The organism is Mycobacterium sp. E3198, assembly GCF_001667015.1.
GTDB lineage: Bacteria > Actinomycetota > Actinomycetes > Mycobacteriales > Mycobacteriaceae > Mycobacterium.
Genome location: NZ_LZIS01000139.1, coordinates 1 through 56141 on the forward strand (window position 1 = coordinate 1; position 56141 = coordinate 56141).

At 70.3% G+C, this 56141-nt stretch carries 56 protein-coding genes, 1 pseudogene and 1 riboswitch; of the genes and pseudogenes, 43 read left to right on the forward strand and 14 right to left on the reverse strand.

The annotated features are described in order from the left end of the window. The 5 genes from A5673_RS15830 to A5673_RS15850 form a co-directional block, all read left to right on the forward strand. On the forward strand, nt 1-352 hold a 352-nt coding region (locus A5673_RS15830), incomplete at its 5' end, for a riboflavin kinase (protein WP_304442574.1). A 96-nt stretch (nt 353-448) separates the two neighbouring features. Beyond that, nucleotides 449-718, forward strand: coding sequence for a 30S ribosomal protein S15 (gene rpsO / locus A5673_RS15835; RefSeq protein WP_066909705.1), 270 nt, complete (start codon nt 449-451; stop codon nt 716-718). Nucleotides 719-1035: 317 nt separating this feature from the next. Next, nucleotides 1036-3291: a polyribonucleotide nucleotidyltransferase gene (locus A5673_RS15840; protein ID WP_068234060.1), complete on the forward strand. Its 2256-nt coding sequence runs from the start codon at nt 1036-1038 to the stop codon at nt 3289-3291. After that, on the forward strand, nt 3269-4627 hold the full coding sequence (locus A5673_RS15845) for a pitrilysin family protein (RefSeq protein ID WP_068234063.1): 1359 nt from the start codon (nt 3269-3271) through the stop codon (nt 4625-4627). The genes A5673_RS15840 and A5673_RS15845 overlap by 23 nt, the downstream gene beginning before the upstream one ends. Before the next feature lie 60 nt (nt 4628-4687). Then, the gene (locus A5673_RS15850) at nt 4688-5710 is read left to right on the forward strand and encodes a nitronate monooxygenase (RefSeq protein WP_068234066.1); all 1023 of its coding nucleotides are present in this window, start codon (nt 4688-4690) and stop codon (nt 5708-5710) included. A 3-nt stretch (nt 5711-5713) separates the two neighbouring features. On the opposite strand, the gene ald is transcribed toward A5673_RS15850, so the two are convergent. Further along, nucleotides 5714-6829 (reverse strand): alanine dehydrogenase, encoded by a 1116-nt coding sequence (ald, locus tag A5673_RS15855; protein ID WP_068234069.1) that lies wholly within the window; start codon nt 6827-6829, stop codon nt 5714-5716. 116 nt (nt 6830-6945) lie between these two features. Here ald and A5673_RS15860 point away from each other — a divergent pair, with 116 nt between their 5' ends. Genes A5673_RS15860 through A5673_RS15885 form a run of 6 tightly spaced genes read left to right on the forward strand, consistent with a single transcriptional unit; the run spans nt 6946 to nt 12054 of the window. Continuing rightward, a complete protein-coding gene (locus A5673_RS15860; protein ID WP_068234072.1) occupies nt 6946-7554 on the forward strand; it encodes a DsbA family protein in 609 nt (202 codons plus the stop codon). A gap of 30 nt (nt 7555-7584) precedes the next feature. Beyond that, nucleotides 7585-8253 (forward strand): GAP family protein, encoded by a 669-nt coding sequence (locus A5673_RS15865; protein WP_068234075.1) that lies wholly within the window; start codon nt 7585-7587, stop codon nt 8251-8253. Nucleotides 8254-8278: 25 nt separating this feature from the next. After that, complete coding sequence (locus tag A5673_RS15870) at nt 8279-8740, forward strand: SRPBCC family protein (protein ID WP_068234078.1); 462 nt, start codon at nt 8279-8281, stop codon at nt 8738-8740. A 16-nt stretch (nt 8741-8756) separates the two neighbouring features. Continuing rightward, nucleotides 8757-10220, forward strand: coding sequence for an NAD(P)/FAD-dependent oxidoreductase (locus A5673_RS15875; protein WP_068234192.1), 1464 nt, complete (start codon nt 8757-8759; stop codon nt 10218-10220). Nucleotides 10221-10233: 13 nt separating this feature from the next. After that, complete coding sequence (locus A5673_RS15880) at nt 10234-11142, forward strand: metal-dependent hydrolase (RefSeq protein ID WP_068234081.1); 909 nt, start codon at nt 10234-10236, stop codon at nt 11140-11142. Between the two features lie 3 nt (nt 11143-11145). Continuing rightward, nucleotides 11146-12054, forward strand: a complete 909-nt coding sequence (locus tag A5673_RS15885; protein WP_068234084.1) for an alpha/beta fold hydrolase — start codon at nt 11146-11148, stop codon at nt 12052-12054. On the opposite strand, the gene A5673_RS15890 is transcribed toward A5673_RS15885, so the two are convergent. After that, nucleotides 12044-12553 (reverse strand): GNAT family N-acetyltransferase, encoded by a 510-nt coding sequence (locus tag A5673_RS15890; protein ID WP_068234088.1) that lies wholly within the window; start codon nt 12551-12553, stop codon nt 12044-12046. The two genes, A5673_RS15885 and A5673_RS15890, sit on opposite strands and share 11 nt — an antisense overlap. A 9-nt stretch (nt 12554-12562) precedes the next feature. After that, nucleotides 12563-13138, reverse strand: coding sequence for a TetR/AcrR family transcriptional regulator (locus A5673_RS15895; protein WP_068234195.1), 576 nt, complete (start codon nt 13136-13138; stop codon nt 12563-12565). A 103-nt stretch (nt 13139-13241) separates the two neighbouring features. On the opposite strand from A5673_RS15895, the gene A5673_RS15900 reads away from it, so the two are divergent. Both A5673_RS15900 and A5673_RS15905 read left to right on the forward strand, forming a co-directional pair. After that, a complete protein-coding gene (locus tag A5673_RS15900; protein WP_068234092.1) occupies nt 13242-14240 on the forward strand; it encodes a Rieske 2Fe-2S domain-containing protein in 999 nt (332 codons plus the stop codon). Then, nucleotides 14237-15316 (forward strand): dihydrodipicolinate reductase, encoded by a 1080-nt coding sequence (locus tag A5673_RS15905; RefSeq protein ID WP_082958770.1) that lies wholly within the window; start codon nt 14237-14239, stop codon nt 15314-15316. The genes A5673_RS15900 and A5673_RS15905 overlap by 4 nt, the downstream gene beginning before the upstream one ends. A 17-nt stretch (nt 15317-15333) precedes the next feature. Here the strand turns inward: A5673_RS15905 and A5673_RS15910 are convergent, their stop codons facing one another. Next, nucleotides 15334-16701 carry an HNH endonuclease signature motif containing protein gene (locus A5673_RS15910; protein WP_068234095.1) on the reverse strand — a complete coding sequence of 456 codons (1368 nt, stop codon included), beginning with the start codon at nt 16699-16701 and terminating at the stop codon, nt 15334-15336. 104 nt (nt 16702-16805) lie between these two features. Here A5673_RS15910 and dapB point away from each other — a divergent pair, with 104 nt between their 5' ends. From dapB to A5673_RS15925, 3 genes are read left to right on the forward strand one after another with little or no spacing between them, the layout of a single operon-like run. Next, entirely contained in the window at nt 16806-17540 is a 735-nt protein-coding gene (dapB, locus tag A5673_RS15915) for a 4-hydroxy-tetrahydrodipicolinate reductase (protein ID WP_068234098.1), read from the forward strand. Continuing rightward, nucleotides 17537-17992 (forward strand): hypothetical protein, encoded by a 456-nt coding sequence (locus A5673_RS15920; protein WP_068234100.1) that lies wholly within the window; start codon nt 17537-17539, stop codon nt 17990-17992. Before dapB ends, A5673_RS15920 begins: the two co-directional genes overlap by 4 nt. Next, nucleotides 17989-18444, forward strand: coding sequence for a flavodoxin family protein (locus A5673_RS15925; protein WP_068234103.1), 456 nt, complete (start codon nt 17989-17991; stop codon nt 18442-18444). Before A5673_RS15920 ends, A5673_RS15925 begins: the two co-directional genes overlap by 4 nt. Nucleotide 18445: 1 nt before the next feature. Here the strand turns inward: A5673_RS15925 and A5673_RS15930 are convergent, their stop codons facing one another. After that, nucleotides 18446-19279: a thioesterase family protein gene (locus A5673_RS15930; RefSeq protein ID WP_197518394.1), complete on the reverse strand. Its 834-nt coding sequence runs from the start codon at nt 19277-19279 to the stop codon at nt 18446-18448. 38 nt (nt 19280-19317) lie between these two features. On the opposite strand from A5673_RS15930, the gene A5673_RS15935 reads away from it, so the two are divergent. Then, nucleotides 19318-20853, forward strand: coding sequence for a class I adenylate-forming enzyme family protein (locus tag A5673_RS15935; RefSeq protein ID WP_197518395.1), 1536 nt, complete (start codon nt 19318-19320; stop codon nt 20851-20853). After that, nucleotides 20850-24056, forward strand: coding sequence for a carboxyl transferase domain-containing protein (locus A5673_RS15940; protein WP_068234106.1), 3207 nt, complete (start codon nt 20850-20852; stop codon nt 24054-24056). Before A5673_RS15935 ends, A5673_RS15940 begins: the two co-directional genes overlap by 4 nt. Before the next feature lie 20 nt (nt 24057-24076). Here A5673_RS15940 and A5673_RS15945 read toward each other — a convergent pair whose 3' ends face one another. Beyond that, complete coding sequence (locus A5673_RS15945) at nt 24077-24424, reverse strand: PE-PGRS family protein (RefSeq protein ID WP_068234109.1); 348 nt, start codon at nt 24422-24424, stop codon at nt 24077-24079. Nucleotides 24425-24514: 90 nt separating this feature from the next. Here A5673_RS15945 and A5673_RS15950 point away from each other — a divergent pair, with 90 nt between their 5' ends. Genes A5673_RS15950 through A5673_RS15960 form a run of 3 tightly spaced genes read left to right on the forward strand, consistent with a single transcriptional unit; the run spans nt 24515 to nt 27566 of the window. Further along, nucleotides 24515-25282 carry an SDR family oxidoreductase gene (locus A5673_RS15950; protein WP_068234112.1) on the forward strand — a complete coding sequence of 256 codons (768 nt, stop codon included), beginning with the start codon at nt 24515-24517 and terminating at the stop codon, nt 25280-25282. After that, a complete protein-coding gene (locus A5673_RS15955) occupies nt 25279-26463 on the forward strand; it encodes an acyl-CoA dehydrogenase family protein (RefSeq protein WP_068234116.1) in 1185 nt (394 codons plus the stop codon). Before A5673_RS15950 ends, A5673_RS15955 begins: the two co-directional genes overlap by 4 nt. Next, entirely contained in the window at nt 26460-27566 is a 1107-nt protein-coding gene (locus A5673_RS15960) for an acyl-CoA dehydrogenase family protein (RefSeq protein ID WP_068234120.1), read from the forward strand. Before A5673_RS15955 ends, A5673_RS15960 begins: the two co-directional genes overlap by 4 nt. Here the strand turns inward: A5673_RS15960 and A5673_RS15965 are convergent. Continuing rightward, entirely contained in the window at nt 27547-28014 is a 468-nt protein-coding gene (locus tag A5673_RS15965; protein WP_369806490.1) for a PAS domain-containing protein, read from the reverse strand. The two genes, A5673_RS15960 and A5673_RS15965, sit on opposite strands and share 20 nt — an antisense overlap. Nucleotides 28015-28484: 470 nt before the next feature. Here A5673_RS15965 and A5673_RS15970 point away from each other — a divergent pair, with 470 nt between their 5' ends. Then, complete coding sequence (locus A5673_RS15970) at nt 28485-29723, forward strand: glycosyltransferase (RefSeq protein ID WP_068234123.1); 1239 nt, start codon at nt 28485-28487, stop codon at nt 29721-29723. On the opposite strand, the gene A5673_RS15975 is transcribed toward A5673_RS15970, so the two are convergent. Further along, nucleotides 29718-30452, reverse strand: coding sequence for a dienelactone hydrolase family protein (locus tag A5673_RS15975; protein WP_068234127.1), 735 nt, complete (start codon nt 30450-30452; stop codon nt 29718-29720). The genes A5673_RS15970 and A5673_RS15975 overlap by 6 nt on opposite strands. Before the next feature lie 42 nt (nt 30453-30494). Here A5673_RS15975 and A5673_RS15980 point away from each other — a divergent pair, with 42 nt between their 5' ends. From A5673_RS15980 to A5673_RS16020, 9 genes are all read left to right on the forward strand, one after another. Then, entirely contained in the window at nt 30495-31295 is an 801-nt protein-coding gene (locus A5673_RS15980) for a thymidylate synthase (protein ID WP_068234131.1), read from the forward strand. A 7-nt stretch (nt 31296-31302) separates the two neighbouring features. Continuing rightward, nucleotides 31303-31800, forward strand: coding sequence for a dihydrofolate reductase (locus A5673_RS15985; RefSeq protein ID WP_068234135.1), 498 nt, complete (start codon nt 31303-31305; stop codon nt 31798-31800). 93 nt (nt 31801-31893) lie between these two features. After that, a complete protein-coding gene (locus A5673_RS15990) occupies nt 31894-32595 on the forward strand; it encodes a cell division protein DivIVA (RefSeq protein ID WP_068234138.1) in 702 nt (233 codons plus the stop codon). Nucleotides 32596-32646: 51 nt separating this feature from the next. Continuing rightward, nucleotides 32647-33861, forward strand: a complete 1215-nt coding sequence (locus A5673_RS15995) for a winged helix-turn-helix domain-containing protein (RefSeq protein ID WP_068234141.1) — start codon at nt 32647-32649, stop codon at nt 33859-33861. Continuing rightward, on the forward strand, nt 33861-35234 hold the full coding sequence (locus A5673_RS16000; RefSeq protein WP_068234144.1) for a type I restriction-modification system subunit M: 1374 nt from the start codon (nt 33861-33863) through the stop codon (nt 35232-35234). The genes A5673_RS15995 and A5673_RS16000 overlap by 1 nt, the downstream gene beginning before the upstream one ends. Further along, nucleotides 35231-36292, forward strand: coding sequence for a restriction endonuclease subunit S (locus tag A5673_RS16005; RefSeq protein WP_068234146.1), 1062 nt, complete (start codon nt 35231-35233; stop codon nt 36290-36292). The genes A5673_RS16000 and A5673_RS16005 overlap by 4 nt, the downstream gene beginning before the upstream one ends. Before the next feature lie 10 nt (nt 36293-36302). Next, the gene (thyX, locus tag A5673_RS16010) at nt 36303-37055 is read left to right on the forward strand and encodes an FAD-dependent thymidylate synthase (protein WP_068234214.1); all 753 of its coding nucleotides are present in this window, start codon (nt 36303-36305) and stop codon (nt 37053-37055) included. Between the two features lie 125 nt (nt 37056-37180). Further along, nucleotides 37181-38083 carry a 4-hydroxy-tetrahydrodipicolinate synthase gene (gene dapA / locus A5673_RS16015; protein WP_068234148.1) on the forward strand — a complete coding sequence of 301 codons (903 nt, stop codon included), beginning with the start codon at nt 37181-37183 and terminating at the stop codon, nt 38081-38083. A 19-nt stretch (nt 38084-38102) separates the two neighbouring features. Continuing rightward, nucleotides 38103-39779, forward strand: a complete 1677-nt coding sequence (locus A5673_RS16020) for a ribonuclease J (protein ID WP_068234151.1) — start codon at nt 38103-38105, stop codon at nt 39777-39779. Here A5673_RS16020 and A5673_RS16025 read toward each other — a convergent pair. The 3 genes from A5673_RS16025 to A5673_RS16035 are packed head-to-tail and all read right to left on the reverse strand — an operon-like array spanning nt 39776 to nt 41787. Next, a complete protein-coding gene (locus A5673_RS16025) occupies nt 39776-40648 on the reverse strand; it encodes an SAM-dependent methyltransferase (RefSeq protein WP_068234155.1) in 873 nt (290 codons plus the stop codon). The two genes, A5673_RS16020 and A5673_RS16025, sit on opposite strands and share 4 nt — an antisense overlap. 6 nt (nt 40649-40654) lie before the next feature. Then, nucleotides 40655-41476 carry a mycofactocin-coupled SDR family oxidoreductase gene (locus A5673_RS16030; protein WP_068234216.1) on the reverse strand — a complete coding sequence of 274 codons (822 nt, stop codon included), beginning with the start codon at nt 41474-41476 and terminating at the stop codon, nt 40655-40657. Next, nucleotides 41473-41787 carry a putative quinol monooxygenase gene (locus A5673_RS16035; RefSeq protein WP_068234158.1) on the reverse strand — a complete coding sequence of 105 codons (315 nt, stop codon included), beginning with the start codon at nt 41785-41787 and terminating at the stop codon, nt 41473-41475. Before A5673_RS16035 ends, A5673_RS16030 begins: the two co-directional genes overlap by 4 nt. Nucleotides 41788-41944: 157 nt before the next feature. Between A5673_RS16035 and A5673_RS16040 the strand changes: the two genes are divergently transcribed. Beyond that, the gene (locus tag A5673_RS16040) at nt 41945-44428 is read left to right on the forward strand and encodes a DNA translocase FtsK (protein WP_156748282.1); all 2484 of its coding nucleotides are present in this window, start codon (nt 41945-41947) and stop codon (nt 44426-44428) included. Here the strand turns inward: A5673_RS16040 and A5673_RS16045 are convergent. Beyond that, nucleotides 44425-44949: an amino-acid N-acetyltransferase gene (locus tag A5673_RS16045; protein WP_156748284.1), complete on the reverse strand. Its 525-nt coding sequence runs from the start codon at nt 44947-44949 to the stop codon at nt 44425-44427. The two genes, A5673_RS16040 and A5673_RS16045, sit on opposite strands and share 4 nt — an antisense overlap. 83 nt (nt 44950-45032) lie before the next feature. Here A5673_RS16045 and pgsA point away from each other — a divergent pair, with 83 nt between their 5' ends. From pgsA to A5673_RS16065, 4 genes are all read left to right on the forward strand, one after another. Then, nucleotides 45033-45596, forward strand: a complete 564-nt coding sequence (gene pgsA, locus A5673_RS16050) for a CDP-diacylglycerol--glycerol-3-phosphate 3-phosphatidyltransferase (protein ID WP_369806491.1) — start codon at nt 45033-45035, stop codon at nt 45594-45596. A 103-nt stretch (nt 45597-45699) separates the two neighbouring features. Next, nucleotides 45700-46038, forward strand: a complete 339-nt coding sequence (clgR, locus tag A5673_RS16055; protein ID WP_068234167.1) for a transcriptional regulator ClgR — start codon at nt 45700-45702, stop codon at nt 46036-46038. Between the two features lie 110 nt (nt 46039-46148). After that, entirely contained in the window at nt 46149-46979 is an 831-nt protein-coding gene (gene pspA, locus A5673_RS16060; RefSeq protein WP_068234170.1) for a phage shock protein PspA, read from the forward strand. An 18-nt stretch (nt 46980-46997) separates the two neighbouring features. Further along, entirely contained in the window at nt 46998-47816 is an 819-nt protein-coding gene (locus A5673_RS16065; protein ID WP_068234173.1) for a hypothetical protein, read from the forward strand. A 7-nt stretch (nt 47817-47823) separates the two neighbouring features. On the opposite strand, the gene A5673_RS16070 is transcribed toward A5673_RS16065, so the two are convergent. Further along, a complete protein-coding gene (locus A5673_RS16070) occupies nt 47824-48255 on the reverse strand; it encodes a limonene-1,2-epoxide hydrolase (RefSeq protein WP_068234176.1) in 432 nt (143 codons plus the stop codon). Nucleotides 48256-48307: 52 nt separating this feature from the next. Here A5673_RS16070 and A5673_RS16075 point away from each other — a divergent pair, with 52 nt between their 5' ends. Together A5673_RS16075 and A5673_RS16080 are read left to right on the forward strand one after the other, a co-directional pair. After that, complete coding sequence (locus A5673_RS16075) at nt 48308-49474, forward strand: glycosyltransferase (RefSeq protein ID WP_068234179.1); 1167 nt, start codon at nt 48308-48310, stop codon at nt 49472-49474. A gap of 11 nt (nt 49475-49485) precedes the next feature. Continuing rightward, nucleotides 49486-49692, forward strand: a complete 207-nt coding sequence (locus A5673_RS16080; protein WP_068234181.1) for a DUF3046 domain-containing protein — start codon at nt 49486-49488, stop codon at nt 49690-49692. A gap of 117 nt (nt 49693-49809) precedes the next feature. Here the strand turns inward: A5673_RS16080 and A5673_RS16085 are convergent, their stop codons facing one another. Then, entirely contained in the window at nt 49810-50487 is a 678-nt protein-coding gene (locus A5673_RS16085; protein WP_068234183.1) for a (2Fe-2S)-binding protein, read from the reverse strand. A 38-nt stretch (nt 50488-50525) separates the two neighbouring features. Continuing rightward, nucleotides 50526-50657, reverse strand: a riboswitch (cobalamin riboswitch). A gap of 169 nt (nt 50658-50826) precedes the next feature. On the opposite strand from A5673_RS16085, the gene recA reads away from it, so the two are divergent. The 5 genes and pseudogenes from recA to A5673_RS28480 form a co-directional block, all read left to right on the forward strand. Then, nucleotides 50827-52962, forward strand: a complete 2136-nt coding sequence (gene recA, locus A5673_RS16090) for an intein-containing recombinase RecA (protein WP_068234185.1) — start codon at nt 50827-50829, stop codon at nt 52960-52962. After that, nucleotides 52928-53449, forward strand: coding sequence for a recombination regulator RecX (recX, locus tag A5673_RS16095; RefSeq protein WP_068234186.1), 522 nt, complete (start codon nt 52928-52930; stop codon nt 53447-53449). Before recA ends, recX begins: the two co-directional genes overlap by 35 nt. Before the next feature lie 53 nt (nt 53450-53502). Next, on the forward strand, nt 53503-55017 hold the full coding sequence (miaB, locus tag A5673_RS16100) for a tRNA (N6-isopentenyl adenosine(37)-C2)-methylthiotransferase MiaB (RefSeq protein ID WP_068234187.1): 1515 nt from the start codon (nt 53503-53505) through the stop codon (nt 55015-55017). After that, entirely contained in the window at nt 55014-55610 is a 597-nt protein-coding gene (locus A5673_RS16105) for a hypothetical protein (RefSeq protein ID WP_068234189.1), read from the forward strand. The genes miaB and A5673_RS16105 overlap by 4 nt, the downstream gene beginning before the upstream one ends. Nucleotides 55611-55829: 219 nt before the next feature. Next, nucleotides 55830-56141: pseudogene (locus A5673_RS28480) on the forward strand (DUF349 domain-containing protein); the annotation flags it as partial.

Sequence of the window (56141 nt, forward strand, 5' to 3'; positions counted from 1 at the left end):
GCTGGGCTTTCCCACCGCCAACGTGGCCCCGCCGATGTATTCGGCCATCCCGGCCGACGGCGTGTACGCGGCCTGGTTCACCGTGCTCGGGCACGGACCGGTGGCCGGCACCGTCGTCCCGGGCGAGCGCTACCAGGCCGCGGTGTCCGTCGGCACCAACCCGACCTTCTCGGGGCGCACCCGCACCGTCGAGGCCTTCGTCCTGGACACCACCGCCGACCTGTACGGGCAGCATGTGGCGTTGGACTTCGTCGCGCGCATCCGCGGCCAGCGCAAGTTCGACACGATCAAGGGCCTGGTCGCCGCGATGGGTGACGACACCGACCGGGCCCGCGCCCTGCTCACGGACTGACTGCTAAACTGCCGGACGACATCGGCGCGTGCTGCGGTTCGCGGTGGCCGCGCCTTGATTCCCAGTTATCGCGGACCGATTGATGGAGATAGTTTCGTGGCGCTTACTGCCGAGCAGAAAAAAGAAATCCTGGGCTCGTACGGCCTGCACGACACCGACACCGGCTCCCCGGAGGCGCAGGTCGCCCTGCTGACCCGGCGGATCGCCGACCTGACCGAGCACCTCAAGGTGCACAAGCACGACCACCACTCGCGGCGCGGACTGCTGCTGCTGGTGGGCCGCCGCCGCCGGCTGCTCAAATACGTGTCCCAGATCGACGTGGAGCGCTACCGCTCGCTCGTCGAGCGGCTGGGCCTGCGTCGCTGACGCAAGGCTAATCCCGGCGCCCGCTGGCCGGCTGAGTTCGCCCGTGTAGAGTGGGAGCGTTCTGGGCCGGTTCGGCCCGAGCAAACGGTGCGGTTTGCGCAGATCCGCGCGAGCCGTTCCAGCACGTCACTGCGTGTGTCCGAGGGAGCAGCACAGTCTGCATCGGGCGGTCTTCGGTAGTGGCTGCCGGGCTCTCCGGATCTGGGGCAGGTCGGCCGCTTCGATCGATGGCCGTAGCCGCATTCAGACTCTTGTTCTCCGGGTGGCATCAGGGCGTGCGAAAAAGCTGAATACCCAGAGAGGTCATACGGACACCCATGTCTGTAGCTGAAATCGACGAAGGCGTCTTCGAGGCCACCGCCACCATCGACAACGGGAGCTTCGGCACCCGCACCATCCGTTTCGAGACCGGCCGGCTGGCCCAGCAGGCCGCCGGCGCCGTCGTCGCGTACCTGGACGACGAAAACATGCTGCTCTCGGCGACCACCGCCAGCAAGAGCCCCAAGGAACACTTCGACTTCTTCCCGCTGACGGTCGACGTCGAGGAGCGGATGTACGCCGCCGGGCGCATCCCCGGCTCGTTCTTCCGCCGCGAGGGCCGTCCCTCCACCGACGCGATCCTGACCTGCCGGCTCATCGACCGTCCGCTGCGGCCGTCGTTCGTCGCCGGGCTGCGCAACGAGATCCAGGTCGTGGTGACCATCATGAGCCTGGACCCCAACGACCTGTACGACGTGCTGGCGATCAACGCCGCGTCGGCCTCCACCCAGATCAGCGGGCTGCCGTTCTCCGGCCCCATCGGGGGCGTGCGGGTGGCGCTGATCGACGGCACCTGGGTCGCCTTCCCGACCGTCGAGCAGCTGGAGCGCGCCGTGTTCGACATGGTGGTGGCCGGCCGCACGGTCGACGGTGACGTGGCCATCATGATGGTCGAGGCCGAGGCCACCGAGAAGGTCATCGAGCTGGTCGAGGGCGGCGCCCAGGCGCCGACGGAAACCGTTGTGGCGCAGGGCCTGGAGGCCGCCAAACCGTTCATCGCCGCGCTGTGTACCGCGCAGCAGGAGCTGGCCGACGCGGCCGCCAAACCCGTCGGCGAGTACCCGACGTTCCCGGACTACCAGGAAGACGTGTACTACTCGGTGGCCTCGGTGGCCACCGACGAGCTGGCCAAGGCGCTGACCATCGGCGGCAAGGCCGAGCGCGACGCGCGCACCGACGAGCTCAAGGCCGAGGTGCAGGCGCGGCTCGCCGAGACCTACGAGGGTCGGGAGAAGGAGGTCAGCGCCGCGTTCCGCTCGCTGACCAAGAAGCTGGTCCGCCAGCGCATCCTCACCGACCACTTCCGCATCGACGGCCGGGGTATCACCGACATCCGCGCCCTGAGCGCCGAGGTCGCCGTGGTGCCGCGCGCACACGGCAGCGCGCTGTTCGAGCGCGGCGAAACCCAGATCCTGGGCGTGACCACGCTGGACATGGTCAAGATGGCCCAGCAGATCGATTCGCTGGGGCCGGAAACCTCCAAGCGCTACATGCACCACTACAACTTCCCGCCGTTCTCCACCGGCGAGACCGGCCGGGTCGGCTCGCCCAAGCGGCGCGAGATCGGGCACGGCGCGCTCGCCGAGCGGGCCCTGATCCCGGTGCTGCCCAGCGTCGAGGAGTTCCCGTACGCCATCCGCCAGGTGTCGGAAGCGTTGGGCTCCAACGGTTCGACGTCGATGGGCTCCGTCTGCGCGTCCACGCTCGCGTTGCTCAACGCCGGGGTGCCGCTCAAGGCGCCGGTGGCCGGCATCGCGATGGGGCTGGTCTCCGACGACGTCGAGGTGGAGGGCAAGACCGAGCGTCGCTTCGTCACCCTGACCGACATCCTGGGCGCCGAGGACGCGTTCGGCGACATGGACTTCAAGTGCGCCGGCACCAAGGACTTCGTCACCGCGCTGCAGCTGGACACCAAGCTCGACGGGATTCCCTCCCAGGTGCTCGCGGGCGCGCTGGCGCAGGCCAAGGACGCCCGCCTGACCATCCTCGAGGTGATGGCCGAGGCCATCGACGCGCCCGACGAGATGAGCCCGTACGCCCCGCGCGTGACCACCATCAAGGTTCCGGTGGACAAGATCGGTGAGGTCATCGGGCCCAAGGGCAAGGTGATCAACGCCATCACCGAGGAGACCGGCGCCCAGATCTCCATCGAGGACGACGGCACCGTGTTCGTCGGCGCCACCGACGGGCCCTCGGCGCAGGCCGCGATCGACCGGATCAACGCCATCGCCAACCCGCAGCTGCCGACCGTGGGCGAGCGATTCCTCGGAACCGTGGTCAAGACAACGGATTTCGGCGCGTTCGTGTCGCTGCTGCCCGGCCGCGACGGCCTGGTACACATCTCCAAGCTGGGCAGGGGCAAGCGCATCGCGAAGGTCGAGGACGTGGTGAACGTCGGCGACAAGCTGCGGGTGGAGATCGCCGACATCGACAAGCGGGGCAAGATCTCGCTGGTCCTGGTCGACGAGGAAGAGTCAGCGGAAACGCCGTCCGCGGCGCCCGCTCCTGCCGATGCCGCGACCGCGTCGAGCTGACCCCGCGGCGTCGCTGCGGCGGGGCGCGCAGCTCGCCGAGGTGAACGCCGACCACAAGGCGGTCCGCCGCACCACATTGCCGGGCGGCCTGCGGGTGGTCACCGAGCACCTGCCGGCCGTGCGCTCCGCCTCGGTCGGGGTCTGGGTCGGCGTCGGATCCCGTGACGAGGGCGCCACCGTGGCCGGGGCGGCGCACTTCCTGGAGCACCTGCTGTTCAAGTCCACCCCGACCCGCACGGCCGTGGACATCGCCCAGGCGATGGACGCCGTCGGCGGCGAACTGAACGCGTTCACCGCCCGCGAGCACACCTGCTACTACGCGCATGTGCTGGACAGCGACCTGGAACTGGCCGTCGACCTGGTCGCCGACGTCGTGCTCAACGGCCGCTGCGCCGCCGAGGACGTCGAGCTCGAACGCGATGTCGTCCTCGAGGAGATCGCGATGCGCGACGACGACCCCGAGGACGCACTGGGCGACGTCTTCCTGTCGGCGCTGTTCGGCGATCACCCGGTGGGCCGCCCCGTGATCGGCTCCGTCCGCTCGGTCTCGGCGATGACGCGGTCGCAGCTGCACTCGTTTCATGTGCGGCGCTACACCCCGGAGCGGATGGTCGTCGCGGTGGCCGGCAACGTCGATCACGACGAGGTGGTCGCGTTGGTGCGCGAGCACTTCGGCAGGCATCTGGTCCGGGGCCGCCAACCCATCGCCCCGCGCAAGGGAGCCGGGCGGGTCACCGGAAGCCCCGGGCTCACGCTGATCAACCGGGAGGCCGAGCAGACCCACCTGTCGTTGGGCGTCCGCACGCCGGGGCGCAGTTGGGAGCATCGCTGGGCGCTGTCGGTGCTGCACACCGCGCTGGGCGGCGGCCTGAGTTCCCGGCTGTTCCAGGAGGTTCGGGAGCTGCGCGGCCTGGCCTATTCGGTGTACTCGGCGGTCGACATCTTCGCCGACAGCGGCGCGCTGTCGGTCTACGCCGCCTGCCTGCCCGAGCGTTTCGCCGAGGTCATGCGCGTGACCAGCGAGGTGCTCGACGCGGTGGCGCGCGACGGCATCACCGAGGCCGAATGCCGCATCGCCAAGGGCTCGCTGCGCGGCGGGCTCGTCCTCGGGCTGGAAGACTCCAGCTCCCGGATGAGCCGCATCGGCCGCAACGAACTGAACTATGGCCGGCACCGCAGCATCGAGCACACTTTGCAAAAGATCGACGAGGTGACCGTCGAGGAGGTCAACGCGGTGGCCCGGCGCCTGCTGGGCAGGCGCTACGGGGCGGCCGTGCTGGGCCCGTACGCCTCGAAACGATCGCTGCCCCAACAACTTCGGGCGATGGTACCGTAGCTCAAATGTTCGCCTCCTCACTCGCGCCGTGCCGGCGCTCGCCGTCACCGGACTAGCCGGATGGTTCTGGGCTTTTGGGATATCGCGGTGCCCATCGTGGGTGCCCCCATGGCCGGCGGGCCCGGCACCCCGGCGTTGGCCGCGGCGGTGTCCAACGCCGGCGGGCTCGGTTTCCTCCCCGGCGGGTATGTGAGCGCCGAGCGGTTCGCCGACGACATCGCGGCGGCCCGCGCCATGACCACCGGGCCGTTGGGCGTCAACCTGTTCGTGCCCCAGCCCAGCGTCGCCGACTGGGTCGCGCTGGACTACTACGCGGACGAGCTCGAAGGCATCGCCGAGCACTATCAGTGCGAGGTGGGCCGGCCCGAGTTCGGCGACGACGACGACTGGGAGCGCAAGCTCGAGGTGGTCCTCGACGTGCATCCGGAGCTGGTGTCCTTCACGTTCGGCGTGCCGCCGCCGGACGTGATCCGGCGGCTCAGCGCGCAGGGGCTGTTGGTGATGGTCACGGTGACGTCGGCCTACGAGGCCGGGGTCGCCGTCGCCGCCGGCGCCGACAGCCTGGTGGTCCAGGGCCCCGGCGCCGGCGGGCATCGCGGCACCTTCGCGCCGGACATGGAGCCCGCCACCGACTCGCTGCACGACCTGATCGACCGGATCCACCGGACGCACCGCGACGTCCCGATCATCGCGGCGGGCGGGCTGGGCAGCGCCGAGGACGTCGCGGGCGTGCTGCGCCGGGGCGCCGTGGCCGCGCAGGTCGGCACCGCGCTGCTGCTGAGCAACGAGGCGGGCACCAGCCAGGCGCATCGCACCGCCATGAAGAATCAGCTCTTCGCCAAGACCATCGTGACCCGCGCGTTCTCCGGCCGGTACGGGCGCGGCCTGGAGAACGAATTCATCCGCCTGCTCGACAACGTCGCCCCGCTGGGCTACCCCGAGGTCAACCAGATGACGCTGCCGATCCGGGAGGCCGCGACCGAACGCGAAGACCCGGACGGGATGGCCCTGTGGGCGGGCACGTCGTTCCGCCAGGCCCGTACGGGTTCGGTGGCCGACATCGTCGCCGGCCTCAGCGACTAGGGTTCAGCCCAACACCGATGCCGGGTCCGCGCACGGCAGCCCGAGGTCGTCGGCCACCTGCCGGGACAGCAGCATCCCGGCGTGCGTCGAAAGCCCTTTGGCCAGAGGGGGATCGGACCGGCACGCCGCCCGCCAGCCATGGTCGGCGAGCTTGAGCACGTACGGCATGGTGGCGTTGGTCAGCGCGACGGTCGACGTCTTGGGCACTGCGCTGGGCATGTTCGCCACGCAGTAGAACAGCGTGTCGTGCACCGCGAACGTCGGGTCGTCGTGCGTGGTGGGCCGCGAATCCTCGAAGCAGCCGCCCTGATCGATGGAGATGTCCACCAGCACCGCACCCGGCTTCATCTGCGCGACAAGGGAATTCGAGATCAGCCGGGGCGCCTTGTGGCCGGGCAGCAGCACGGCTCCGATCACCAGGTCGGCGCGTTTGACGGCGCCCTCCAGCTCGTACGCCGAGGAATAGCGGGTCCCCACGTGCCCACCGAACTCGGCGTCGAGCAGCCGAAGCTTGCCGATGTTGATGTCGAAAACCATCACGCTGGCGCCCATCCCGCCGGCGACCCGGGCGGCGTTGTAGCCGGCCGTGCCGGCCCCGATCACGACGACGTCGGCGCCCTTGACGCCGGGCACCCCGCCCATCAGCACACCGCGGCCCCCTTGGGTGCGCATCAGGTGATAGCCGCCGACCTGGGCGGCGAGCCGACCGGCGACCTCGCTCATCGGGGCCAGCAACGGCAGCGCGCCGTCGTCGGTCTGGACGGTCTCATACGCGATCGACGTTGTGCCGGAGGCCAATAGCGCGTCGGTGCAGGCGCGGGAGGCGGCCAAGTGCAGGTACGTGAACAGCACCTGCCCGTCGCGCAGCAGGCCGTACTCGGACGGTATCGGTTCCTTGACCTTGAGCAACAGGTCCGCGTCGGCCCACACCCGCTCGGCCGTGTCGGCGAGCTGGGCGCCGGCCGCCTTGAATTCCGCATCGGGGATGGCCGAGCCTTCCCCCGCGCCGGCCTGGACGAGCACCTCGTGCCCGTGGCGGGTCAGTTCGGCGACGCCGGCCGGGGTGATGGCCACCCTGAACTCGTTGGTCTTGGTCTCGGTGGGAACGCCGACGCGCATGGCTCAAGTGTGGAGAAAGTTCGCCGGGGCCGCAAACACGCGGCCGGTGCGCGACAGATACCCTAGGGGGTATAGTCGGAAACGATGCAACGCGACAACAGGAGAGGAGCGGGCTGATGAGTCCGGCGCAAAATCGAGGGCCTGCGGTGACGATCTGGTTCGACCCCGTGTGCCCGTTTTCGTGGCACACCGCCCGGTGGCTGCGGGACCTCGCGGGCGAACTGGAATTGGCCATCGATTGGCGCCTGATGAGCCTGGCGGTCCTCAACGAGGGCCGCGAACTGCCGCCGCCGCAGCAGGCACGCATGCGCGACTCCCGGCGGATCGGCCGGCTGATGGCCGCGATCCGCGAAAGACACGGCGCCGACGCCATGGCCGCGGCGTATTTCGCGTTCGGTGAGCGCTACCTCGAACGCTCCGAGGCCCTCGATGACGGTATGGTCGCGCAGGTGTTGGACGCGGTGGACTGCCACGACGTCGACGCCGCCGTCATGTCGGATACCGGGCAGGACGACCTGGTGCGGCTCAGCCACGAAGCCGGGCAATCCGCGCTCGGCGAGAGCGGGGGCAGCCCGATCATGCAGATCGACGGGCGGACCTTCTTCGGGCCGGTGCTGTCCGGGCCGCCGGCGCCGGAGATGAGAAAGGCGCTCTTCGATGCGGTGGCCACGCTGGCCGCCGTTGCGCAGTTCAGCCAGTTGCAGCGGCCGCGCACGACGGGATAGCCGGTCCCGCCGGGGGTGAAAGGTATTGACGTGTCCGGCATTTCGGGGGTGGCGCTCGCCCAGCTGGCCGCTCCGGCGCTGATCGTCGCGCTGTCGCCGGTGCCGATTGTCGTGGCGCTGGTGCTGCTCGTGCACAACGAGCGGCCGCATTCGTCCGGCCTCGCCTACCTGGCCGGCAGGGTGGTCTCGGTGGCCGCGCTGACCACGGCATTCGCGCGGGCGCCCGGATGGCTCGACGGCCTCGTGGGTCCCGCGCCGCCGTGGACGGACTGGCTCGTCATCGCCGCCGGCGCGGCGCTGGTGGCGCTCGGCGCTCGGGCGTGGTGGCGGCGCTACGGTCCCGCGGACCGCCCCGGCTGGGAAAACAGGATCGGCCGGATCAGCCCGGCGGTGGCCGCCGCGATCGGAACCTTCCCCCTGTTGGCCAATCCGAAGGTGCTCGCCGCCAGCGCGGCCGCGGCTGCGGAGATAGCGACCGTCCGATCGACCGCCGTCGGTGCGGTGGCGGCGATCGCGTACTACGCCGTCCTCGCGAATTCGACCGTGGCCGCGCCGGTTCTCCTGTACCTCGTCGCGGGTCCGCGGATCGACCCGCACCTCGAACGGATCAGGCGGTGGATTCAAGCCCGGCGGCAGGCGATGACGGCGGCGGCGCTCGTCATCCTCGGTTTCGCGGTGCTGCTATATGGGTTCTCCTGAGGCGCGGCGTGCTTATGATCGGCGGATGGCTGACCCGTGCGTGACAGCATCCGTCCAGATCGACGCCCCTCCCGAGGTGGTATATGGCCTGATCACCGACCTGCCGACGCTGGCCTCGCTCGCCGAGGAGGCGGTGGCGATGGAGTGGTGCAAGGGCGATGCCGTCCGCCCCGGCGCGGTGTTCGTCGGGCACAACGAGAACGGGCGTCGGCGCTGGAGCACGAAATGCACGATCACCGACGCCGAACAGGGCCAGGTCTTCGCCTTCGATGTGCGGCATACGGTCTTTCCCATTGCGCGCTGGCAATACGACATCGCCCCGTCCGACGGCGGCTGCCGGGTCACCGAAAGCACGTGGGATCGCCGGCCGGGCTGGTTCCGCAAGCTCGCCGGCAGGGCGACCGGCGTCACCGACCGGGTGGCCGCCAACACCGAGCACATCCAGCTGACCCTGCAGCGCCTCAAGCAGCGGGCCGAGGCCGGGTAGCGCGCCCATGACGACCATGGCGTCACGCGCTCCCTCCGTAGCCGTCGTCGGGGCCGGCATGTCGGGGCTGTGCATGGCAATCGCGTTGCTGCGCAGCGGTATTGACGACGTCACCATCTACGAGAAGGCCGACGAGGTGGGCGGCACCTGGCGGGAAAACACCTACCCCGGCCTGACCTGTGACGTGCCGTCGCGCGTCTACCAGTACACCTTCGCCACCAAGCCCAACTGGTCGCACATGTTTTCGCCCGGCGGGGAGATCCAGGCCTACTTCCGCGGCGTCGCCGACCAATTCGGGCTGCGCGAGCGGATCCGGTTCGGCACCGAAGTCGTCAGCGCCCGGTTCGACGACGACCGCTGGGTGTTGCGCACGGACGCCGGCGACGAGTCGGCCGTCGACTTCCTGATCTCGGCGACCGGTGTGCTGCACCATCCCCGGATGCCGTCGATCGCCGGCCTGGCCGACTTCGCCGGCCCCGTCTTCCACTCCGCACGCTGGGATCATTCCGTCGAGCTGGCGGGGCGCCGAATCGCGGTGATCGGCAACGGATCCACCGGAGTGCAGCTCGTCTGCGGGCTGGCCGGCGAGGCGGGCCGGGTCTTGCTGTTCCAGCGCACCGCGCAGTGGATCGTCCCGATGCCCAACCCGGCGTACTCCAGGTTCGCCAATCGCAGCCACCGGGCCGTTCCGTGGCTCGATCGGCTGGCCTACCGCGCGTACAGCCTCGTCTTCGACACCTTCGCCGTCGCCCTGACCAAGCCGGGGCTGCGGCGGGCGGCGATGGGGGCGCTGTGCCGAGCCAGCCTGCGCCGGGTGCGCGACCCCGAGTTGCGCGCGGCGCTGACGCCCTCGTATGAGCCGATGTGCAAGCGGCTGGTGGTGTCGGGCGGGTTCTACCGGGCGATCCAGCGCGACGACGTCGAGCTGGTGACGGCCGGCATCGACCACGTGGAACCGCGGGGCATCGTGACCGACGACGGCACGCTGCACGAGGCGGACGTCATCGTGGCGTGCACCGGGTTCGACACGCACGCGTTCTTCCGGCCGATGCGACTGACCGGGCGGGACGGTATCGCCGCCGACGACGTGTGGCGCGACGGGCCGCGCGCCCACCGGACCGTGGCGATGCCGGGTTTCCCCAACTTCTTCATGATGCTGGGGCCGCACAGCCCGGTGGGCAACCACTCGCTCACCGCGGTGGCCGAGCACCAGGCCGATCACATCCTGGGCTGGATCCAGCGTTGGCGCCGCGGCGAATTCGACACCGTCGAGCCGACGCAAGCGGCGACCGAGAGCTACAACGAGAAGCTGCGCGCCGCGATGCCGGACACCGTGTGGACCACCGGCTGCGACAGCTGGTACCTGAACAAGGACGGGGTGCCCGAGGTGTGGCCCTTCACGCCGGCCGAACACCGGGCGATGCTGGCCGAAACGGATCTGCGAGAGTACGACTTGCGCAGGCGTGTGCCCGCGCGCTGAGGGGAGGGCCGGGATGTTCACCGTCGACGACCACGCGGCGGGTCCCCACGACGCGTCGCTCGACCACGAGCGGCTGGTCCTCGAGGCGCGCGATGTCGAGTTCGATTGGGCGACGCTGCCGTTCCACTACGTGCCGGGCGAGCCGTTCACCACCCACGTCCTCAACGTCCTGCACCTGCTGCTGCCCGCGGGCGAGGAGTTCTTCGTCGACGCGTTCAAGCGGGCGCTGCCGTTGATCAAGGACGACCAGCTGCGCCTGGACGTCCAGGGCTTCATCGGCCAGGAGGCCGTGCATTCCCAGGCCCACGCGCAGGTGCTCGCCCACTTCGCCGCCGCCGGGGTCGACCTGACCCCGTACACCGACCAGATCCGGTGGCTGTTCGAGAAGCTGCTGGGGCCCAGGCCGCGGTGGGGCGAGCGACGGCAGCACCGCTGGCTGCTGGAACAGGTTTCGTTCGTCTCGGCGATCGAGCACTACACCGCCATCCTGGGCGAGTGGGTGCTCGACTCGCCGGCCCACGACGCCATCGGCACCCACCCCGTGATGCTGGACATGCTGCGCTGGCACGGCGCCGAAGAGGTCGAGCACAAGGCCGTCGCCTTCGACACGATGAAGCATCTGCGGGCCGGCTACCTGCGGCGGGTGCGCGCCCAGCTGGTGGTGACCCCGGGGATCCTGCTGCTGTGGATCCGTGGCGTCCGGTTCCTGTACTCGGTGGACCCGTACCTGCCGCCGGGCGCGAAGGCGCGCTGGCGGGACTACTTCCGGGCGGCGCGGCGCGGTTTGGTGCCCGGGCCGCTGAGGTTCGTGAAGGTGGTCGGCAACTACTACCGGCCGGGTTTCCACCCATCCCAACTGGGCGGCCTCGGGGCGGCGGTCGACTACCTGGCGGTCTCGCCCGCCGCGCGCGCGTCCCGCTGACGCATGGCCGCAACGACTTCGAGCGTCACCGCCTCCGACGGCGCCACCCTGGCGGTCCACCGCTACACCGAGATCGACGCGGCGCGCCCGACCATCCTCGCCATCCACGGCTGGCCCGACAACCACCACCTCTGGGACGGGGTGGCTTCCGAGCTCGAGGAGAACCACGCCGGCCGCTACAACGTGGCGGCGTACGACGTGCGCGGGGCCGGCGAATCCTCGCGCCCCGCAAGGCGATCCGACTACGCCTTCGGGCAACTGGTGTCCGACATCGGCGCCGTCATCGACAGCCTCGGCGTCGGCCCGGTCCACCTACTGGCCCACGACTGGGGCTCGATCGCGGCCTGGGCGGCCGTCACCGACGACGCGGTGATGGCCAAAGTCGCGTCGTTCACGTCGATTTCGGGGCCGCACCTGCGCTACGCGGGCCGCTTCCTGCGCTCGGCGCGCACGCCGCGGGCGGTGGGCCAGGTCGCGATGCAGCTGCTGGGGTCGCTGTACATCGCGTTCTTCCTGTGCCCTGGTCTGCCGGAGCTCGCGTTCTTATCCCGGGTCGGCGTGCTGGCCCATCGGGCCCTCGAGCGCATCGGCCGGCCGCGCACGCCCGTCCGGCGCGACCCGACGCCGCGGTCCATCTCGGACTACGTCACCGGGCTCAAGCTGTATCGGGCGAACATGCCCGGACCGATGCTCTCGCCCGGGCCGCGGCTGCCGCAGACCACCGTCGCGGTGCAGACCCTGGTGCCGCGCCGGGACATCTTCGTCACGCCCGCGCTGCAGCGGTTCACCGGCTCAATTCCGGTCGTCGGCAGGGTGATTCCGATCGAAGGCGGACACTGGGTGGTCACCGCACGCCCCGAGGTCATCGCCGAGCTGACCGCCGAATGGGTCGATCGGCACGTCACCGCTTGAGCCGGTACCCGAGGTGGGCCACCTTGATGCCGGGCAGCGGCTCCCAGTCGAGCGTGCGGCCGTCGACGCGAAAGTTGTTCTTCTCGTAGAAGCGGCGCGCCCTGTCGTTTTGCTCGGCGCACCACAGGATTACGTCGCCGGACGGGTGCGAGCCGAGGACCTCGCCGAGCATGCGGGCCCCGATGCCGTGCCGTTGGCTTTCCTCGGCGACGTAGAGCGCGTCGACGAGCAGGTCTTCCGGCTGGTCGGAATCGGGCCCGAAGATGGTCACGCCGAGGGTGCGGCCCCCGGCCTCGGCGACCCACATGCGCCACCCGCGGCGCTGCAGGCTCTGCGGGTAGATCTCGGCGACCCAGCGTTTCGGCGGCCCGAGCAGGTCGAGCACCTGGGGCAGCAGTATCCCGGCCCACGAGCGCCGCCACACCGGGTAGTGCATCGCCGCGACCTCGGCGAAGTCGTCCGGGGTGGCTTCCCGGATCGCGATGTCGCTGGCCTGCACACGCTAAGGCTAGAGAACTTTTGCCGGCCGCTCTTCCAGATAGGCCGCCAGCGCGTTCGTCAGGCCACGGCGCGCCATGTCGAGGTCGGCGTAGGAGCCCAGCTGGCGCTCCGAGACAAGGCCGCGCATCGCGCCCGGGATGAGGGCGGCCACCTCGCGCACCCGGTCGGGGTCGACGTCCAGGCCGGCGAACGCGTTCTGGCAGGTCTGAAGCCAGCTCTTGCCCCAGGAGAACAGCTCGGCGGCCGTGCGCGGGTAGAGGCGCTCCAGCTCGCGGGGGTCGCGGGGAAGCGCGGCGCGCAGGTTTTCGATCGCGCGCGAATCGGGTGACGCCAGGCCGCGGTACAGCGTGTCGATGATGGCGCCTACGCGCTCGCGCAGGGGCGCGTCCGGTTGCGCCGGCGCCGAGAAGGTCGCGGCGCGCCGCTCGGCGGTGCGGTGCAGCACGGCCGCCCAGAATCCGTCGGCGTCGCCGAACTGGTACTGCACCGCGCCCCAGGTGGCCCCGATGTCCTTGGCGATGCGGTTGGCCGACACTGAGCCCGGCTCGCCCGAGGCCAGCGACTTCAGCGCGGCCTCGAGCATGCTCTCGCGCGTCGCGTGGCCGCGCCGGTTGGGGCGCCTTTCGACGACCTTCGGTTCGGCCATCCGCCTAGCCTATCATTTTCATAGAGGGTACTGTGATTCTATGGCCAAACCGCCCTTGTCGATGAAACCGACCGGATGGTTTCAGGTCGCGTGGTCCGACGAGGTCGGCGTCGGCGACGTGCACCGGATGAAGTACTTCGACCAGGAGATGGTCGCCTGGCGCGCCGAGTCGGGCGACCTCACGGTGATGAACGCCTACTGCGAGCACCTGGGCGCGCACCTCGGTTACGGCGGCAAGGTCGTCGGCGAGGTGCTGCAGTGCCCGTTCCACGGGTGGCAGTGGAACTCCGAGGGCCGCAACGTCTGCATCCCTTACCAGGACCGGCCCAACCGCGGCAGGCGGATGCGCACCTATCCCGTGGTGGAGCGCAACGAGTCGGTCTACATCTGGCACGACGCCGAGCGGCGCGAGCCCTACTTCGACGCGCCCGACGTGTTCGCTTCGTTCGAGGACGGCCGCGGCGCGGGCGATTACTACGCGCAGCAGCGGCTGTTCCGCCAGGGCCTGGAACTGCACCCGCAGTACGTGCTCGAAAACGGCGTGGACTTCGCGCATTTCAAGTTCGTGCACAACACGCCGATCGTGCCGGTGTTCACCCGCCACGACTTCGCCGACCCGGTGTCCTTCGTGGACTTCACCATCACCTTCGAGGGCGACGACGGGCAGAGGATCGAGGACGTCAACAGCGGCGTGGAGGCCATCAACGGTGGGCTGGGCATCGCCGTCACCAAGAGCTGGGGGATGGTCGACAACCGCACCATCTCCGCCGTCACCCCGGTCGACGAGTTCACCTCCGACGTCCGGTTCATGGTCCACATCGGCCGCCCCGGCAGCGGCGCGGTCAAGGATCCCGCGCGCGCCGAGCACAAGGCGGCCGAGTTCGGGCGGGAAGTGATACGGCAGTTCGAGCAGGATATCGAGATCTGGCGGCACCAGCGCTACTCCGACCCGCCCGCGCTGGCCCCCGACGAGTACGAAGGCTTCACCGCAATCCGCAAGTGGGCCAAGCAGTTTTATCAGGAGGTTGACGCCGAGTGAATAAACCAATCCGCGTGTTCCAGGTCGCCACCGGAAACGTCGGCTCGGAGATGATCAAGCGGATCGCCACGCAGCCCGATCTGGAACTCATTGGTGTGCACTGCTATTCGCCGGACAAGATCGGGCGCGACGCCGGCGAACTCGCGGGCATCGGGCCCAACGGGGTGACGGCCACGGGCACGATCGAGGAGATCATCGCCGCCAAGCCCGACGTCCTGACGTTTCACGGCGTGTTCCCCGACGAGGAGCTATACGTCAAGGTGCTCGAGGCGGGCATCAACATCGTCACCACCGCCGACTGGATCACCGGCTGGCACCGCGACAAGAACCATCCGCACCCGTCGGGCAAGCCGGTGACCCAGCTGCTGGCCGAGGCCTGTGAAAAGGGCGGCGCGACGTTCTACGGCACGGGCATGAACCCGGGCCTGAACCAGATCCTCGGCGTGGTGTGTTCGGCCGACGTCGCCGACATCGAAAACGTCACCACCATCGAATCCGTCGACGTCTCGTGCCACCACTCCAAGGACACCTGGATCGAGGTCGGCTACGGCCAGCCGGTCGACGACCCCGAAATCCCCGGGAAGCTGGAGAAGTACACCCGCGTCTTCGCCGACAGCGTGCTGATGATGGCCGACTGCTTCGACCTGCGCCTGGACGAGGTGAAGTTCAGCTACGAGTTGGGCGCCTGCACCAAGGACGTCGACCTGGGCTGGTACACGCTGCCCAAGGGCTCGCTCGGCGGCAACTACATCAAATACCAGGGCATGGTGGACGGGGTGCCCCGCGTCGAGACGCACCTGGAGTGGCAGATGACCCCGCACACCGACCCGAGCTGGAACATCAAGGGCTGCTACATCACCCAGATCAAGGGCGACCCGTGCATCTACAACAAGCACATGATCTTCCCCAAACCCGGCGTCGACCTGTCCAACCCGGACAACTTCGCCTCCATCGGCATGACGGTGACCGGCATGCCGGCCCTGGCCGCCATCAAGTCGGTGGTCGGGGCGCGGCCGGGCCTGATCACCAGCGCCGACCTGCCGCTGCGCGGCTTCGCGGGGCGGTTCAAGAGGTAAGCGCGCGGGCAAGGGACTCAAGGGACCTCGTCGTCTTCGTCGCCCTCGAAGAGGCGCTCTGGGTGGTGAAAGTCGTTGGTGCGCGCGCCGCGGTCCAACTGCGGCGGCGGGATCCACTCGGTGCGGCCATCAGGCAGTTTCCTTGTCGTCCAACCCATTTCCAGCAGCTTGTGGTGGGGCGGGCAGGCGAAGGTGAGCTTGTCGGCGTCGGTGCACCCACCCGACACCCACGCGTCGACATGGTGAACTTCGCTCCAGTAGCCCGGCACGTCGCAGCCTGGGTGCGTGCAGCCGCGGGCCTTCGCGTAGAGGACGATGCGCTGATCCGGTGAGGCTATCCGCCGCGTGCGCCCCAGATACAAGGGTCGCTCCGAGTGCTCGTCGAACACGGCAAGGTAGTGGTAAGCATGGCTGGCCATCCGGATCAACTCGCGCATCGGCACCACCGTGCCGCCGCCCGTGACCGCGAGGCCCGCGCCGGACGTCAGCTCCTGCAGCGTGGTCGACACGATGACGGTGACCGGTAAGCCGTTGTGTTGGCCGAGCTTCGGATCGCCGAGCTGGCCGCGCACCAGGGCGTTGAGCGCGTCGTGCTGGCGCTGGGCGTGGCTGCGGGTGTCGCGACGCGCGCGGTCCTCGCCGGGTTCGCCCGTGACGCAGGCCGTTTCGTCGTCGGGGTTGCACATCCCGGGCGCCGCGAACCGCGCCAGCCACGCGTCGATGTTGGCGCGCAGCTCCGGGGACGCCACCAGCTTTCCGACGCTCATGCCGTCGGCACGCTGGCCGCACCAGGTGAACCCGCGCTGGCGCTCGCGGTCGACGTCGGAGTACTTGCCATCGGGATTGATCTGTGCCGCACATTTGTGCGCCACCTTCTCCAGTTGGTCGGGACGCAACTTGGTCGCCTGCCGCGCCAGAAATCGCTCGGCCTTCTCAAGCGCGTAGACCGGCGTCGCCTCCGGCAGGCCGCGAAAGAACGACTGGATCACCCGCAGGTGCTGCCCGTCGAGCAGGCCCTTGCGCCACGCGCAGGCGGTGGCCGGCAGCTCCGGCGGCAACTCCTGGCCGGTGAGGGTCAGGCGTGGGGAAAGCTGCTGCGCGTCGCGGAGCCGCCGAGAGGCCTCGGTGCAGCTGATTCGCAGCCAGTCGGCGACCACCTTGTGGACCGGCCCGCCGACGTGGGCGGGATCCTCCTTGGCCAGGCCGGCGATCACGTCGTGGCTCATTGCGACCTGGCCGCGGAGTGACGTCTCCATGTGCTCCAGCGCCCGCAGCCGGGCCGCGGGCGGCATTGCATCGAAGTTGACCCCCGCGATCAGCGCCAGGGCCGCATCGAGCGCCTCCAGACCGGCCTCCAGGTCCGGCGGAAACTCGATCGAATGCATGTTCGAATGATATCGCCGGGTCCCGACCGTAGGGGCATCAAGATGCGGCGCCTGTGGATGAACACCGGACTGTGGATAAAGCCCCGCGGGCTAGGGTGAAACCCATGCGGGTAGGCGTGCTGGGAGCCAAGGGAAAGGTCGGGTCGACTATGGTCTCGGCCGTGCAGGCCGCCGACGACCTGACGTTGTCCGCGGAGGTGGACGAGGGCGATCCGCTGAGCCTGCTCACCGACGGCGACACCGAGGTCGCCATCGACTTCACCCACCCCGACGTCGTGATGGGCAACCTGGAGTTCCTCATCGGCAACGGAATTCACGCCGTGGTCGGCACGACGGGCTTCACCCAGCAGCGCCTCGACCAGGTGCAGTCGTGGCTCGCCGGCAAGAACACGTCCGTGCTCATCGCGCCGAACTTCGCGATCGGGGCGGTGCTGTCGATGCACTTCGCCAAGCAGGCCGCGCCGTTCTTCGACTCGGCCGAGGTGATCGAGTTGCACCACCCGCACAAGGCCGACGCGCCGTCGGGCACGGCGGCCCGCACCGCAAAACTGATCGCCGAGGCCCGAAAAGGGTTGCCGCCCAACCCCGATGCCACCAGCAGCGGCCTCCCCGGCGCCCGCGGCGCCGACGTCGAGGGCATCCCGGTGCACTCCGTGCGGCTGGCCGGGCTGGTCGCCCACCAGGAGATCCTGTTCGGGACCGCGGGTGAGACGCTGACCATCCGCCACGACAGCCTCGACCGCACGTCGTTCGTGCCGGGCGTGCTGCTGGCCGTGCGGCGGATCAGGGAACGCCCCGGCCTCACGGTCGGCCTCGAGCCCCTGCTCGACCTGCAATGACCAAGACGCTGCGCGTCCAGCTGCTGATCGCGTTCATGTGCGCGGCGATGCTGGCGTACTTCGTGCTGCTGGGCCGCCTGGCCGTCGCGATGATCGGGTCGGGCCGCGCCGCCGCCGTGGGCCTGGGCGCGGCGGTGCTCATCATGCCGGTCATCGGGCTGTGGGCGATGATCGCCACCCTGCGCGCCGGGTTCGCCCACCAGCGGCTGGCCCGCCTGATCGCCGCCGACGGACTGGAACTCGACACCACCGCGCTGCCGCGGCGGGCATCCGGCCGCATCGAAAGAGGCGCGGCCGACGCCCTGTTCGCCACGGTGCGCACGGAGGTCCAGGCCGACCCGGACGACTGGCGGCGCTGGTACCGGCTCGCCCGCGCCTACGACTACGCGGGCGATCGACGCCGCGCGCGGGAGGCCATGAAGACTGCCGTCGCCATGCAGGCGCACCGATGAGCAAGACGCTGCTGATCGTGCACCACACGCCGTCCCCGCACACCCAGGAGATGTTCGAGGCGGTGGTGTCCGGGGCCACCGACCCCGAGATCGAAGGCGTGGAGGTGGTGCGGCGTCCCGCGCTCACCCTGTCGCCGGCCGACATGCTCGGCGCCGACGGCTACGTGCTCGGGACCCCCGCCAACCTGGGGTACATGAGCGGGGCCCTCAAGCACGCGTTCGACGTCTGCTACTACCCGTGCCTCGACGCGACGCGCGGGCGGCCGTTCGGCGTGTACCTGCACGGCAACGAGGGCACCGAGGGCGCCGAGCGGGGCATCGAGGCCATCACGACCGGGCTGGGTTGGACGAAAGCGGCACCGACCGTGGTGGTTTCCGGCAAGCCCAGCAAGGCCGACCTGGAATCGTGCTGGGAACTGGGCGCGACGGTGGCCGCCCAGCTGATGGAATGAGCTACTGATAGGCCGGCTGGAACGCGTCGGCGGGCTGGGCGATCGCCAGCGCCGTGCTGGAACCGAGCGGGCCGTGCCGGTCGAACAGGGTCGCGGTGCCGGTGGCCACACCCGCAGCGCCGTAATGGCTTTGGGCCGCCAGCCCGAGGAATTCGCCGTCCGGCAGGCGGCTCGCGGTCACGGTGTAGTCGGCGTTGATGTAGCGCAAACCGCCTGTGCCCCAATGGGTGAGCGAGCTGGTGATGTCGCCGACGAATCCCAGCCGGGTGAACGGCGTGAGCGGGTAGCCCTGCACCATCGGGCGGAACAGCCGGGTCCACGCGAACTTCTGCGAATGGGCCTGTTCCCACTCGCCCGCCGCGATGCCGGGACTGCCCCCGAGCGTGGCCCCGTAGCCCCAGATGAGGAACGGCATGTCCGCCGGAAAACCGTCGGCGCTGCCCGGAAGCGGCGGCATCTCGACCGGACCGCACCACACCTCGCCCTCGGGATGCTCGCCCCGCCGCAGGAACAGCGCGCTGGCCCGCGCGACGATCTGCCCGTTCTGCACCAGCGCGCCGTCGACCAGCTTGATGCGGCGGCCTTCGCGCTGCACCGAGGTCTCGATCCGGACCGGCTCGGGCAGCACGGGTCGCAGCAGATCGACCGTCAGGCGCGCGGGCTGCAGGTCGGGATCGAGCCCGGATTGCTCTATTCCCCACGCCAGCAGGCCGCCGACGTTCTGGCCGCCCAGCGCCGCGCCCCACGGTCCCCGCGTCATCGCGGCCGGCAGGTAGGAGTCGCCGTCGACAGTGAAGAACGCCTCGGGCATGATGGCGGAATCCTCGATCGTCACCGCTATCACGATAGGGCAGGAGGATACAGGGACCGGGCATGCCTGAAGTGATCGAAATTCCGCGCGGCCACAACCCATTCCCCACGACCGGCGTGTCCCGCGACGCCGACGGCGTCCCGCGCTACGACCGCCTGCCCGCCACCCTGCTGGACATGCTCGCCGAGCAGGTCGACAACCGCCCCCACAGTGAGGCCGTGGTCGAACTCGGCGCCGGCCGGCTGACCTACCGACAGCTGTGGGAGCGCGCCGCGCGGGTGGCCGGCGGGCTACGGGCCGACGGACTGAGCCCGGGCGATCGCGTTGCCGTGCGCCACCCGGCCGGGATCGATTGGGTGCTGGCGTTCTGGGGCACGGTGATGGCCGGCGGCGTTGCGGTGGCGGTCAATACGCGCTCGGCGCGTCCCGAGGTCGAGTTTGTCCTGTCCGACTCCGGTGCGCGGATCGACCTGTCCCCGGACGCACCGCTGCCTGACGGCCAGCCCTACGTGACCCACGGACTCGGCCACACGGACACGGCCGCCCTGTTCTACACCTCGGGCACCACCGGCCACCCCAAGGGCGTGCCGACCACCCACGAGGCCTTCGTGACCAACACCGAGAACGCGATCCGCTGTCTCGACCAGCCCAGGGACCTCGGCGAGGGAATGCGGACGCTGATCTCGGTGCCACTATTCCACGTGACCGGCTGCAACTCACAGCTTTTGGCGGCGATGCGCCTCGGGGGTGCGTCGGTGATCATGCCCGCGCTCAACCTCGACGCGTTGATCGCGACGCTGAGCGCCGAGCGCATCTCGGTGATGGTGACCGTCCCCGCCATCTATGCGTTAATGTTGCGGCACAAGGGGTTTGCGCAAGCCGACGTTTCCGGCATCCGCTGGGTGGGCTACGGGGGCGCGCCCATCGCGCCGTCGTTGGTCCGATCGGTCAAGCAGGCATTCCCGCACGCCACGGTGTTCAACGGGTACGGCATGACCGAGACCGCCTCGCTGATGACCGTCCTGCCCGACCGCGACGCCGTCGAGCACGCCGACTCCGTCGGGTACGCGGTCCCCTCGGTGGACCTGGGCCTGGTCCCGTTCGCCGGCGACGAGACGGGCGTGGGCGAGTTGGTCGCGCGCGGCGCCAATGTCACGGCGGGCTACTGGAACCGGCCCGACGCCACCCGGGACACCTTCGCGGACGGCTGGCTGCACACCGGCGACGTGGTCCGGGTCGACGATGCGGGGCGGGTGCACATCGTCGACCGGCTCAAGGACATCATCAACCGCGGCGGCGAGAACATCTCCAGCGTCGAGGTCGAGGCGGCGCTGCTCTCGGCGCCCAACGTCGCCGACGCCTGCGTGCTGGCGGTGCCCGACGAGGTGATGGGGGAGAAGGTCGGCGCCGTGATCTTCGCCGGCGAGGGGGAGATCGACGTGCGGGCCGTCCTCGCGCACTGCCGCGAGCAGCTGGCCGACTACAAGGTCCCGCAGTACGTGACGGTGGTGGCCGAGGAGCTGCCGCGCAACGCCGGTGGCAAACTGCTCAAGGGCAAGCTGCGGGGGCAGGTGCGTTGGGGGGACCCGCTGCGATGAGCGCCGCCCTGCTGATCGCAAACCGCGGCGAGATCGCGCTCCGGATCATCCGCACCGCAACGGAACTGGGCTTCCGGTCGGTCTCGGTGTACGCCGAGGACGACGCCGACAGCCCCCACGTGCACGCCGCCGACGAGGCGATCGGCCTGCCGGGCGCCGGCCCGGCGGCCTACCTGAATCTCGCCGAGTTGCTGGCGGCGGCCAAGAGCTCCGGCGCCGAGCTGATTCATCCCGGCTACGGATTTCTCAGCGAGAACGCGGAATTCGCGCGCGCCTGCGCGGCCGCCGGGTGCACGTTCGTGGGACCCGGTGCCGACGTGCTCGAGTTGGTCGGCAACAAGCCGTCGGCCCGGGCCGCCGCGCGCGCGGCGGGCGTCCCGGTGCTGCCCGCGACCGAAGGGCCCGGCAGCGTCGAGGAGATCGCGGCGTTCCTCGCCGCCCACGGCGGCGCCGTCATGATCAAGGCCGTCGCCGGCGGCGGTGGCCGGGGAATGCGGAAGGTGAGCCGCGCTGACCAGATCGAGCGCGCCTACCAACAATGCGCCGCGGAGGCGCGAGTCGGCTTCGGTGAGCCGGCCCTGTTCGCCGAGGCGGTCCTGCCCGCCGCGCGGCACATCGAGGTGCAGGTCGTGGGTGCGGTGGCCGGGCACCAGACGCACGCGCTGGCGCTCGGCGATCGGGACTGCAGCATCCAGCGCCGCTACCAGAAGCTGGTCGAAATCGCTCCCGCCCAAGGGCTTTCCGACACGCTGCGCCGCGCATTGCACCAGGCGGCGGCGCGGCTGTGCGCCAGGGTCGGCCTGCGCGGGGTCGCCACCGTCGAATTCCTGGTTGCCGCCGACACATTCGTCTTCCTCGAGGTCAACCCTCGGATTCAGGTGGAGCACACGGTCACCGAGGAAACGACCGGCGTGGACCTGGTGGCCGTGCAGCTGGCCATCGCCGGCGGCGCGTCGTATTACGAATTGGGGCTCCCGGCCGGAATCGCCTCGGACGGAAACGAAGTCATCGGCGAACCGGCGGCGCGGCGCGGCATCGCGGTCCAGGCCCGCGTCAACATGGAGACCTTCGCCGCCGACGGGTCGGTGGTGCCGGCGGCGGGCACCCTGACGGTGTTCTCGCCCCCGAGCGGTCCGGGGGTGCGCGTCGACACCTACGGCCGGCCGGGGCTGATCACCAGCCCGCGCTACGACTCGCTGCTGGCCAAGGTTGTCGCCCATGTGCACGGATCGTCGATGCAGGCCGCGGCGCGCAAGGCCCGCATCGCTCTGGGCGAATTCGGCATCGAGGGCGTTGCCACGAACATCGAATTACTGCGAGAGCTATTGGCCGACAGTCAGGTTCAGTCCGGCTGGGTGACGACGGATTTCCTCGACGAGAAGCTGCCCGAGCTGGCCGCCGCCGCGCTGTCCCACCAGCATGACGTCCGCGCCGCGCCGGTCGAGCTGTATCCCGGTGAGGAAGCGCTGCGCGCGCAACTGGCCGGCACCGTGGTCGAGGTGGCGGCCGAGGGCGAACAGATCGCAGCCGGCGGCCAGGTCGTCGTCCTCGAGGCGATGAAGATGCAACATGTGCTCGCCGCGCCGGACGCGCTGCGGACCGTGCGAAGCCTGGTGGTGCCCGGCCAGGTCGTCGGGCCCGGCGACCCCCTGGTCGTGTTCGCCCGCACGGGCGCCGGGGCCGACGGCGAATCGGACTCGGCCGCCCTGGATCTCGACCGGCCGCGTGCCGACCTCGACGAGGTGCGCAAACGGCTCCTGCTCACCCGCGACGAGGGCCGGCAGGCGGCCGTGGCCAAGCGGCACGCCCGCGGCCGCCGCACCGCCCGGGAGAACATCGCCGACCTGGTCGACCCCGGCAGCTTCGTCGAGTACGGCGCGCTGGCGATCGCCGCCCAACGCAGCAGGCGCTCCGAGGAGGACCTGATCGCCAACACCCCGGCCGACGGCCTGGTCGCCGGCCTGGCCACCATCGGGGGCACCGAGACCGTCGTCGTCTCCTACGACTACACCGTGCTGGCCGGAACGCAGGGCATGCGCAACCACGCCAAGACCGATCGCGTCTTCGAGCTGGCCACCCGAAAAGGCCTGCCGGTGGTGCTGTTTGCCGAGGGCGGCGGCGGCCGGCCCGGCGACACCGACGTCGGCGGGCACGCGGGACTGGACGTGCCGACGTTTCGGATGCTGGCCGCGCTGAGCGGGCGGGTGCCGCTGCTGTCGATCGTCTCCGGCCGCTGCTTCGCCGGCAACGCCGCGCTCGCCGGGGTGTGCGACGTGATCATCGCGACCCCCGATGCCAACATCGGCATGGGCGGGCCGGCCATGATCGAGGGCGGCGGGCTCGGGGTGTACCCGCCCGAGGCGATCGGGCCGATCGACGTGCAGCGGCACAACGGCGTGGTCAGCCTGGTCGCCCGCGACGAGGCGCATGCCGTCGCGCTGGCCAAGCAGTACCTCTCGTATTTCCAGGGCGCGCTCGAAGGCTGGGAGGCGCCCGATCCGCGGCTGGCCCGACATGTGGTGCCGGAGAACCGGTTACGGGCGTACGACGTGCACCGGGCGATCGCGTCGATCGTCGACGTCGGTTCCGTGTGCGAGTTGCGGGGAGACTACGGCGTCGGGATCGTCACCGCGCTGGTGCGCGTCGAGGGGGTGGCATACGGGTTGATCGCCAACAGCACCCACCACCTCGGGGGTGCCATCGACGCCGAGGCGGCCGACAAGGCCGGCGACTTTCTCGCCCTGTGCGAGTCGTTCCGGTTGCCGGTGATATCGCTGTGCGACACCCCGGGGTTCATGGTCGGGCCCGACGCGGAAAAGGAGGCGGCCGTGCGCCGCTTCGGCCGGATGTTCGTGCTGGGCGCGCGGCTGACCGTGCCGCTGGGAATGATCATCCTGCGCAAGGGTTATGGGCTGGGCGCGATGGCGATGGCCGGCGGGTCCTTTCGCGCGCCCCAGTTCACGGTTGCGTGGCCGACCGGGGAGATCGGCGGCATGGGTCTGGAAGGCGCCGTGCGACTCGGGTTCAGCAAGGAACTGGCAGCCGAGGCGGATCCCGCCCAGCGCCGGCAGCTGTTCGACAAGCTCGTGGCGGCGGCCTACCAGCACGGGAAGGCGCTGCGCTCGGCCACCACGTTCGAACTCGACGACGTCATCGACCCGGCAGACTCCCGGGCCTGGATCACCAGGCTTCCGGAAGGCTGAGGGTGCGAGGAGTTATCCGGTTATCCGTGTCCGGAACCGCAGCCGACGCCGGGCAGGCAGCCCTGGCCGCCCGGCACGCCGCCGGGGCCGGCGAACTGGCCGCCGGAGCCACAGCCCACGCCGGGAACGCAACCCTGGCCGCCGGGCCCGCCGCCGGGCCCTTGGTTCTGGCCGCCCGACCCGCAGTTGCCGTTGGCGTCGCAGCCGCCGCCGCCCGGGTCGTCCTTGAAGATGACGTGCGTGGGCGCCGGACCGGCCGGCGCCGCGGAAGCAACCGGATCGATCATGGCGATCGGCGCGGCGGCGATCGCCGCGGCGGCAGCCCCGCCCACCACCAGTCTTTTCGTGAGGGTTAATTTCGTGAACATGCGGGTCGCATACCACCGACACACCTGTGTAAAACATCCTTGTAGCGAACGGGTTAGCGAACGGGTTAGCGAACGGGAAGGCACACCGCGATGACCTCACTGGACTTGACCGGCCGTAGCGCGATCATCACCGGGGCGTCGCGCGGGATCGGGCTGGCGATCGCCCAGCAACTGGCCGCGGCCGGCGCCGACGTGGTGCTGACCGCGCGCAAGCAGGAGGCGGCCGACGCGGCCGCGGCGCAGGTCGGCGAGAAGGCCGTCGGCGTCGGCGCGCACGCCGTCGACGAGGACGCCGCGCGGCGCTGCGTCGATCTCACGCTGGAGCGCTTCGGCCGCGTCGACATCCTGGTCAACAACGCGGGAACGAACCCGGCCTACGGGCCGCTGATCGATCAGGATCACGCGCGGTTCACCAAGATCTTCGACGTCAACCTGTGGGCCCCGCTGCTGTGGACCTCGCTCGTCGTCAAATCGTGGATGGGCGAGCACGGTGGGGCGATCGTCAACACCGCGTCCATCGGCGGGATGCACCAATCGCCGGCGATGGGCATGTACAACGCCACCAAGGCCGCGCTGATTCACGTCACCAAGCAACTGGCGCTCGAACTTTCGCCGCGCGTCCGGGTCAACGCGATCGCCCCGGGCGTGGTGCGCACCCGGCTGGCCGAGGCGCTGTGGAAGGACCACGAGGATCCGCTGGCGGCGACGATCGCGCTCGGGCGCATCGGTGAGCCGGCCGACGTGGCCGGCGCGGTCGCGTTTCTGGTCTCGGACGCGGCGAGCTGGATCACCGGCGAGACGATGGTGATCGACGGCGGCCTGCTGCTCGGCCCCGCGCAGGGGTATCAGGCCCAATGAGTCCCGAGACCGACCTGAAGGCGCGGGTCCGGACGCTGCTCGACGAGCACGACCCGGCCAGCACCGAACCGCGGGAATTCCTTGGGGCGCAATACGATGCGGGGCTGGCCTGGGTGTATCTGCCGGAGGGATTCGGCGGGCTGGGCCTGCCGCGTAAAGCCCAGGAACTCGTCGACGCCGAGCTCGCCGCCGCGGGCGTGCCGGTGGGCGGCACCGCCAAGAACTACATCGGCATGGGCATGGCGGCGCCGACGATCGCGGCGTTCGGGACCGACGAGCAGAAGCGAACGTTCCTGCGCCCGTTGTTCACCGGCGAACAGATCTACTGCCAGTTGTTCAGCGAGCCGGGCGCCGGCTCGGACCTGGCCGGCGTGGCGACCCGGGCGGTCCGCGACGGGGACGACTGGATTGTCAACGGGCAGAAGGTGTGGACGTCGCAGGCGCAGCACGCGTCCATGGCCATCCTCGTCACGCGCACCGACCCGGCGGTGCCCAAACACGCCGGCCTGACGTACTTCCTGTGCGACATGACGCAGCCCGGCGTGGAAGTCCGCCCGCTGCGCCAGATCACCGGCGAGGCGGAGTTCAACGAGGTGTTCCTCACCGACGTCCGGGTGCCCGACGCCAATCGGCTCGGCCCGGAGGGCGGCGGCTGGCGCGTCGCGACCACCACCCTCAACAATGAGCGCGTCGCCATCGGCACCCGCGCCGGAACGCCCCGGGAGGGCGGCCACATCGGCAAGGTCGCCAAGGCGTGGCGAGACGAGCCGGCGCTGCGGGAGTCGGCGATGCACGACGAACTGATGCGGCTGTGGGTGGAGGCCGAGGTCCTGCGGCTCGCGGGTGAGCGGCTGCGCCAGCAGGCCACCGCGGGTCAGCCCGGCCCGGAGGGCGCGGGCATGAAGGTGGCCTTCGCCCGCCTGGCGCAGGCGATTTCGGGATTCGAGATCGAACTGCACGGCGAAGCGGGGCTGCGCTACGACGACTGGACCATGCGCCGACCGGAAACGGTCGACCTGGTCGGTCGCGAGCCCGGGTACCGCTACCTGCGGGCGCGCGGCAACTCCATCGAGGGCGGCACGTCGGAGGTGTTGCGCAACACGATCTCCGAGCGGATCCTCGGCCTGCCCGGCGAGCATCGCGTGGACAAGGACAGACCGTGGAAGGACCTGGACCGATGACCGAAAACGGTGGGCCCGACCTGCTGTACTCCGACACCGAGGAGGCGTTGCGGGACAGCGTCCGTAACCTGTTCGCCGACCGGTGCCCGCCCGAATCGGCGGCCCGCGCCTATAGCGCTGAGCCACCGGACTTTTCGGGGCTGTGGCGGACGCTGGCCGCGGACCTCGGGGTGGCGGGGCTGCTGGTGCCCGAGGAGCTCGGCGGCGCCGGCGCGTCGGCGCGCGAGGCCGCGGTGGTGATGGAGGAGATCGGCCGGGCCGTCGCGCCGGTGCCGTTTTTGTCCAGCGCGGTGCTGGCGACCGTCGCCCTGCTGGGCGCCGGCGACACCGAAACGGTGTCCGCGCTGGCCCGGGGCGAAGCCACCGCGGCGCTGGTGGTGCCGCTGTCCACCGCGCCGGGCGATGCGGTCGCGGGCGTCACCGGCGGCGCCGGGGGCCTGAGCGGATCGGTCGGCAGCGTCGCGGGCGCCGCACAGGCCGACGTGCTGGTGGTGCCGGTGGCGGGCCCGGACGGGCTCGAGTTGCACGCCGTTGCGCGCACCGCACCGGGCGTGCAGGTATCGCCGGTGCTGGCCCTGGACATGACGAGACCGCTTGCGGACGTGAACTTTTCGGGGGCGGCGTCATCGCCGGTCGGGCCGGCGGACCCTGCCGTGGCCGAAGCGCTGCGCACCGCTGCGGCCCTGCTCGCGTCGGAGCAGCTCGGGGTGGCCCAGTGGTGTTTCGACACCACGCTGGCCTACGTCAAGCAGCGCAAGCAATTCGGGCGCGCGATCGGCTCCTACCAGGCGATCAAGCACCGCCTGGCGGATCTGTGGTTCGAGGTCGGCGCGGCGACGGCGGCCGCGCGATACGCCGCCGACACGTGCGCCCGGGGCGATGACGATGCCGCGACGGCCGCGGCCCTCGCCCAGGCGTACTGCAGCGGCATCGCCGTGCACGCCGCCGAGGAATGCGTGCAACTGCACGGCGGCATCGGGATGACCTGGGAGTATCCGGCGCACCTCTACCTCAAGCGCGCCAAGAGCGACCAGGTGGCGCTCGGCACCGCCTACCGTCACCGCGCCCGGTTGGCGGAGCTGGTCAACCTGCCTGCGTCGTGACGCCCGGGTTGTCGTCGTTGAGCCAGAGTTCTTCGGTGCGGTCGTGGAAGGTGACCAGCGCGACCGTGTCGTCACGGCGTCGCATCGCCGACTTGCTCATGCTCGCCCACACCGAGTGACCCGACTTGTGCCGCAACTCGACGAGCCGCTTGGCGCCCGTGCCGACCAGCGCGACCCAGCGGTCGTCGGCCGGCAGGCTGTAAAAGATGTGTTCGAACTCCATCTGGAGCAGCTCCTCGGGGGAATGCCCCACCATGTCGCAGAACGAGTCGTTGGCGAACAGGATGGTGCCCAGGCGGTCGACCGCCAGGGCCGGGGACGGCAGCCGGTCCAAGACGACCAGGGCCGGCATCCGGTGGAGCTCGTCGATCGGCAGGTGGTTGGGCGGCCTGGGGCTTCGACGCTCGATTCGTCGACCGTTGACGGCTGTGGGAATCTTCCCGATCACGCCTACCCCCGTCGTCGCCCTGGCCTTTTTGTGGGCATTGCGCCCCGAAGCGGGAAAGTCGCGCTCATGGACTGAACGCGATGACAGCAAATGGTATGGGAACGGTCGCGAGAAGTCTATAGTGCCCTCACCGTATTAGCTATTTGTCACATGCCAAATTAATTCCAGGCGTCATGCACCGTATCGACACAATTTTGCCTAGCGGAGTTTATTAGCTATGGGCCGGACTTATGCGGAGTTGGGCTGGCGTATGGTGCGCATTCAGCAAACTTGAGAACGCGTCGTCGCTAACTCGGCGAAAGTCTCGGTCACCGGTGAAAACCGCCGACAGCAACCGCGCCGGGCGGGATTCGCTAACTCCGGCCGGCCACGTTCGGCTCACCACGATCGGAAGCATTTCGTGCGGCAACGGGCGCCGGGCGGCCGTCGCGGGCTCGCGGCGAGAGCGGCGCTGCTGAAGAGTGAGCGAAATGCGTGTGTTGCTCTCGACATACGACTCGCGCGGCGGCGTCGAGCCGCTGGTCGGACTGGCCACGCAGTTACGGGCGCTCGGCGCGGAGGTGCGCATCTGCGCGCCGCCGGACGAGGAGTTCGCCGAGCGGGTGGCCGGCCTCGGCGTGCCGCTGGTGCCGTTCGGCGAGTCGGTGCGCGCGATGGTGACCGGGACGACGCCGCCGACGGAGGCCGATCTGCGGCGGCACATCGACGGTCTGATCGCCGCGCAGTTCGACACGGTCGCCGCGGCGGCGCGGGGGTGTGACGCGCTGGTGGCGGCGGGCCTGCTGCCGGCCGCGGCCGGCGCGCGCTCGGCGGCCGACAAGCTGGGCATCCGCTACGTGTACGCGAGCTATCACCCGACGGACCTGCCCTCAGCGCACCACCCGCCACCGTCGTTCTGGCGCGCCCCGCCGGCGGCGGGCACGGGCGACAACCGGATGCTGTGGGACCTCGACGCCCGGAACGCGAACGCGCACTTCGGCGCGACGCTCAACAGGCACCGCGCCGCGATCGGCCTGCCACCCGTCGACAACGTCCGCGATTACGCCTTCACCGAGCGCCCCTGGCTCGCGGCCGACCCGACCCTGGGCCCCTGGCCGCAGCCGGCGGACCTCGACGTGGTCCAGACCGGCGCGTGGCTGCTGCGCGACACCCGCCCGCTCCCCGCCCCGTTGGCGGAGTTCCTGGACGCCGGCGCGCCGCCGGTGTACGTGGGCTTCGGCAGCATGCCCGTGCCGGCACTGGAGGGCATCGCCCGGGCGGCCATCGAGGCGATCCGGGCGCAGGGCCGCCGCGCGCTGCTCGCCCGGGGCTGGGCCGGCCTGGCGCCGCTCGACGACGCGGACGACTGCCTTGCCGTGGGCGAGGTCAACCAGCAGGCGCTGTTCGCCCGGGTCGCCGCCGTCGTGCACCACGGCGGCGCGGGCACGACGACGACGGCCGCCCTGGCCGGTGCGCCCCAGGTGGTGGTGCCGCAGGGGGCCGACCAGCTGTACTGGGCGCGCCGGGTGGCCGAGCTGGGCATTGGCGCCGGGCTGGTGGCGCCGCCGACGGCGGCGGCCCTGTCCGCGGCGCTGGCGTCCGCCCTCGCACCCCGGACCGGCGCGCGGGCCCGGGCCGTGGCCGCTGACATCCGCACCGACGGTGCGGCCGTGGCCGCGATGCGGCTGCTCGAGGAGGTTGGCGCCGCGGGTGCCGGCGTGGCGCTATAGCGCCGAGCCGAACACCTCCGTCATCGCCGCCCAGTGGCGCTCGTCGGCGGCGGGGTCATAGGGCGGGTTGTCCGGGACGGCGAACCCGTGGCCTGCCGAATACCACTCGATGGTGTGGGCGACCCCGGCCGCCGTCAGCGCCTTGTCGAGCTGTTCGGCGTGATCGGCGGTGAAGGACGCGTCGTTTTCGGCGCCACCCACGTACACGGTCGCGGTCATCCGGTCGGCCAGCAGGTGCGGGCTGTCCGCCCCGTCGCTCACCAGGCCGCCGCCGTGGAACGACGCGGCGGCGGCGACGCGGTCGCCGAGGCGGCCGGCCCCCACCACCGAGGTCCGGCCGCCCATGCAGTAGCCGCACACGCCGAACCGCTGCCCGGACACCTCGGGGCGCGCGGCCAGGTAATCGAAGAAGGCGCCGGCGTCGCCGGCCATCTTGTCCGGCGTGATGCCGCCGATCATGGAGAACAGGCGCCCGCGTTCCTTGGGGTCGCTGAACACGGTGGCCATGTCGAACGGGGCCCAGTCGCCGCTGCGGTAGTAGACGTCGGGAAGCAGCACCGCGTAACCGAATCCGGCCAACTTGGCAGCCATCTGGTCGAAGGTGTCGCGCACGCCGCCGGCATCGCAATACATCACGACGCCGGGCCAGGGACCCTGGCCATCGGGGGTGAACAGGCCGACGGGGCAGGAGCCGTCGGGGGTGGTGACGCTGTCGGTGATCTTCGGCATGGCTCCCGTTCTACTCCCCAGCCGCCGAGGTAAATTGACCGCGTGCCGATCCCGACCCCCTACGAGGACCTGCTGCGCCTGGTGCTCGAGCGGGGCGCGACGAAAGCCGACCGCACCGGCACCGGAACCCGCAGCCTGTTCGGCCAGCAGCTGCGCTACGACCTATCGGCCGGATTCCCCTTGCTGACCACCAAGAAGGTGCATCTGAAGTCGGTGGTCTACGAGTTGCTCTGGTTTTTGCGCGGCGACTCCAACGTCGCGTGGCTGCACGAGCACGGCGTCACCATCTGGGACGAATGGGCAAGCGACACCGGCGATCTCGGGCCGATCTACGGCGTGCAGTGGCGGTCCTGGCCGACCCCGTCCGGCGAGCACGTCGACCAGATCAGCGCCGCGCTGGACCTGCTGCGCACGGACCCGAACTCGCGCCGCATCATCGTGTCGGCGTGGAACGTCGGCGACATCCCGCAGATGGCGCTGCCGCCGTGCCACGCGTTCTTCCAGTTCTACGTGGCCGACGGCCGGCTGAGCTGCCAGCTCTACCAGCGCAGCGCGGACCTGTTCCTCGGCGTGCCGTTCAACATCGCCAGCTACGCGCTGCTCACCCACATGATGGCCGCCCAGGCCGGACTGTCGGTCGGCGAGTTCGTCTGGACGGGCGGTGACTGTCACATCTACGACAACCACGTCGAACAGGTCCGGACCCAACTCGGCCGCAAGCCGCGACCCTACCCGGAACTCGTTCTCGCGCATCGGGATTCGATCTTCGACTACACCTACGAGGATGTGGTCGTGAACAACTACGACCCGCACCCGGCGATCAAAGCCCCCGTCGCCGTATGAGCCGTATATGACGTCTGTGGGTCTGGTGTGGGCTCAGTCGACGTCCGGCGTCATCGGGCGCGGCGGCGACATCCCCTGGCGGGTGCCCGAAGACCTGGCCCGTTTCAAGCAGGTGACCATGGGGCACACGGTCGTGATGGGCCGGCGCACCTGGGAATCGCTGCCGGCCCGGGTCCGGCCGCTGCCGGGCCGCCGAAACGTTGTCATGACCCGGCAGGCCGACTACCGCGCCGACGGGGCGGAGGTCGTCGGTTCGCTCGTGGCGGCTTCGGCAATTTTCGAGACGGAGGCGCAGACGTGGGTGATCGGCGGCGCGGAGATCTACGTGCTGGCGCTGCCGCTGGCCAGCCGCTGCGAGGTCACCGAGGTCGAGATCGACCTGGTGCGCGACGATGAGGACGCGCTGGCCCCGGCGCTCGACGAGGCGTGGCTGGGCGAGACGGGGGAGTGGCAGGTCAGCCGCACGGGGCTGCGCTACCGCTTTCACAGCTACCGTCGGGCGTGAGCTGACCGCCACCGCGCGGGCGTGACATACTCGGACGCGGGGTCGGTCTCGCCGGGGTTTTTGACCAGACGTTGCCATGGAGGGGAATTGGCAGTGATAACCGAACCCGCAAAGACGTTTACGCGCATGTTCAGGGGCTACGACCCCGGCGCCGTGGATGCGCACATCGAGATGTTGGCCACCAAGCAGCAGTTGCTGCGCGACGACGTCGAGAGCCTCCGGGCGCGGCTGAGGGAATCCGGTGAGGAGGCCGCCGCCCTGCGCAAGGAGATCGCCGTTCTCACCGAGACGTCGACCTCGCCCCACGCGGTGCAGCAGCGGATGGCCAAGATGCTGCGGCGCACGGTCGACGAGGCCGCCGAGATGCAGGCCGAGGCGCGGGCCGAGGCGGAGGCGCTGATCGCGGCGGCCGAGGCCGAGGCGCAGGCCGCCCACCGACGGCGCGACGAGGTGTTGGCCGACATGGCCGAGCAGCAAAAGGCCATGGAAGCCGAATATGCGGAGGCCAAGGAGAAGCTCGAGGCCGAACTGGCCAGCATGCGCGCCGACGCCCAGAGGGCGCGTGAGCAGCTCCTCGGCGACGCGAAGCAGGAGGCCGATCACTATCGCGACAAGGCCCTGCGCGCGGTGGACGAGGCGAGCAAGCAACGAATCAAGATTCTCGAGGAATTGATGGCCGTGTACCGCGACCTGGAACCGGTCCCGGCCGCCCTCGAGTCGGCATACGAAGAACGAAAAAATCCACCGGAGCTGGGCTCGCTGGTGTCGGCGGACGGGAAAGTCGGCGCGGGCTGAGCCCGGTCGCGCCGCCGCCGAGGTCGGGCGAAAAGCCGGTATTCTCGGCGCGTGTCGCCCCGCACCTCCAGGCTGACCGCCGCGCAGGCCCGCCGTATTGCCGTTGCGGCCCAAGGATTTAGCGAGCCCCGCCCCGCCGGCCCGATCACCCGCGCGCATCTCAAGCGGCTCATCTCGAGAATCCAAGTGCTGCAGCTGGATTCGGTTTCGGTGGCGGTTCGTGCCCACTACGCGCCGGTGTTCAGCCGGCTCGGCCCCTACGACCGCGACGTGTTGGACCGCGCGGCGTGGGGGCCGCGCTCGGCGCGGCTGCTGGCCGAATATTGGGCGCATGAGGCCGCGCTGATGGCCGTCGACGACTGGCCGCTGCTGCGCTGGCGGATGCGCCAGTACGCCCACGGCCGCTGGGGCACGCACATCGTCAAGGCCAACCCCCGCCTCGCCGAGCGGATCGTCGCCGCGGTCGCGGAGCTCGGGCCCAGCACCGCCGGGCAGATCGAGGAGCACCTGGCCGCCGAGCCGAAGCGCAAGAAGGGAACGTGGTGGACCCGCAGCGACACCAAGTGGGTCGCCGAGGCGCTGTTCGCCTCCGGCGTGCTCACCACGGCCACCCGGGTGGGCTTCGCGCGCCACTACGACCTGGTGGAGCGGGTGCTGCCGGCGAGCGTGCTGGCCCGCGAGGTCGACGACGAGGAGGCCGTCCGCGAGCTCACCCTGCGGGCCGCCACCGCGCTGGGCGTGGGGACCGAGGCCGACATCCGCGACTACTTCCGGCTGTCGGCGCAGCAGGTCAAGCCGGCGATCGCCGAGCTGGCGTCCGCCGGTGCGATCGAGCGGGTCGACGTCGACGGCTGGTCCGCGCCGGCGTACCTGCGGGCGGGCCGGACGGTGCCGCGCGTCGACCGCGGCACCGCGCTGTTGTGCCCGTTCGACCCGTTGATCTTCTTCCGGCCCCGGGTCGAGCGGCTGTTCGGTTTCCACTACCGCATCGAGATCTACACGCCGGCCGCCAAGCGCCGGTACGGCTACTACGTGTGGCCGCTGCTGATGGACGGGCGGCTGGTGGCGCGCGTCGACCTCAAGGCCGACCGGCCCGGCGACGCGCTGCGCGTGCTGGGAGCGTTCGGCGAGGCTGACATCGCGCGGCCGCGCGTGGTCGACGCGCTGGCCGGCGAACTGCGGTCGATGGCGTCGTGGCTGGGCCTGGGCGGGTTCAGCGTCTCCACCCGGGGCAATCTGGCCGCCGAGCTGCGGGCGGCGAGCTGATGCGGGCCACGGACAAGGAGCTCAAGGACACGCTCTGGAAGGCGGCCAACAAGCTGCGCGGCTCGCTGTCGGCGGGCCAGTACAAGGACGTCGTCCTCGGGCTGGTGTTCCTCAAGCATGCCTACGACTCGCGCTGGAAGTCGTTGGCGCACAACGCCGAATCGCCGGACCTCGGCCGGCTGGTCGACGACGCGATGGCGGCCGCCGCGCTGCCGAGGCTGTACGAGAACCTCGATCCGCGCCGCCTCGGCGAGCTGGTGGCCCTGCTCGACGGCGCGCACTTCGACCGCGGCGGGCGCCCGCGGGACCTGATGGGCGAGGTGTACGAGTATTTCCTGGGCCACTTCGCCCGGGCCGAGGGCCGGCGCGGCGGCGAGTTCTTCACCCCGCCCAGCGTGGTGCGGGTGCTCGTCGAGGTCCTCGAACCGTCGAGCGGGCGGGTGTACGACCCGTGCTGCGGGTCGGGGGGAATGTTCGTGCAGACCGAGAAGTTCATCGCCGCGCGCGACGGCGATCGCGCGAAAGTCACGATCTACGGGCAGGAAAGCGTCGAGCAGACCTGGCGGATGGCGAAGATGAACCTCGCCGTCCACGGCATCGACCACTCCGGGCTCGGCGCGCGGTGGGCCGACACGTTCGTCGACGATCTGCACGCCGGCGTGCAGATGGACTATGTGCTGGCCAATCCGCCCTTCAACATCAAGGATTGGGCCCGCGACGAAACGGACCCGCGCTGGCGCTTCGGCGTTCCGCCCGCCACCAACGCCAACTACGCCTGGATACAACACATCCTGTCCAAGCTGGCGCCGGGCGGCCAGGCCGGTGTGGTGATGGCCAACGGCTCGATGTCGTCGAACACGCTGGGGGAAGCCGACATTCGAGCCGGGATCGTCGAGGCGGACCTGGTGTCGTGCATGGTGACGCTGCCCGGGCAGTTGTTCCGCAGCACCGGCATCCCGGTGTGCGTGTGGTTCTTCGCCCGGGACAAGGCCGCGCGGGCCGGCGAGGTGCTGTTCATCGACGCCCGCGGGCTGGGCTACCTGGCGGATCGGGCGGAGCGTGCGCTGTCCGACGACGACGTCGCTCGCATCGTCGAGGCCTTCCACGCGTGGTCCGGATCGCCGTCGGCCGCCGCCAAAGGCCTGACGTACCAGGATGTTCCGGGCTTCTGCAGCTCGGCGTCGCTGGATGACATCAGGGCCGCCGGCTACGCCCTGACGCCCGGACGCTACGTCGGGCCGCCCGCCGCCGTCGGCGACGGGGAGCCCGTCGACGAGAAGATCGCCCGGTTGACCGGCGACCTGATGGCGGCGCTGGACGAATCCGCGCGACTGGACGCCCTGGTGCGCGAGCAGGTGGAGCGCCTGCGGTGAGGGTCAGGCTCGGCGATCACCTGGAATTCAGCAACGGAACCAGCCCGCCGCGACGGGCGCCGGACGGGTGCTTCCGGGTTTACGGCGCCAACGGGGCGATCGGCTATGCGGCACAACACAACGCGGCCGGGCCCCTCATCGTCGTGGGCCGGGTCGGATCGTATTGCGGCAGCCTGCGGTATTGCGATGCCGAGGTCTGGGTCACCGACAACGCGCTGGTATGCCGGGCCAAGGACCGCGGGGACACGCGGTACTGGTACTACGCGCTGCACACCTGCGGGCTGGGCGATCACCGCGCCGGATCCGGCCAGCCGCTGCTCAACCAGCGGATCCTGCGCGACGTCTCGGTCCCGGCCGTGGCGGCGCCGCAACGCCGCGGGATCGCCGAGGTGCTCGGCGCCGTCGACGACAAGATCGCCGCGAACGAGCGCGTGATCGCGGCCGCCGAACAGCTGATGGTGGCCATCGCGGAGCCGGTGCCCGACGACGTGCCGTTGTCCTGTTTGGCCGAGCGATCGACGGTGCTCCTCGGGCCGGCCGCGTTCGACGACGTCGTCGCCCACTTCAGCCTGCCGGCGTTCGACGTCGGCGCGAAACCCGCGCTGGTCGCCGCCGCGTCGGTGCGCAGCGGCAAGTTCCTGCTGTCGGAGCCGTGCGTGCTGGTCGCCAAGCTCAACCCCAGGATTCCGCGCATCTGGAACGTGCCCTCCCTGCCGCGGCACATGGCCTTGGCCAGCACCGAATTCGTGGTGCTGAGGCCGGTCGGCGTGGACACGTCGGCGCTGTGGTCGGCCCTGCGGCAACCCGCCGTCACCGAGACGCTGCGGCGCCGGGTCGCCGGGACCTCGGGCAGCCACCAGCGGATCCAACCGCGCGACCTGCTCGAGGTTCGGGTCCGCGATGTTCGCCGGTTGGCGCCCGCCGCGTCGCGGACGATCACCGGCCTGGGCGCGCTGTGCCACGCCCGCCGCGCCGAATGCGTGCGGTTGTCCGCCTTCCGCGATGCCGTGTTGCCGCTGCTGATGTCGGGTGAGCTTGTCGTGCGACCGTCGCGTTAAGGTGAGCGCCGTGGCCGAGACCGCGCCGCTGCGCGTGCAACTGATCGCCAAGACGGAGTTCCTGGCGCCGCCGGACGTGCCCTGGACCACCGACGCCGAGGGCGGCCCCGCGCTCACCGAGTTCGCCGGCCGCGCCTGCTATCAGAGCTGGTCGAAGCCGAACCCCAGGACGGCGACCAACGCCGGCTACATCGGGCACATCATCGACGTCGGGCACTTCTCGGTGCTCGAGCACGCGAGCGTGTCGTTCTACATCACCGGCATCTCGCGGTCGTGCACCCACGAGCTGATCCGGCACCGGCACTTCTCCTACTCGCAGCTGTCCCAACGCTACGTGCCGGAGGGCGACTCGCGGGTCGTCGTCCCGCCCGGGATGGACGACGACCCCGAGTTGCAGCGGATCCTCACCGAGGCCGCCGACGCCAGCCGGGCCACCTACGCCGAGCTGCTGGCCAAGCTGGAAGCCAGGTTCGCCGACGAGCCGAGCGCGGTGCTGCGGCGCAAGCAGGCGCGCCAGGCCGCCCGGGCCGTGCTGCCCAACGCCACCGAAACCCGCATCGTGGTGACCGGGAACTACCGGGCGTGGCGGCACTTCATCGCGATGCGCGCCAGCGAGCACGCCGACGTCGAAATCCGGCGCCTCGCCATCGAGTGCCTGCGCCAGCTCGTCGGCGTGGCGCCCGCCGTGTTCGCCGACTTCGAGGTCTCCACGCTGGCCGACGGGACCGAGGTCGCCACCAGCCCGCTGGCCACCGAGGCCTGAGCGAGCGCCAGCCCGGTTGCCGCGAGCGTGCGCAGTTGTACACCTTGTGCGGCGTGTCGCCGGACAAACACGCGCGCTCGCGGCGGTGACGAAAGGCCTTGATACCGCCAGGTAACCTGAAGATCGTGAGCACCGTCGGATTCGACGCCCCCGCCCGGTTGGGAACCCTGCTGACCGCGATGGTGACGCCCTTCGCCGCCGATGGGTCCCTGGACACCGCCGCGGCCGGGCAGCTGGCAAACCGCCTGGTGGACGGGGGGTGCGACGGCCTGGTGGTCTCCGGGACCACCGGCGAGTCGCCGACCACCACCGACGACGAGAAGCTGGAGCTGCTGCGGGTCGTGCTGGAGGCGGTGGGCGATCGCGCCCGCGTCGTCGCCGGCGCCGGCACGTATGACACCGCGCACAGCGTCCGGCTGGCCAAGGCCTGCGCGGCAGAGGGCGCCCACGGCCTGCTGGTCGTCACGCCCTACTACTCCAAGCCGCCCCAGGCGGGGCTCGTCGCGCATTTCACCGCGGTCGCCGACGCGACCGAACTGCCGGTGCTGCTCTACGACATCCCGCCGCGCTCGGTGATACCGATCGAGACCGAGACCATCCACACGCTGGCCGGCCACCCGAACATCGTCGGCATCAAGGACGCCAAGGCCGATCTGCACGCCGGCGGCCAGATCATGGCCGAGACCGGCCTGGCCTACTACTCCGGCGACGACGCGCTGAACCTGCCGTGGCTGGCGATGGGTGCCACCGGCTTCATCAGCGTGATCGCCCATGTGGCGGCGGGTCAGCTGCGGGAGCTGTTGTCCGCCTTCAATTCCGGGGACATCGCCACCGCCCGCAAGATCAACGTCTCCCTCGCCCCGCTGTGCAACGCGATGGGGCGCCTGGGCGGGGTGACGATGTCGAAGGCGGGCCTGCGCCTGCAGGGCTTCGACGTGGGCGACCCCCGGCTGCCGCAAATCCCGGCGACGCCGGAACAGAGCGAGGCGCTGGCCGCCGACATGCGCGCGGCCTCGGTGCTTCGGTGAGCCAAACGGTGGCCGCGAAGTGGATATAGACCTCGACCCACCAGGTCCCCTGACTCCGGGTGGGTTGCGTGTCACCGCGCTGGGCGGCATCAACGAAATCGGCCGCAACATGACCGTTTTCGAGCACCTGGGCCGCCTGCTCATCATCGACTGCGGGGTGATGTTCCCCACCCACGACGAGCCCGGCGTCGACCTGATCCTGCCGGACCTGCGCCACATCTCCGACCGGCTCGAGGACATCGAGGCGCTGGTGCTCACGCACGCGCACGAGGACCACATCGGCGCGATCCCGTTCCTGCTCCGGCTGCGCCCCGACATCCCGGTCGTCGGCTCGAAGTTCACCCTGGCGCTGGTCGCCGCCAAATGCCGCGAGCACCGCATCAAGCCGGTCTTCGTGCAGGTCGCCGAGGGGCAGCGCAGCACGCACGGCGTGTTCGAGTGCCAGTACTTCGCCGTCAACCATTCCATCCCCGACGCGCTGGCCATCGCCGTGCACACGGGCGCCGGAACCGTGCTGCACACCGGCGACATCAAGCTCGACCAGCTGCCGCTGGACGGCCGGCCCACCGACCTGCCCGGCATGTCGCGACTGGGTGACGCGGGCGTGGACCTGTTCCTGTGCGACTCGACCAATTCCGAGATCCCCGGTGTCGGGCCGTCGGAGAGCGAGGTCGGCCCGACGCTGCACCGGCTGATCCGGGGCGCCGACGGCCGCGTCATCGTGGCGTGTTTCGCCTCCAACGTGGACCGGGTGCAGCAGATCATCGACGCGGCAGTGGCATTGGGCCGGCGGGTGTCGTTCGTCGGGCGATCCATGGTGCGCAACATGGGCATCGCGCGGGAACTGGGCTTCTTGCGGGTGGACGATTCCGACCTCATCGACATCTCTGCCGCGGAGATGATGGCGCCCGAGCGGGTGGTGCTGATCACCACCGGCACCCAGGGCGAACCGATGTCGGCGCTGTCGCGGATGTCGCGCGGCGAGCACCGCAGCATCACGCTCACCAACGAGGACCTGATCATCCTGTCGTCGTCGCTGATTCCCGGCAACGAGGAGGCGGTGTACGGGGTCATCGACTCGCTGGCCAAGATCGGGGCCCGCGTCGTCACCAACCAGCAAGTGCGCGTGCACGTTTCCGGGCACGCCTACGCCGGCGAGCTGCTGTTCCTCTACAACGGCGTACGACCGCGCAACGTGATGCCGGTCCACGGCACCTGGCGCATGCTGCGCGCCAACGCCAAGCTGGCGGCGCGCGCCGGGGTGCCCGAGGAATCAATCCTGGTGGCCGAGAACGGCGTCAGCGTCGACCTCGTCGCGGGCCAGGCCTCCATCGCCGGCGCCGTGCCGGTCGGCAAGATGTTCGTCGACGGGCTGATCACCGGCGACGTCGGCGACATCACCCTGGGTGAGCGGCTCATCCTGTCGTCGGGTTTCGTCGCGGTGACCGTGGTGGTGAAGCGGGGCACCGGGCGCCCCGCCGCTGCGCCGCAACTGTTTTCGCGCGGGTTCTCCGAGGACCCCAAGGCGCTGGAGCCCGCGGTGCGCAAGGTCGAGGCCGAACTCGAGGCGCTGGTCGCCGACGACGTGACCGATCCCGTCCGGATCGCGCAGGGGGTGCGCCGCACGGTCGGGAAGTGGGTCGGCGAGACCTACCGCCGCCAGCCGATGATCGTGCCGACGGTCATCGAGGTCTAAACTTTCTCGGCGTAGGCTGACCATTCCAATTGGGAGGCCGCGAGTTTGCGGCCGGTGGGCGCCACGTAGCGCTGGACGAGTTCGTCGGGGCCGGCCTGCTCCACCAGCCGCCAGCCGTACTCGGCGATGAACTGCGCGACCTCGTCGGGTTGCAGGCCGAAATGCCAGAGTTGGTGGCGCTGGCGGACATTGCGGTACAGCGTGCGGGTGCCGTAGCGGTTCGTCCCGTCGATGAAGTCGCGGCGGACGTAGGTGAACACCAGCCGGCTGCCCGGGGCGGCCGCGCGCAAGCCCTCGAGGGTGCGGCGGACACCGTCCTCGGTGAGGTACTGGGTCACGCCTTCGCAGATGAAGAAGGCCCGGTAATCGGTGCGGTACCCGTGCTCGGCCAACGAGGTGAGCAGGTCGTCGCGCTCGAAGTCCAACGGCACCAACCGAACTGACATCGGCAGTCCGCCCAGCACCCGCCGAACGGTCCTCGCCTTCCGGGCGATGTTGACCGGCAGGTCCACCTCGAAGACCGGGAGGCGGGCCCGCCGCGTCAAGAGGTAGGGGCGGGTGTCGAACCCGGCGCCGAGGATGACGACCGCCTCGACGTCGGGCAGCGCCTCCTCGATCTTGTCGGCGATGAACCGCTTGCGGCAGGCGAGATTGGCCCACAACCCGGGGCCGGTGTATTCCGAGCCGCGGACCATCAGGCGGCGAGCCGGCGCCCAGCGCGTCGCGGCGACCAGCCAGCGCAGTGGGCGCGGCAGGAACAGCTCCGCGAGGTCGTCGTCCACCAGGCGGCGCTCGGGCGGCTCGTTGCGCTCGACCGCGGCCAGCACCATCGGTCCGAAGGCGGTCTGCGCGGCGGGGTTTCGAGCCATGTGCTGCTACTTGTTCAGGAAGCCCGCATCGACGGGCAGGGTGACGCCGGTGATGTAGCGGGCCTGGTCGGACACCAGCCACGCCACCGCGTTGGCGATGTCTTCGGCGTCGAGCACCTCCACCGGCATGGCGTTGCCCATGGCCCCCGGCGTGTCGGTGGCGGCCGCCATCTTGGCCAGCCACTCGCGGGTGAACTCGTTGTTGATCATCGGCGTCTCGACGCCGGACGGATGGATCGAGTTGACTCGAATCATTTGTGTCGCAAGAAGATTCGCGTAGACCCGCATCAATCCGACGACCCCGTGCTTGGCGGCGGCGTAGCCGACCGAACCGGCATCCGGGCTGCCGACGCCCGCGAGCCCGGCCGACGAACTGATCAGGACGATCGATCCGCCGGTGCCCTGCTTGACCATAGTCGGGATCGCGGCCTTGATGGTGTTGTAGACGCCGGTGAGGTTGACGTCGATGACGTCGCGCCAGCCGTCGTCGCCGGACTGCATCGGGGCGATGCCGGCGTTGGCCACCACGATGTCGAGCCGGCCGAACTCGTCGAGGCCCGCCTGCAGCGCGGCCGACAACGACGCCCGGTCGCGCACGTCGCCACGGGCGGCCACGATGCGCGCACCGGTGTCCTCGACCAGCTTGACGGTGGCCGCGAGGTCGTCCGCGGTCGCCAGCGGGTACGGGACGCTGGCGATCTGCCCGCACAGGTCGACGGCGATGATGTCCGCCCCGTCGGTGGCCAGCCGCACCGCGTGCGCGCGCCCCTGGCCGCGCGCGGCCCCGGTGATGAAAGCGACCTTGCCTTCGAGTGAACGGGCCATCAGGGACGCAGCTGCCCCTTGTCCGCGTCGCCGGCGGGGATCGGCTGCAGCATCTTGATGTCCGGCGCCCCGTCCAGGTGCTCGCCCGCCGCGGCGAACAGCTTGCCGATCGCGGGCGCGGTGCTGTGCACCTTGAGCGCCTCCTCGTCGGCCCACTGCTCGACGAACACGAACGTCTCGCCGCTCTGGTGCAGCGAATACAGCTGGCAGCCCGGCTCCTCGTGCACTTCGGAAACCGCGGTGGTCAGGATGTCGCGGACGGTGTCCACCGACTCGGGTTTGACGGTCATGGTGGCGACGACGACGACGGGCATGCTGGTGCCTCCTGGGCGGTTGAGGGGCGGGTGACGGCGTGACTGCCATCACCATTCGTCACCCTACTCACGCCCGATCGGGGGCATCCCGCGCCGGGCGGTCGTTACCAGTGTGGCGGGTGGTGTAGATGAGGTATTTGCGACTACTCTTGGCCCCATGCCCAGTAAGACCGCCGCCCGCTCCGGTACCCGAACGAGCAGGTCAAAGGCCACATCGCGGGCCGGCGGGGCCCGCAAGCCCCGCCCCGCACCCCGCCGGAAGGCGGGCAGGCCCGCCAAACGCCGCAACCCGTCGCTGCTGGTGGCCGCCGGGCTGACCTGCGGCCGCGCCGCGCGCGCCACCTGGCTGCTGGCCGCGCGCGGCGCCGGGGGTGCGGCCCGGTCCATCGGGCGGGCCCACGACATCGATCCCGGGCACCGCCGCGACGGGATCGCGCTGGTGCTGCTCGGCCTCTCCGTCGTCGTCGCCGCCAGCTCGTGGTTCGACGCCGCGCGCCCGGTCGGCGCGTGGGTGGACACGCTGCTGCGGACATTCGTCGGCGCGGGCGTCCTCGCGCTGCCCGTCGCCGCCGCCGCGGTGGCGGTGACGCTGATGCGGACCCAGCCCAACCCCGACGCGCGGCCGCGGCTGATCCTGGGCGGCACCCTGATCGCCCTCTCGGCGCTGGGCCTGCGCCACCTGTGGTCCGGTTCGCCGGAGGACCCCGAATTGCGCCGCCGCGCAGCGGGATTCATCGGCTTCGCCATCGGCGGGCCGCTGTCGGACGGGTTGACGCCCTGGATCGCCGCGCCGCTGTTGTTCATCGGCTTCATGTTCGGCCTGCTGTTGCTGACCGGGACCACGATCCGCGAGGTTCCCGACGTGTTGCGCGGGTGGTTCGGTGGCCGGCTGGCCGGCGACGACGACGTCGCCTACGACTACGCCGACGAGTTCGACGACGACCAGCCGCGCGACGACTTCTCCGACGGCTACTACGACGAATCCCCGGACCCGGAGCCGCAGGCGTGGCCGTCGGCGGCCCCCGCCCAGGCGGGCCCCGGCGAACCGATCGCGGACGACACCCCCACGATTCCGGAGCCCGGGCGAAGCCGCCGTCGGGCCAAAAAGCCCGAAACCCGGATCGTGGACCGCGTCGTCGAGGGTCCCTACACCCTGCCGTCGCTGAACCTGCTGGTGGCCGGCGATCCGCCCAAGAAGCGCAGCGCCGCCAACAACGTCATGGCCGACGCCATCACCGAGGTCCTCAACCAGTTCAAGGTCGACGCCGCCGTCACCGGCTGCACCCGCGGGCCCACGGTGACCCGCTACGAGGTCGAACTGGGGCCCGGCGTCAAGGTGGAGAAGATCACCGCCCTGCAGAAGAACATCGCCTACGCGGTGGCCACCGAGAGCGTCCGCATGCTCGCCCCCATTCCCGGCAAATCCGCCGTCGGCATCGAGGTGCCCAACACCGACCGCGAAATGGTGCGGCTGGCCGACGTGCTCACCGCGCCCTCGACCCGCCGCGACCACCACCCCCTGGTGATCGGCCTGGGCAAGGACATCGAGGGCGACTTCATCTCGGCCAACCTGGCCAAGATGCCGCACCTGCTGGTCGCCGGCTCCACCGGATCGGGCAAGTCGAGCTTCGTCAATTCCATGCTGGTCTCGCTGCTGGCCCGGGCCACCCCGGAGGAGGTCAGGATGATCCTGATCGACCCGAAGATGGTGGAACTGACGCCGTACGAAGGCATTCCGCACCTGATCACCCCGATCATCACCCAGCCGAAGAAGGCGGCCGCCGCGCTGGCGTGGCTGGTCGAGGAGATGGAGCAGCGCTACCAGGACATGCAGGCCTCCCGGGTGCGCCACATCGACGACTTCAACGAGAAGGTGCGCTCCGGAGCCATCACGGCGCCGCTGGGCAGCCAGCGCGAGTACCGGCCCTACCCGTATGTGGTGGCGATCGTCGACGAGCTGGCCGACCTGATGATGACCGCGCCGCGCGACGTCGAGGACGCGATCGTGCGGATCACCCAGAAGGCGCGCGCCGCGGGCATCCACCTGGTGCTGGCCACCCAGCGCCCGTCGGTGGACGTGGTCACCGGGCTGATCAAGACCAACGTGCCGTCGCGGCTGGCGTTCGCCACGTCGTCGCTCACCGACAGCCGGGTCATCCTGGACCAGGCCGGCGCGGAGAAGCTGATCGGGATGGGCGACGCCCTGTTCCTGCCGATGGGTGCCAGCAAAACCGTCCGGCTGCAGGGCGCCTTCATCACCGACGAGGAGATCCACGCCGTCGTGGCCGCCTGCAAGGACCAGGCCGAACCCGAGTACACCGAGGGCGTCACCACCGCCAAGCCGACCGGCGAACGCACCGACGTCGACCCGGACATCGGCGACGACATGGACGTGTTCCTGCAGGCCGTCGAGCTGGTGGTGTCCAGCCAGTTCGGCTCGACCTCGATGCTGCAGCGCAAGCTGCGCGTCGGCTTCGCCAAGGCCGGCCGGCTGATGGACCTGATGGAGACCCGCGGCATCGTGGGGCCGTCCGAGGGATCCAAGGCGCGCGACGTGCTGGTCAAGCCCGACGAGCTGGCCGCGACGCTGGCCGCGATCCGGGGCCTGGACGGCGGGTCCGACGACGACGGGCCCGACTAGAGCACCAGCAGCATTCGGGAGTTGCCCAATATGTTGGGCTTGACGTAGCTCAGGTCCAGGAACTCGGCGACACCGATGTCATAGGAGCGGCACATCTCCTCGTACACCTCGGCGGTGACGGGCGTGCCCTCGATCTCGGTGAACCCGTGCCTGGCGAAGAACTCGGTCTCGAAGGTCAGCACGAACAGCCGCTGCAGCTGCAGCTCGCGGGCGACCTCGAGGAGGCGGTCGACGATGGCGTGGCCGATGCCGTGGCCGGTCATCGCCGGGTCGACCGCGACGGTGCGGATTTCCCCGAGGTCCGACCACAACACGTGCAGCGCGCCGCACCCGACCACCCGGCCCGCAAAATCCGGGTGCTCGGCCACCCAGAACTCCTGGACGGCCTCGTAGAGCGTGACGAGGTTCTTCTCCAGCAGGATGCGCCCGGAGTACGTGTCGACGAGTTGTTTGATCGCGGGGACGTCGGATGTTCGCGCGCGCCGGACCACCGGCCTGGGGCCCCGTGAGCTTTGGGTCACGGGTAACAGTATCGGCAACGCGCAGAGGGACGCTGGTCAACCGCTATTCTTATGCCGTGTCGGGGCAGCCGCAAACACCGCCAATTGCGGGCCAAGCCCGCATCGCGAACCTCGCCAACGTGCTGACCCTCTTGCGGCTGGTGCTCGTCCCTGTGTTCCTTTTCGCGCTGTTCACCGCCGACGGACACCAAATCGCCGGCCGCATAGTCGCTTTCGTGATCTTCGCCGTCGCCGGCATCACCGACCGGTTCGACGGCCTGCTGGCCCGCAACTACGGGATGGCGACCGAATTCGGCGCGTTTGTCGACCCGATCGCGGACAAGGCCCTGATCGGGTCGGCGCTGATCGGCCTGTCGATGCTGGGCGACCTGCCGTGGTGGGTCACGGCGGTGATCATGACCCGCGAGGTGGGGGTCACGCTGCTGCGGTTGGCGGTGATCCGCCGCGGCGTCATCCCCGCGAGTTGGGGCGGCAAGCTCAAGACGGTCGTGCAGGCCCTGGCGATCGGCTTGTTCGTCCTGCCGCTGTCGGGGCCGCTGCGGGTGGTGGCGGCCGCCGTCATGGGCATCGCGATCGTGCTGACGGTGGTGACCGGCGTGGACTACGTGGTGTCCACCGCCAAGGCGGTCCGCCAGACGGCCGGCTGAACGGGAACCAACCCACCGCCGCCGGCGTTGGCCCTAATGAGCGCCTGCTGAATTTGGGGTTGTTGACGTGCTGAGCAGGGCTGACTGGACGAAGGAGAGCAGGATGGCGCCATTGATGCGCGAGGTCATCGGCGACGTGTTGCGCCGGGCCCGGACGTCACAGGGCCGGACGCTGCGCGAGGTCTCGGATTCGGCGCGGGTGAGCCTCGGCTACCTGTCGGAGGTGGAGCGCGGCCGCAAGGAGCCCTCCAGCGAGCTGCTCAACGCGATCTGCGATGCGCTGGAGGTGCCGCTGTCGGCCGTCCTGACCGGCGCCGGGGAGCGGATGGCAAGCGAGGAGAGCGTGGCCTACGCCGCGCCGACCGCCGGGGCGGGCGGGCCCACCATCGACGCCGGCACCAAGGTCGTCATTCCGCCGGTGGCGTCGCTGGCCGTGGCCTGAAAGCCACGCGGGCGGATCCAGCGCCAGGGGTGGGGCGATTGGCCCCGACCCGATAAATTGAGCGACAGGGCGCTTGTCCGGCATACGAGAAGCGAAGGTGGACCTGACTGATGGCCAATCCGTTCGTCAAAGCGTGGAAATACCTGATGGCGCTCTTCAACGCCAAGATTGACGAGCACGCCGACCCGAAGGTGCAGATCCAGCAGGCCATCGAGGAAGCCCAGCGCCAGCATCAGGCGCTGACCCAGCAGGCCGCGCAGGTGATCGGTAACCAGCGCCAACTGGAGATGCGGCTCAACCGCCAGCTGGCCGACATCGAGAAGCTGCAGGTCAACGTGCGTCAGGCGCTGACGCTGGCCGACCAGGCGGCCGGCGCCGGGGACGCCGCCAAGGCCGCCGAGTACAACAACGCCGCCGAGGCGTTCGCGGCCCAGCTGGTGACCGCCGAGCAGAGCGTCGAAGACCTCAAGACCCTGCACGACCAGGCGCTGTCCGCCGCGGCCCAGGCCAAGAAGGCCGTCGAACAGAACTCGATGGTGCTGCAGCAGAAGATCGCCGAGCGCACCAAGCTGCTCAGCCAGCTCGAGCAGGCCAAGATGCAGGAGCAGGTCAGCGCCTCGCTGCGGTCGATGAGCGAGATCGCCGCCCCGGGCACCACCCCCAACCTCGACGAGGTCCGCGAGAAGATCGAACGCCGCTATGCCAACGCGATCGGGTCCGCCGAGCTCGCCCAGGGGTCCGTGCAGGGCCGCATGCTCGAGGTCGAGCAGGCCGGCGTCCAGATGGCCGGCCATTCCCGGCTCGAGCAGATCCGCGCGTCGATGCGCGGTGAGGCGCTGCCGGCGGGCGGTACGGCCGCCACCCCCGGCGCGGCCCCGGCAACCCCCGCGCCCGCCGAGACCACCGGTGGCCAGGTCGCCGAGAAGCCCTTTGGCCAGTAACGCCTCCGGGGCCCCGCGATGGCGGTGAAAGCGACCCAGCACCGGCCGTGGCGCGCCCTGGTGCAGCGCGGCTTGGAGGCCGCCGCCGACGTTTCCGACCTGGTGGCCCGCAAGATCGGCGCCGCCGCGGACCCACGCGCGCGGCTGCTGCGCCGCCAGCGCCGGGCGCTGCGGTGGGGCCTGATCTGCGCGGCCGGCTGCGTGTTCTGGATCGCGGTGACCGGCCTGCTGGCGGCGTGGGGCTGGTTCACGTTGCTGCTGCAGGTCACCGGCGCCATCGCGGTGGTGCTGGCGGTTCCGGCGACGCTGTTGCTGCTGCGCTACCGCTGGCTGCGCTCGGAGCCGCTGCCGGCGCAGCGGACCACGGGCACCCGTCGGCTGCCGCCGCCCGGTTCGGCCGCCCGGCCCGCGATGTACGCGCTGGGCGCCTCCGAACGCGGATTCTCCTCGCTGTTGGGCGTGATCGAGCGCGGCTCCATGCTGCCGGCGGACGAGATCCGCGACCTGAGCGCCGCGGCCGCCAAGTCGTCGACGGCGATGGCGGCCACCGCCGCCGAGGTGGTGTCGATGGAACGCGCGGCGCAGTACGCCGAGTCGTCGCGGCCGCACCTGGTGCCGACCATCAACGCGTTCACCGCGCAGCTGAGCGCCGGCGTGCGCCAGTACAACGAAATGGTCACCGCCGCAGCGCAACTGGTGTCCTCGGCGAACGGGGCAACGGGCGCCGGGTTGGCCGGAACCCAGGAGCGCTACCGCGCCGAGCTGGTCGGGGCCACCGATCGGCTGCTCGGTTGGGCGCAGGCGTTCGACGAACTCGGCGGGTTGCCCCGGCGCTAGGACGGCGCTAGAACGAGGCGCGCAGCGACGGCACCACCAGCCCCGCCACGCCACGCAGTGTCGCCTTGAGCATGTCGAAGAAGTCGAAGTAGTCGCGCCACAGCGTGATTCGCCCGTCGTGCACCTCGAAAACGCCGCACACCCAGAACTGCAGCCGCAGCGGCCCGACGATCAGCGCGTCGGTGCGTTCGGTGAGCACCGCGGCGCCGTCGGCGGCGATGCGGTGGATCTTCACCTCGAAGGCCCCGCGGCCTTCCATCATGCGGAACAGCTTGATCGCCCGGGCGCGGCCGTGGATCGTCGGCAGCCCCACGTTCTGGTAAACGAGGTTGTCGTCCAGCGCCGCCCCGGCGGCGTCCAGGTCCGAATCTTGAAGCGCGTTCAGGAAACCCTCGACCGTGCGGGTGTTCGCCACGCCTGTGTCAGTCAGCTCGGTCATGCTGCCAGCGTAGGCGAGTGCGGCGGCTCCGCGGTGTGGCAGGGTAGGGCCGATGCGCGTCGCCGTGGTTGCCGGGCCCGATCCCGGGCACTCGTTCCCGGCGATCGCGCTGTGCCGGCGGTTCGGCGAGGCGGGCGACGAGCCCGTCTTGTTGACGGGCCCGGAGTGGCTCGGCGCCGCGCGCGCCGCCGGCGTCGAGGCGGTCGAGCTGGACGGGCTGACCGCCACCGACGAGGACGCCGACGCCGGGGCCCGGATTCACCGGCGCGCGGCGCGGATGGCGGTCCTCAATGTCCCGGCGCTGCGCGACCTGGCGCCGGATCTGGTGGTCTCGGACGTCATCACCGCGGGCGGCGGAATGGCCGCCGAGCTGTTGGGCATCCCCTGGACCGAGCTCAACCCCCATCCGCTGTACCTGCCGTCGAAGGGGTTGCCGCCGATCGGCAGCGGGCTGGCGCGCGGCACCGGCTTCCGCGGCCGGCTGCGGGACGCCACGATGCGTGCGCTGACGGCGCGGTCGTGGCGCGCCGGCATCAAGCAGCGCGCCGCCGCCCGGCTCGAGATCGGGCTGCCCGCCGTCGATCCCGGGCCGCTGCGACGGCTGATCGCCACGCTGCCCGCCCTGGAGGTGGCGCGCCCGGACTGGCCGGCGGAGGCCGTCGTCGTGGGACCCCTGCACTTCGAGCCGACCGATCGGGTGCTGAACATCCCGCCGGGCTCCGGGCCGGTGGTGGTGGTCGCGCCGTCGACCGCGCTCACCGGGACCGCCGGGTTGGCCGAGGTCGCCCTGGACTGCCTGAGGCCGGGGGCCACGCTGCCGGCCGGTTCACGGCTGGTGGTGTCGCGGCTCGGCGGCGCCGAGCTGACCGTGCCGCCGTGGGCGGTGGTCGGGCTGGGGCGCCAGTCGGAACTGCTGACACACGCCGACCTGGTGATCTGCGGCGGCGGGCACGGCATGGTGGCCAAGACGCTGCTGTCCGGGGTGCCGCTGGTGGTCGTTCCCGGCGGCGGGGATCAATGGGAGATGGCCAATCGGGTGGTGCGCCAGGGCAGCGGCCGGCTGGTTCGGCCGCTGAGCGCCGACGCGTTGGTGGCCGCGGTGGGCGAGGTGCTGTCCTCGCCCGGCTACCGGCAGGCCGCGCGGCGGGCCGCCGCCGGCATCGCCGACGTCGCCGACCCGGTGCGGGTCTGCCACCAAGCGCTGGCGCTTGCCGGCTGAGCCGGCTGGGTATGTTGGCTGACGTGCGGCTGACGGAGTTCAACGAACGGGTTGTCTTGCGCTTTGGCGCGACCTACGGCCCGTCGGTGCTGGTGGATCACGTGCTGACCAGCTTCGACGGCCGCACCGCCGCCCAGGCGATCGACGACGGCGTCGAGCCCCGCGACGTCTGGCGGGCGCTGTGCGCCGACTTCGACGTCCCGCGCGACCAGTGGTGAGCCGGCCTCAACGCCGCTGGGCGTTGAGTGTGCGGTGTTGGCGTTGAGTGCGCAGTGGTGGCGTGATCCGGGCGTTTTTCCCGCCCTGGACGCACACCCAAAGCCCTGGACGCACACTCATTTCCGCTGCGGCCGCCGGTCCCGCCGAAACACGCAATCGCCGCACACGGACCGCCCCGGCACGCGGTAGAACAGGCAGCAGCTGTGGCGCCGGAACGCGAGATGCGGCCCGCTGAGCACGCCGGAGCCGGCCAGCACGCCGCTGTCCAGCAGTGACTGGGTCATCGCGACGATCGCCGGCCGCAGGTCCGGGCGCGCGACGAGCAGTGCCCGGGCCGCGCCGACGAGCGCGGACGCGATGTTGCCGGCCAGCAGGGCCGGCGCCAGCGTGACCCGCAGGCCCGCGGCGAACGGGCCCATGTGCTGTGTGACCACGATGCGGTACAGCGACTTCGCCGACGGCGGGGCGAGCGGCCGCCCGACGGGTTCGGGGAGCCGCAGCTGCGCCCCGTCGTCGGCGCGCTGCAGGTCTTTGAGGTCCGGAACGACGCCGTGACCCAGCGCGCACGCCAGCACGGGCGACCACAACCGGGTGGCGTGGCCCAGGTGCACCAGCGAGGCGCCGATCCGCGCATCCGACGTGTGATACCGCCGGGCGGTGGTGTCGATCAGATCGGCGAAGCCGTCGGTGTAGGACCGCCTGACGGGATGCCACCCCGCCGGCTCGCCGCCCACCGTGAGCGCGAAAAAGCCTTTGTAGGAAGATATTTCGGCCAGCTCAGCCGAGATGTCCATGCGCAACCAACCCTCTCTGGGGAAATCCGCCCCAGTTCTCGTGAGGAAGCGCTGACGGTGAGTATCTGGCTCCCGGGTCGGGGCATGCCCGTCCCGGTCACAGTGGCGGGACCGCACCGGATTCGCACCGGTTTCCTCAAGGGGTGTGGCCCGTCAGCGCCTTTCGGTAGCAAATATTGCCACACGCCGCGCGCCCGGCGTGTCAAGCTTGAATCGAACAGGTGTTCGGCTACTGTGGTGAGTGTTCTTCAGAGCCGACTTGTCGGTGGCCTTCTCTAGTGTCACGGCCAACCGACCGATACCGGTCAGAAGCACACACCGACGATAGGAAGAGGCACCATGACGCAAGCCCCCGACCGCGAGAAGGCTCTCGAACTGGCGATGGCCCAGATCGAAAAGAGCTACGGCAAAGGCTCGGTGATGCGTCTCGGCGACGAGATGCGTCAGCCGATCTCGGTCATCCCGACCGGATCCATCGCACTGGACGTGGCCCTGGGCATCGGCGGGCTGCCCCGCGGCCGGGTCGTGGAGATCTATGGCCCGGAGTCCTCGGGTAAGACCACCGTCGCGCTGCACGCGGTGGCCAACGCCCAGGCCGCCGGCGGCGTCGCGGCGTTCATCGACGCCGAGCACGCCCTGGACCCGGACTACGCCAAGAAGCTTGGCGTCGACACGGATTCGCTGCTGGTCAGCCAGCCCGACACCGGTGAGCAGGCGCTCGAGATCGCCGACATGCTGATCCGCTCCGGCGCGCTGGACATCCTGGTCATCGACTCGGTGGCGGCCCTGGTGCCGCGCGCCGAACTCGAGGGCGAGATGGGGGACAGCCACGTCGGCCTGCAGGCCCGGCTGATGAGCCAGGCGCTGCGAAAGATGACCGGCGCGCTCAACAACTCGGGAACCACGGCGATCTTCATCAACCAGCTCCGCGAAAAAATCGGAGTGATGTTCGGGTGCATGAATTACTCCACCCGAGTGACTCTTGCGGACGGTTCCACCGAAAAGATCGGCAAGATCGTCAACAACAAGATGGACGTCGAGGTGCTGTCTTACGACCCAGTCACCGATCAGGTCGTCCCGCGCAAGGTAGTCAACTGGTTCAACAACGGCCCCGCCGAGCAGTTCTTGCAGTTCACCGTCGAGAAGTCCAGCGGCAACGGCAAATCACAATTCGCCGCAACACCCAACCACCTCATTCGCACACCGAGCGGCTGGAAAGAAGCCGGCGATCTCTTTACTGGTGACCGCGTGCTCGCTGCCGAACCGCATCTGCTCAGCGACCAGCAGTTTCAGGTGGTGCTGGGATCGCTGATGGGTGACGGCAACCTCTCACCGAATCGCCGCGATCGCAATGGAGTCCGCTTCCGGCTGGGACACGGCGCCAAGCAGGTCGAGTACCTGTGGTGGAAGACCGCGTTGATGGGCAACATCCGGTATGCAATGCGGGAGAACGCCAAGGGCGCGAGGTTTGTCGACTTCACTCCACTGGCAGAGCTCGCCGAATTACAGCGCGCGGTTTATCTCGGAGACGGCAGGAAGTTCTTCTCCGAGGAATACCTCAAGGCGTTAACACCACTGGCTCTGGCCATTTGGTACATGGACGACGGCTCATTCACTTTGCGCTCCAAGGGATTGCAGGAACGTACTACTGGCGGCAGCGGCAGCATTGAGATCTGCGTCGAAGCCATGACCGAAGGCACGCGTGTGCGGTTGCGCGACTATCTGCATGATTCATACGGCTTGGATGTGCGTCTGCGGCACGCCGGCTCAGCCGGTAAGGCGGTGCTGGTGTTCTCTACCGCGGCCATGGCGAAGTTCCAGGAATTGGTCGCGCCATACATGGCGCCGTCCATGGACTACAAGCTGTTGCCGCGGTTCCGTGGTCAAGGGGCGGTGACCCCACAGTTCATCGAACCCACCCAGCAGTTGGTACCGGCCCGCATTCTCGACGTGCATGTCAAGCCGCACACCCGGTCAATGAATCGATTCGATATTGAGGTCGAGGGCAATCACAACTATTTCGTTGACGGTGTGATGGTGCACAACTCGCCCGAAACCACCACGGGTGGAAAGGCTTTGAAGTTCTACGCGTCGGTGCGCATGGACGTGCGCCGGATCGAGACGCTCAAAGACGGCACCAACGCGGTCGGCAACCGCACCCGGGTCAAGGTCGTCAAGAACAAGGTGTCGCCGCCGTTCAAGCAGGCCGAGTTCGACATCCTCTACGGCCGCGGCATCAGCCGCGAGGGTTCGCTGATCGACATGGGGGTGGATCAGGGCTTCATCCGCAAGTCCGGGTCGTGGTTCACCTACGAGGGTGAGCAACTCGGGCAGGGCAAGGAGAACGTCCGCACCTTCCTGATGGAGAACGCCGACATCGCCAACGAGATCGAGAAGAAGATCAAGGAAAAGCTCGGCATTGGCGCGGTGGTGACTGCTGATGACGACGCCTTGCCGGCCCCCGTCGACTTCTGAGCCCTCCCGCGAGGAGCAGGCGCGGGCGTTGTGCCTGCGCCTGCTCACCGCGAGGTCGCGCACCCGGGCCGAGCTGTCCGGCCAGCTGGCCAAACGCGGGTACCCCGACGACGTCAGCGGCCGGGTGCTCGACCGGCTGGCCGCCGTCGGACTCGTCGACGACCGGGATTTCGCCGAGCAATGGGTGCGGTCACGCCATGTCAGGGCGGGGAAGAGCAGGCGTGCGTTGGCCGCCGAGTTGCACACCAAGGGCGTCGACAACGACGTGATCACCGCGGTGCTGAGCGGGATCGACGCCGGGGCCGAGCGCGACCGGGCCGAAGAACTGGTGCGGGCGAAGCTGCGGCGCGAGACGCTGAGCGGGGATGACACGCGGATTACCCGCCGACTGGTGGGGATGCTGGCCCGGCGCGGCTACAGCCAGAACCTGGCGTGCGAGGTCGTCCTGGCCGAGCTGGCCGCCGAACGGGAGCGCAGGCGGGTCTAGCTGCGGGTTAATCCGGTAACCCCCGGTCGCCGTACCATGGCCCCGTGACTTCGATGGTGGCCCGAGACGTTTCGGGGGCGCGTACCTACCAGGTGCGCACCTACGGGTGCCAGATGAACGTCCACGACTCCGAGCGGTTGGCGGGGCTGCTGGAGGCGGCCGGTTACCGCCGGGCCGCGGACGGTGCCGACGCCGACGTGGTCGTCTTCAACACCTGCGCCGTCCGGGAGAACGCCGACAACAAGCTGTACGGCAACCTCAGCCACCTGGCGCCACGCAAGCGCGGCAACCCCGACATGCAGATCGCCGTCGGGGGCTGCCTCGCGCAGAAGGACCGGGACGCGCTGCTGCGCAAGGCGCCGTGGGTCGACGTCGTGTTCGGCACGCACAACATCGGATCGCTGCCGGCGCTACTCGACCGGGCCCGGCACAACAACGTCGCGCAGGTCGAGATCGCCGAGGCGCTGCAGCACTTCCCGTCGTCGCTGCCCAGCGCCCGCGAATCCGCCTACGCCGCCTGGGTTTCCATCTCGGTGGGATGCAACAACACCTGCACGTTCTGCATCGTGCCGTCGCTGCGCGGCAAGGAGGTCGACCGCAGCCCGGCCGACATCCTGGCCGAGGTGCGGTCGCTGGTCGCCGACGGCGTGCTGGAAGTCACCCTGCTGGGCCAGAACGTCAACGCCTACGGGGTGTCCTTCGCCGACCCGGCGCAGCCCCGCGATCGCGGCGCCTTCGCCGAGCTGCTGCGGGCCTGCGGGCGCATCGACGGGCTGGAACGCGTGCGGTTCACCTCGCCGCATCCGGCCGAGTTCACCGACGACGTCATCGAGGCGATGGCGCAGACGCCGAACGTCTGCCCGGCCCTGCACATGCCGCTGCAGTCGGGCTCCGACCGGATACTGCGGGCGATGCGGCGGTCATATCGCGCCGAACGGTATCTGGGCATCATCGAGCGGGTCCGGGCGGCCATGCCGCACGCCGCGATCACCACCGACCTGATCGTCGGATTCCCCGGCGAGACCGAAGAGGACTTCGCCGCCACCCTCGACGTCGTGCGGCAGGCCCGCTTCGCCGCGGCGTTCACCTTCCAGTACTCCAAGCGGCCCGGCACCCCCGCCGCCGCGTTCGACGGGCAGCTGCCGAAAGCCGTCGTGCAGGAACGCTACGAACGGCTGATCGAGGTGCAGGAGCAGATCTCGCTGGAGGGCAATCGGGCGCTGATCGGGCAGCCGGTCGAACTGCTGGTCGCCACCGGCGAAGGACGCAAGGACGCCCGCACGGCCCGCATGACGGGCCGGGCCCGCGACGGCCGGCTGGTGCACTTTGCCTGTAACGAAGCCTCGAACGACCAGGTGCGCCCGGGTGACGTCGTCACCACGGTCGTCACCGATGCCGCCCCGCATCACCTCATCGCCGACGCGGGAATCCGCAGCCACCGCCGCACCCGGGCGGGCGACGCGCACGCCGCCGGGCGCCGCCCCCGCACGATCGGCCTCGGCATGCCCGCCGTCGGGCCGTCTACCGAACCGCTGGAACCGCTAGAAACGCTGGGGTGCCCCCGATGAAGAAAGAACACGTCGACATCGACGCGCTAAGAACCGAAATCGAGGCCGCCGAGCGCCGGGTGGCGCGCGAAATCGACCCCGGCCCAAGGGCTTTGGTGGTCGCGATCCTGGTGTTCGTGCTACTCGGTTCGTTCGCCTTGCCGCACACCGGCGACGTGCGGGGATGGGACGTGCTGTTTTCCAGCCACGACGCCGGCGCCGCCGCCGTGGCCCTGCCGTCGCGGGTGTTCGCGTGGCTGGCGCTGGTGTTCGGCGTGGGCTGCTCGACGCTGGCGCTGATGACGCGGCGCTGGGCGCTCGCCTGGGTCGCGCTGGCGGGCTCGGCCGTCGCGTCCGGCGCCGGGCTGCTGGCCGTGTGGTCGCGCCAAACCGTCGCCGCCGGGCACCCCGGCCCCGGCGTCGGGCTGATCGTGGCGTGGATCGCCGTGCTGCTGTTGACGTTCCACTGGGCACGCGTGGTGTGGGCCCGCACCGCCGTGCATCTGGCGGCCGAGGAGCAGCGGCGCAGGCTCGCCGCGCAGCAGCAGTCGGCGACGCTGCTGGACACCCTGGGCGATCCGGAGGATCCGACGGCGCCGAAACCCGAAGCCTAGGACCTGCGGGTCAGCGCCTCGGCGGCCGCATCGGCCCACTGCCGCCACTGCTCGGCGTTGGCCCTGGCCTCCTCGGCCTCCTTGGTCCGGCCTGCGGCGGCGGCCTTCTGCGCCTGCTGCTCGTACTGCTCGGCGCGGGTCCGGAACTGCTCGGCCCGGGCCTGCGCCTGCGGGTCCGACCAGTCCGCTTCGCCGGCGTCGCGCACCCGTTTCTCGACCGCGCGCAGGCGCCGCTTCAAGGCCGCGCAGGACCGTTTCTTCACGGCCCGCAACGCCGCCGCGGCGGAGAAGGACGCCGAGTTCGCGGCCAACGCCACCGCCAAGGAGGCGCTGCTGGCCGAGGCGGAAAAGCTCGACACCGGCAACCTCGACGCGGCGCGCGCGGCGCTGCGGTCCATCGCCGACAAGTGGGACGCGATCGGAAAGGTGCCGCGGGAACGGTCCGCCGAGCTGGAGCGGCGCCTGCGCGCGGTCGAGAAACGGGTGCGCGACGCCGGCGAAGCGGACTGGTCGGACCCGCAGGCGCAGGCC

Excerpts from the sequence above, each read along its gene's own strand:
- A5673_RS15840 (WP_068234060.1), top strand. The coding sequence starts at position 1,036 with ATGTCTGTAGCTGAAATCGACGAAGGCGTCTTCGAGGCCACCGCCACC.
- A5673_RS15845 (WP_068234063.1), top strand. The coding sequence starts at position 3,269 with ATGCCGCGACCGCGTCGAGCTGACCCCGCGGCGTCGCTGCGGCGGGGC.
- A5673_RS15850 (WP_068234066.1), top strand. The coding sequence starts at position 4,688 with ATGGTTCTGGGCTTTTGGGATATCGCGGTGCCCATCGTGGGTGCCCCC.
- ald (WP_068234069.1), bottom strand. The coding sequence starts at position 6,829 with ATGCGCGTCGGCGTTCCCACCGAGACCAAGACCAACGAGTTCAGGGTG.
- A5673_RS15860 (WP_068234072.1), top strand. The coding sequence starts at position 6,946 with ATGAGTCCGGCGCAAAATCGAGGGCCTGCGGTGACGATCTGGTTCGAC.
- A5673_RS15870 (WP_068234078.1), top strand. The coding sequence starts at position 8,279 with ATGGCTGACCCGTGCGTGACAGCATCCGTCCAGATCGACGCCCCTCCC.
- A5673_RS15875 (WP_068234192.1), top strand. The coding sequence starts at position 8,757 with ATGGCGTCACGCGCTCCCTCCGTAGCCGTCGTCGGGGCCGGCATGTCG.
- A5673_RS15880 (WP_068234081.1), top strand. The coding sequence starts at position 10,234 with ATGTTCACCGTCGACGACCACGCGGCGGGTCCCCACGACGCGTCGCTC.
- A5673_RS15885 (WP_068234084.1), top strand. The coding sequence starts at position 11,146 with ATGGCCGCAACGACTTCGAGCGTCACCGCCTCCGACGGCGCCACCCTG.
- A5673_RS15895 (WP_068234195.1), bottom strand. The coding sequence starts at position 13,138 with ATGCTCGAGGCCGCGCTGAAGTCGCTGGCCTCGGGCGAGCCGGGCTCA.
- A5673_RS15900 (WP_068234092.1), top strand. The coding sequence starts at position 13,242 with ATGGCCAAACCGCCCTTGTCGATGAAACCGACCGGATGGTTTCAGGTC.
- A5673_RS15910 (WP_068234095.1), bottom strand. The coding sequence starts at position 16,701 with ATGCATTCGATCGAGTTTCCGCCGGACCTGGAGGCCGGTCTGGAGGCG.
- dapB (WP_068234098.1), top strand. The coding sequence starts at position 16,806 with ATGCGGGTAGGCGTGCTGGGAGCCAAGGGAAAGGTCGGGTCGACTATG.
- A5673_RS15920 (WP_068234100.1), top strand. The coding sequence starts at position 17,537 with ATGACCAAGACGCTGCGCGTCCAGCTGCTGATCGCGTTCATGTGCGCG.
- A5673_RS15925 (WP_068234103.1), top strand. The coding sequence starts at position 17,989 with ATGAGCAAGACGCTGCTGATCGTGCACCACACGCCGTCCCCGCACACC.
- A5673_RS15935 (WP_197518395.1), top strand. The coding sequence starts at position 19,318 with ATGCCTGAAGTGATCGAAATTCCGCGCGGCCACAACCCATTCCCCACG.
- A5673_RS15940 (WP_068234106.1), top strand. The coding sequence starts at position 20,850 with ATGAGCGCCGCCCTGCTGATCGCAAACCGCGGCGAGATCGCGCTCCGG.
- A5673_RS15945 (WP_068234109.1), bottom strand. The coding sequence starts at position 24,424 with ATGTTCACGAAATTAACCCTCACGAAAAGACTGGTGGTGGGCGGGGCT.
- A5673_RS15950 (WP_068234112.1), top strand. The coding sequence starts at position 24,515 with ATGACCTCACTGGACTTGACCGGCCGTAGCGCGATCATCACCGGGGCG.
- A5673_RS15955 (WP_068234116.1), top strand. The coding sequence starts at position 25,279 with ATGAGTCCCGAGACCGACCTGAAGGCGCGGGTCCGGACGCTGCTCGAC.
- A5673_RS15960 (WP_068234120.1), top strand. The coding sequence starts at position 26,460 with ATGACCGAAAACGGTGGGCCCGACCTGCTGTACTCCGACACCGAGGAG.
- A5673_RS15970 (WP_068234123.1), top strand. The coding sequence starts at position 28,485 with ATGCGTGTGTTGCTCTCGACATACGACTCGCGCGGCGGCGTCGAGCCG.
- A5673_RS15975 (WP_068234127.1), bottom strand. The coding sequence starts at position 30,452 with ATGCCGAAGATCACCGACAGCGTCACCACCCCCGACGGCTCCTGCCCC.
- A5673_RS15985 (WP_068234135.1), top strand. The coding sequence starts at position 31,303 with ATGACGTCTGTGGGTCTGGTGTGGGCTCAGTCGACGTCCGGCGTCATC.
- A5673_RS16000 (WP_068234144.1), top strand. The coding sequence starts at position 33,861 with ATGCGGGCCACGGACAAGGAGCTCAAGGACACGCTCTGGAAGGCGGCC.
- A5673_RS16025 (WP_068234155.1), bottom strand. The coding sequence starts at position 40,648 with ATGGCTCGAAACCCCGCCGCGCAGACCGCCTTCGGACCGATGGTGCTG.
- A5673_RS16035 (WP_068234158.1), bottom strand. The coding sequence starts at position 41,787 with ATGCCCGTCGTCGTCGTCGCCACCATGACCGTCAAACCCGAGTCGGTG.
- A5673_RS16040 (WP_156748282.1), top strand. The coding sequence starts at position 41,945 with ATGCCCAGTAAGACCGCCGCCCGCTCCGGTACCCGAACGAGCAGGTCA.
- clgR (WP_068234167.1), top strand. The coding sequence starts at position 45,700 with ATGGCGCCATTGATGCGCGAGGTCATCGGCGACGTGTTGCGCCGGGCC.
- pspA (WP_068234170.1), top strand. The coding sequence starts at position 46,149 with ATGGCCAATCCGTTCGTCAAAGCGTGGAAATACCTGATGGCGCTCTTC.
- A5673_RS16065 (WP_068234173.1), top strand. The coding sequence starts at position 46,998 with ATGGCGGTGAAAGCGACCCAGCACCGGCCGTGGCGCGCCCTGGTGCAG.
- A5673_RS16070 (WP_068234176.1), bottom strand. The coding sequence starts at position 48,255 with ATGACCGAGCTGACTGACACAGGCGTGGCGAACACCCGCACGGTCGAG.
- A5673_RS16075 (WP_068234179.1), top strand. The coding sequence starts at position 48,308 with ATGCGCGTCGCCGTGGTTGCCGGGCCCGATCCCGGGCACTCGTTCCCG.
- A5673_RS16080 (WP_068234181.1), top strand. The coding sequence starts at position 49,486 with ATGTTGGCTGACGTGCGGCTGACGGAGTTCAACGAACGGGTTGTCTTG.
- A5673_RS16085 (WP_068234183.1), bottom strand. The coding sequence starts at position 50,487 with ATGGACATCTCGGCTGAGCTGGCCGAAATATCTTCCTACAAAGGCTTT.
- recA (WP_068234185.1), top strand. The coding sequence starts at position 50,827 with ATGACGCAAGCCCCCGACCGCGAGAAGGCTCTCGAACTGGCGATGGCC.
- recX (WP_068234186.1), top strand. The coding sequence starts at position 52,928 with ATGACGACGCCTTGCCGGCCCCCGTCGACTTCTGAGCCCTCCCGCGAG.
- miaB (WP_068234187.1), top strand. The coding sequence starts at position 53,503 with ATGGTGGCCCGAGACGTTTCGGGGGCGCGTACCTACCAGGTGCGCACC.
- A5673_RS16105 (WP_068234189.1), top strand. The coding sequence starts at position 55,014 with ATGAAGAAAGAACACGTCGACATCGACGCGCTAAGAACCGAAATCGAG.